33 protein-coding genes are annotated in these 42,877 nt (G+C 71.2%); 21 read left to right on the forward strand and 12 right to left on the reverse strand.

All coding sequences use genetic code 11. The annotated features are described in order from the left end of the window. On the forward strand, positions 1-768 hold a 768-nt coding region (locus ACFXGX_RS01615; protein ID WP_384783522.1), incomplete at its 5' end, for a FadR/GntR family transcriptional regulator. After that, positions 725-1,504, forward strand: a complete 780-nt coding sequence (locus ACFXGX_RS01620) for a cache domain-containing protein (RefSeq protein ID WP_384783524.1) — start codon at positions 725-727, stop codon at positions 1,502-1,504. The genes ACFXGX_RS01615 and ACFXGX_RS01620, both read left to right, overlap by 44 nt. 73 nt (positions 1,505-1,577) lie before the next feature. Here ACFXGX_RS01620 and ACFXGX_RS01625 read toward each other — a convergent pair whose 3' ends face one another. Beyond that, positions 1,578-2,237: a hypothetical protein gene (locus ACFXGX_RS01625; RefSeq protein ID WP_384783526.1), complete on the reverse strand. Its 660-nt coding sequence runs from the start codon at positions 2,235-2,237 to the stop codon at positions 1,578-1,580. 271 nt (positions 2,238-2,508) lie between these two features. On the opposite strand from ACFXGX_RS01625, the gene ACFXGX_RS01630 reads away from it, so the two are divergent. Genes ACFXGX_RS01630 through ACFXGX_RS01640 form a run of 3 tightly spaced genes read left to right on the forward strand, consistent with a single transcriptional unit; the run spans position 2,509 to position 4,980 of the window. Then, complete coding sequence (locus tag ACFXGX_RS01630) at positions 2,509-3,165, forward strand: helix-turn-helix domain-containing protein (protein WP_384783528.1); 657 nt, start codon at positions 2,509-2,511, stop codon at positions 3,163-3,165. Positions 3,166-3,197: 32 nt separating this feature from the next. Further along, on the forward strand, positions 3,198-3,728 hold the full coding sequence (locus tag ACFXGX_RS01635; protein ID WP_384783808.1) for a toxin-antitoxin system, toxin component: 531 nt from the start codon (positions 3,198-3,200) through the stop codon (positions 3,726-3,728). A gap of 13 nt (positions 3,729-3,741) precedes the next feature. Next, the gene (locus ACFXGX_RS01640; RefSeq protein ID WP_384783529.1) at positions 3,742-4,980 is read left to right on the forward strand and encodes an MAB_1171c family putative transporter; all 1,239 of its coding nucleotides are present in this window, start codon (positions 3,742-3,744) and stop codon (positions 4,978-4,980) included. 29 nt (positions 4,981-5,009) lie between these two features. On the opposite strand, the gene ACFXGX_RS01645 is transcribed toward ACFXGX_RS01640, so the two are convergent. Continuing rightward, positions 5,010-6,053, reverse strand: coding sequence for an alpha/beta fold hydrolase (locus ACFXGX_RS01645; protein WP_384783531.1), 1,044 nt, complete (start codon positions 6,051-6,053; stop codon positions 5,010-5,012). A gap of 255 nt (positions 6,054-6,308) precedes the next feature. On the opposite strand from ACFXGX_RS01645, the gene ACFXGX_RS01650 reads away from it, so the two are divergent. After that, entirely contained in the window at positions 6,309-6,539 is a 231-nt protein-coding gene (locus tag ACFXGX_RS01650; protein WP_384783532.1) for a hypothetical protein, read from the forward strand. A 102-nt stretch (positions 6,540-6,641) separates the two neighbouring features. Here the strand turns inward: ACFXGX_RS01650 and ACFXGX_RS01655 are convergent, their stop codons facing one another. After that, entirely contained in the window at positions 6,642-7,364 is a 723-nt protein-coding gene (locus ACFXGX_RS01655) for a 4'-phosphopantetheinyl transferase (RefSeq protein WP_384783534.1), read from the reverse strand. Then, on the reverse strand, positions 7,312-8,220 hold the full coding sequence (locus tag ACFXGX_RS01660; protein WP_384783536.1) for a metallophosphoesterase family protein: 909 nt from the start codon (positions 8,218-8,220) through the stop codon (positions 7,312-7,314). The genes ACFXGX_RS01655 and ACFXGX_RS01660 overlap by 53 nt, the downstream gene beginning before the upstream one ends. Positions 8,221-8,471: 251 nt before the next feature. Here ACFXGX_RS01660 and ACFXGX_RS01665 point away from each other — a divergent pair, with 251 nt between their 5' ends. Together ACFXGX_RS01665 and ACFXGX_RS01670 are read left to right on the forward strand one after the other, a co-directional pair. Then, the gene (locus tag ACFXGX_RS01665) at positions 8,472-9,764 is read left to right on the forward strand and encodes an ATP-grasp domain-containing protein (protein ID WP_384783538.1); all 1,293 of its coding nucleotides are present in this window, start codon (positions 8,472-8,474) and stop codon (positions 9,762-9,764) included. A 167-nt stretch (positions 9,765-9,931) separates the two neighbouring features. Beyond that, positions 9,932-11,614, forward strand: coding sequence for a carbohydrate binding domain-containing protein (locus ACFXGX_RS01670; RefSeq protein WP_384783540.1), 1,683 nt, complete (start codon positions 9,932-9,934; stop codon positions 11,612-11,614). Positions 11,615-11,700: 86 nt separating this feature from the next. On the opposite strand, the gene ACFXGX_RS01675 is transcribed toward ACFXGX_RS01670, so the two are convergent. The 4 genes from ACFXGX_RS01675 to ACFXGX_RS01690 all read right to left on the reverse strand — a co-directional run bounded on the left by ACFXGX_RS01675 (position 11,701) and on the right by ACFXGX_RS01690 (position 18,324). Beyond that, positions 11,701-14,457, reverse strand: coding sequence for a bifunctional YncE family protein/alkaline phosphatase family protein (locus tag ACFXGX_RS01675; RefSeq protein ID WP_384783541.1), 2,757 nt, complete (start codon positions 14,455-14,457; stop codon positions 11,701-11,703). Positions 14,458-14,461: 4 nt separating this feature from the next. After that, positions 14,462-15,847 (reverse strand): ABC transporter permease, encoded by a 1,386-nt coding sequence (locus ACFXGX_RS01680; RefSeq protein ID WP_384783543.1) that lies wholly within the window; start codon positions 15,845-15,847, stop codon positions 14,462-14,464. Further along, a complete protein-coding gene (locus ACFXGX_RS01685) occupies positions 15,844-16,785 on the reverse strand; it encodes an ABC transporter ATP-binding protein (protein ID WP_384783545.1) in 942 nt (313 codons plus the stop codon). The genes ACFXGX_RS01680 and ACFXGX_RS01685 overlap by 4 nt, the downstream gene beginning before the upstream one ends. A 201-nt stretch (positions 16,786-16,986) precedes the next feature. Then, a complete protein-coding gene (locus ACFXGX_RS01690) occupies positions 16,987-18,324 on the reverse strand; it encodes a 6-phospho-beta-glucosidase (protein WP_384783547.1) in 1,338 nt (445 codons plus the stop codon). Between the two features lie 357 nt (positions 18,325-18,681). On the opposite strand from ACFXGX_RS01690, the gene ACFXGX_RS01695 reads away from it, so the two are divergent. Beyond that, on the forward strand, positions 18,682-20,349 hold the full coding sequence (locus ACFXGX_RS01695; protein ID WP_384783549.1) for a histidinol-phosphatase: 1,668 nt from the start codon (positions 18,682-18,684) through the stop codon (positions 20,347-20,349). A gap of 302 nt (positions 20,350-20,651) precedes the next feature. Continuing rightward, positions 20,652-21,419: an IclR family transcriptional regulator gene (locus ACFXGX_RS01700; protein WP_384783810.1), complete on the forward strand. Its 768-nt coding sequence runs from the start codon at positions 20,652-20,654 to the stop codon at positions 21,417-21,419. A gap of 19 nt (positions 21,420-21,438) precedes the next feature. On the opposite strand, the gene ACFXGX_RS01705 is transcribed toward ACFXGX_RS01700, so the two are convergent. Then, positions 21,439-24,147: an FAD/NAD(P)-binding protein gene (locus tag ACFXGX_RS01705; protein WP_384783551.1), complete on the reverse strand. Its 2,709-nt coding sequence runs from the start codon at positions 24,145-24,147 to the stop codon at positions 21,439-21,441. Positions 24,148-24,468: 321 nt separating this feature from the next. Between ACFXGX_RS01705 and ACFXGX_RS01710 the strand changes: the two genes are divergently transcribed. Further along, complete coding sequence (locus ACFXGX_RS01710) at positions 24,469-25,767, forward strand: Ig-like domain-containing protein (protein ID WP_384783553.1); 1,299 nt, start codon at positions 24,469-24,471, stop codon at positions 25,765-25,767. Between the two features lie 236 nt (positions 25,768-26,003). After that, on the forward strand, positions 26,004-27,407 hold the full coding sequence (locus tag ACFXGX_RS01715) for a glycoside hydrolase family 16 protein (RefSeq protein WP_384783555.1): 1,404 nt from the start codon (positions 26,004-26,006) through the stop codon (positions 27,405-27,407). Positions 27,408-27,518: 111 nt separating this feature from the next. On the opposite strand, the gene ACFXGX_RS01720 is transcribed toward ACFXGX_RS01715, so the two are convergent. Next, positions 27,519-28,427, reverse strand: coding sequence for a helix-turn-helix domain-containing protein (locus ACFXGX_RS01720; protein WP_384783557.1), 909 nt, complete (start codon positions 28,425-28,427; stop codon positions 27,519-27,521). 146 nt (positions 28,428-28,573) lie between these two features. On the opposite strand from ACFXGX_RS01720, the gene tkt reads away from it, so the two are divergent. From tkt to ACFXGX_RS01760, 8 genes are all read left to right on the forward strand, one after another. After that, the gene (gene tkt, locus ACFXGX_RS01725) at positions 28,574-30,649 is read left to right on the forward strand and encodes a transketolase (protein WP_384783559.1); all 2,076 of its coding nucleotides are present in this window, start codon (positions 28,574-28,576) and stop codon (positions 30,647-30,649) included. 19 nt (positions 30,650-30,668) lie between these two features. Next, positions 30,669-31,838, forward strand: coding sequence for a transaldolase (gene tal, locus ACFXGX_RS01730; RefSeq protein ID WP_384783561.1), 1,170 nt, complete (start codon positions 30,669-30,671; stop codon positions 31,836-31,838). Continuing rightward, the gene (zwf, locus tag ACFXGX_RS01735) at positions 31,835-33,562 is read left to right on the forward strand and encodes a glucose-6-phosphate dehydrogenase (protein WP_384783563.1); all 1,728 of its coding nucleotides are present in this window, start codon (positions 31,835-31,837) and stop codon (positions 33,560-33,562) included. The genes tal and zwf overlap by 4 nt, the downstream gene beginning before the upstream one ends. Then, positions 33,559-34,491 carry a glucose-6-phosphate dehydrogenase assembly protein OpcA gene (gene opcA / locus ACFXGX_RS01740; protein WP_384783564.1) on the forward strand — a complete coding sequence of 311 codons (933 nt, stop codon included), beginning with the start codon at positions 33,559-33,561 and terminating at the stop codon, positions 34,489-34,491. Before zwf ends, opcA begins: the two co-directional genes overlap by 4 nt. Then, entirely contained in the window at positions 34,484-36,130 is a 1,647-nt protein-coding gene (gene pgi, locus ACFXGX_RS01745) for a glucose-6-phosphate isomerase (protein WP_384783566.1), read from the forward strand. Before opcA ends, pgi begins: the two co-directional genes overlap by 8 nt. Before the next feature lie 7 nt (positions 36,131-36,137). Further along, a complete protein-coding gene (gene gnd / locus ACFXGX_RS01750) occupies positions 36,138-37,016 on the forward strand; it encodes a phosphogluconate dehydrogenase (NAD(+)-dependent, decarboxylating) (protein WP_384783568.1) in 879 nt (292 codons plus the stop codon). 9 nt (positions 37,017-37,025) lie between these two features. After that, positions 37,026-37,637 carry a histidine phosphatase family protein gene (locus ACFXGX_RS01755; RefSeq protein WP_384783570.1) on the forward strand — a complete coding sequence of 204 codons (612 nt, stop codon included), beginning with the start codon at positions 37,026-37,028 and terminating at the stop codon, positions 37,635-37,637. An 86-nt stretch (positions 37,638-37,723) separates the two neighbouring features. Further along, positions 37,724-38,179 (forward strand): tellurite resistance TerB family protein, encoded by a 456-nt coding sequence (locus ACFXGX_RS01760; protein ID WP_384783572.1) that lies wholly within the window; start codon positions 37,724-37,726, stop codon positions 38,177-38,179. A gap of 71 nt (positions 38,180-38,250) precedes the next feature. On the opposite strand, the gene ACFXGX_RS01765 is transcribed toward ACFXGX_RS01760, so the two are convergent. Together ACFXGX_RS01765 and ACFXGX_RS01770 are read right to left on the reverse strand one after the other, a co-directional pair. After that, the gene (locus ACFXGX_RS01765; RefSeq protein WP_384783574.1) at positions 38,251-39,768 is read right to left on the reverse strand and encodes a galactose oxidase-like domain-containing protein; all 1,518 of its coding nucleotides are present in this window, start codon (positions 39,766-39,768) and stop codon (positions 38,251-38,253) included. Positions 39,769-39,801: 33 nt separating this feature from the next. Beyond that, on the reverse strand, positions 39,802-40,152 hold the full coding sequence (locus ACFXGX_RS01770; RefSeq protein WP_384783576.1) for a hypothetical protein: 351 nt from the start codon (positions 40,150-40,152) through the stop codon (positions 39,802-39,804). Between the two features lie 330 nt (positions 40,153-40,482). Between ACFXGX_RS01770 and ACFXGX_RS01775 the strand changes: the two genes are divergently transcribed. Next, on the forward strand, positions 40,483-42,753 hold the full coding sequence (locus ACFXGX_RS01775) for a Dyp-type peroxidase (RefSeq protein ID WP_384783578.1): 2,271 nt from the start codon (positions 40,483-40,485) through the stop codon (positions 42,751-42,753). The last annotated feature ends 124 nt before the right edge of the window (positions 42,754-42,877 follow it).

A 42,877-nucleotide genomic window follows, 5' to 3' on the forward strand; every position in this document is an offset into this window, starting at 1 on the left:
AGCGCCCAGCGCGCCCCCCGCGTGCCGCGGCGCCGCGCTTCGGCCAGCGGCCCGCCCGCCCGCCCCCGCCGCCCCCCCCCCCTGCCGGGGGAGATGGAGCTGGCCGGTCAGCTCGGCGTGTCCACGGTCACCCTGCGCGAGGCACTCATGGCCCTGAGGCAGCAGGGGCTGGTCACCACACGGCGCGGACGCGGCGGCGGCAGCTTCGTCTCGCTTCCCGAAGTCCCGGGCGAGGAACGGCTGCTGGCCCGGCTGGCGGGCTGGAGCACCGAGGAGCTGCGCGACCTGGGCGACCACTGGGCGGCCCTGTCCGGGGCGGCGGCCCGGCTCGCGGCGCAGCGGACCGAGCCGGACGACCTCAAGGCCCTGCGGCGCACCCTGGACGACCTGTCGGCCGCCGGGGACGGCGCTGCCCGCAGCCGCGTCTACGGCCGCTTCCACGTCGAACTCGCCGCGGCGGCGCAGTCCGCCCGGCTGACGCGTGAGCAGGTCGTGCTCCAGACCGAAGTGGGCGCGCTGATGTGCCTCGTGCTCGGGGACGACGAATATCGTGAAGAAGTCGCCGACCGTCACCGCTCCGTAATCTCGGCCGTGCAAGATGGGGCCCACGAATCGGCCAGAGCACTGGCCGAGCGGTGCGTGGTGGACTCGACGGCGCGGCTCATCGCCCTGCGCCTCCAGATGCCGCGTGCCATGTCAGGTCCGCGTCCACTGGAGGGCACCGATGCGCAGGAGCCCCGGACCGGCCGGCGCGACGGCGACGCTTGACGTCTCCGCCGAGGCGGCCGTCGCCACGCAGGTCCGCCGCACGCTGGAAGCCGTCTTCGACGCGGTCGCCGACACCCGGGCCGACGCGGCCGCGCTGCTCACCCGCGTCGCCGCGGCGGGCCGCCGCCCCGCGACGGTGGACCTGGCGGCACTGCGCCCGGGACTCCATCTGCGGCTCACCCGGCAGGAGTTGGTGTCGGGCGCCGGTTTCGTGGCGGCACCGGGCCTGCTCGGTGACGTACCGGCGTGGCTGGAGTGGTGGCAGCAGGGTTCCGACGGGAGCGTACGACCGCTGCTGCTCGACCTCGATCCGGCGCACTCCGCGTACTCGGACTACACGCACTGGGACTGGTTCGCCCTCCCCCGCGACACGGGGCAGCGCGCGGTCGCCGGGCCCTACGTCGACTACCTCTGCTCCGACGAGTACAGCCTGACGCTGTCCGCGCCGGTCCAGGTGGAGGGCCGGTTCGTGGGGGTCGCCGCGGCCGACGTGTATCTGCGGCACTTCGAGCAGGCGGTGGTCCCGCTCCTGCAACGGCTGCCCGGAGCCGCCTACCTGGTGAACGCCCGGGGCCGGGTGGCCGCGTCGGCGGACCCCGCGCATCTCGCCGGTTCCCTCATCAAGGGGCCCGACTTCGCGGCCGTGCTGGCGGCGGCCCGCGGCACCCGCCACGAGGACATGCGGCTCGTCCCCTGCGAGGGCGTGCCCCTCGTCCTCGTGATGCCGGCCGGCTGAACAGGCCGATCCGTCCCCCGGGGGCCGCGTCCCCCGAGAACTCTCAGCACTCCAGCCGACGGGTCAACGCGCGTCACACGACACGAAGCTCCGCCGCGCCGTTGCGCGTCTTGCGTGCCCTGCCCGGTCCGCCCGTGACCGGCCGGGCCGCGTCGCGCAGCACCAGGGTGATCCGCGAATACCCCATGTCCTGAAGCGCCTTGGGGGTCTCGTCGACGATCCGGCAGTCCGTGGCGCCCCAGCGGGGATCGGGGTGGACCAGCGGGCGCACGGCCCCGTCGTGCTCGACCCCGCGCGGTCCGACGGCCTCGATCCAGTGCGGCAGGCCGTGCCGGTAGGCGGCGTCCATGATCGGGTCCTGGGCGATGTCCCGGCGGATCGCCTGGAGCCCGCGGTCCTGGCCGTTGCGCTCCACCGCCGAGGCGAAGTGCGCGAGCATCGGCAGGCACCAGCTCGACTCGTGCTCACCGAGCACCGACCCCGCGTCCGGGTGGAACAGGACGAAACGCAGGAAGTTGTCGCCCGGCATGGCGGTCGGATGCGCGCCCACGCCGGCGAAAAGTGTCTCGAACGCGTCGTTGGACAGCACGACGTCCCAGCGGCGGTCGAACACGAAGGAGGGGAAGGGCACGGCCTCGAGAAGCGTGGCGTAGTCCTGGAGGTACGCCTGCGCTTCGAGACTCTCGGGGACAGGTCGCGGCTGGGACCGCTGCCTTCCTGCCTGGTACGCCATCGGGAGGTCACCCCTCTTGCCTCTGCGGCCTTCACGCGGCGCCCCGATCCTGCTGCCCCGGGGACAGGCGTGTCAACTATCGTGGCATTTGGCGCTTGTTGACGGCTGAATCTCGCCACAGTTGTGGCGAGGCCTGGATGTGAGTTCGAGCGACCGGCTAGGCTCCGGTTGGTCCCCGGTCTTCTGCTGCCGGGATGGTTCCTGACCCTCGTGTCCACATGGTTCCCGAACTTCGTGAGAGCCACCTGAGAGAGACGTAGGAGATCTGTCGGTGACGGATGGCTTCGAAGTTCCGTGCGCCACGGCGACGGTTCTGCTGCAGGCCGTCGTGGCCAGGGTCACCGCACTCGCCGGCCGGCTCGGCGTGCCGCAGGCCGAAGTCTTCGACGTCCGGCGGCTGTCGGCCGAGTCCGGTGTCCCCGAACCTGTGGCGAAGGCCCTGCTGAGCGGTCGCCCGGCGGGCGAACCCGACCTGCAGGCACGCTTTCTGCAACGCCTCGACCTGCTGCGGCGCACCCGGCTCAAGCCCAACGGCCGCCGCTACACGCAGCAGGAGATCGCGGACGGTGCCGGTATGTCCCGCCAGCAGGCGGGCGCCCTCATCAACGGCGACCGGCGTCCCACCATGGAGCACTGCGACGCCATCCAGCGCTTCTTCCGGGTGCACGCGGGATTCCTCACGGCCGAGGACTCCGAAGCGCTCGTGGGCGCGCTTCAGCGGTCGGAGCAGGAACTCCTGCAGCGTCTCGCCGACCGCGCACGCGCCGCGGCCTCGGTCGCCCACGATCCACTCGAACGGCTGCTCCTCGACCACGGCGTCCGCGGAATCGCCTGGCGGGCCGCCCAGTTGCCCACCGACCAGCACCGGGACAAGGTCGCGGAATGGCTGGACATGCTCCTGGAGAGCGTCAAACGGCCAGAGTCGTGAGCCGGGGGAGATCAGTGGGCATCGGAAGGGAAATGCGCCGCCTGTGCGGCGAACTCGTCTCGGAGCTCTCGCTCCCGGCACCGGCGGCACCCGCCGACCTCTACACCGAGCTGTGCGGCTCGATGAGCCGGCGCCGGGGCCGTCCCGTCCAGTTCCGTACGGCCGCGTTCCCGCCCGGCACCGCCAGCGGACTGTGGCTCGACATGGCCGAACAGGACCTGGTCGTCATCGAGGAACGCACCGCGCCCGACCACCAGTTGGTCATCCTCGGTCACGAGCTGTGGCACATGAAGGCCGGGCACTGCAGCCATCACGTCGAGGGCGCCGCCGTCGCGGCGCGCTTACTGAACGACGGGGCCGACCTGCAGGCCACCGTCCTGAAAGTGGCGGCGCGCACCCGCTTCGATCGCGCCGACGAGCAGGAGGCCGAAAGCTTCGGACTCCTGCTCGCCAGCAAGTGCCGGACGTGGCTGGCCGGTTCCTCACTGCGCGGCCCGGTGCAGCGGCACGGTCTGGCCGGCCGGATCGAGGCCTCCCTGGGCTGTCGCGGGCCGCGAGGCTGAAGGTCCCGGGGGCATGGACGGATCCAGCTACTACATCCCGGCCGTCGCCATGGGCGCGGCGATCGCGTTCAAAGGGCCCTCGCTGCTGCGCGGCTGGCGCGATCCGCTGCTGCGTTCCGTGGGCGTACTCCTCGCCCTCGCGGGCCTGGTGTTCCTCTTCGCGGCCCCGCCGACCATCGCGGCCGTCAACGACGCCACCGGGATAGCCAACGTCTCGGCCCCCCTCGTCTACTGCCTGCTGAGCGCCTACAGCGCCTCCTGTCTGGTGCTGATCATCAACTGGCGCGGCGGGCCGCCCGAGGTGACCCGGCGGCTCTCCCGCCGCTGGATCCTCGGGTACACCGTGGTCGGCGTGGCGCTGGTCGTCCTGTTCCTCCTCGGGGACGCCTCCGTCGAACGGCTGCGCGACCTCGACACGTACTACGCCAACACGCCCTTCATCCGCGAGATGATCGTCCTCTATCTCGCGTCGCTGACCGTCGCCGGTGTCGCGATGAACTTCATGTGCTGGCGCTGGGCGATCCAGGTCCGCGGCCGGCTGCGCGCCGGGCTGGTGATCATCGCCTTCGGGTCGCTGTGCAACATCCCTTACTCCGCAGCCAAGTTCACCGCGGTCGTGGCCCGGTGGAACGACACGGACCTGGACGGCCTCAGCACCAATGTGGCCCCGCTGCTGGCCTCGGCCGGAGCGCAGATCACCGCGGTCGGCTTCTGTCTCCCCCTCGCCTGGCGGCGGGTCGAGGACGTCTGGAACACCTGGTCGGCCTATCGCCGGCTCGGGCCGCTGTGGCGGGAGCTGAAGCCGGTCGCCGTGCCGGAGGACCGCGCGGTGCGCATGTCCTGGTGGACGCCCGCCGAACTCCAGGTCACCCAGCGGGAGTCCGACATCCATGACGGCATGCTGAGCCTCTACCCCTACTTCGACTCCGCCGTGCGCTCCCGGGCGTTCGGGGCCGCGGTCGCGGCGGGCTCCTCCGCCGCCGAGGCGCACGCCGAGGCCGACGCGGCGATGGTGACGGTCGCGGTGCGGGCCCGGGCCGCCGACCCTGAGGGCCGTGTCATCCGGTCGGCGGAGACGGCGGACCCGCAGCCCGTGACCGGGTCCGGGGCCGCGTCCGCGCAGACCGACGGCCGCCGCGACCTCGTCCGCATGTCCGACGCGCTGCGTCACTCGCCGGTCGTCGCGGCCGTCCGGGGCCGGGCGGACGCGCCGACCGGACCGGAGAACGGCGCCCGCGAACGAACCGGCTGACCCCGCTCCGGCGTTCCCCGGGCCGGCCCTCAGGTCGCGCTGCGTTCGCTCGCCTCGCGCAGGTCCCGTTCCAGCGAACGGTTCCGGGCGGTGTCCGGCTGCCCCGCCGCCGTACCCGGGCGTCCGGCGCGCAGCAGCTCGCGCCAGCGCTCGCGGCTCCAGTCGGCCGGACTGGTGGTGGTCGTGAACTCCTCGACCAGGGCGAGAAAACGCGCCGGATCGCTGTGGAACGGGAAGTGGCCGGCTCCCTCGAAGATCTCCAGACGACTGCCCGGCATGGCCGCGTGCGCCCCATGGGCGTGCCGCACCGGCACCACGCTGTCCCGGTCTCCCCAGAGCAGCATGGTGGGCATGCCCTCGGTGAGATAGCAGCGGTCGAGCATGGTGACCGCCTGGCCGCGCCAGTCGACCACGGCCCGCAGGGTCCGGACGAACGCGCTGCGGGAGGTCGCGTCGGGAAGCGCGTCCACGAGGTGCACCAACTCCGGTGCGTCCTGGGCCAGATCGGCGTCGAGCAGCCGCATCAGCCGCAGGAAGAGACCCACGTTCAACCGCATGCCGGGCAGGCGCAGCAGGGACAGCATCAGATGCGCGCCCGGCAGCGACACGGCACGCAGGACGGGGTTGACCTCGCCGCCGACTCCGCCCGCGCTGACCAGGATCAGCCGCTCGGTGCGCTCGGGGAACTGGTAGGCGAACTGCATCGCCACTCCCCCGCCCAGCGAGTGCCCGACCAGTGTGGCGGACTCGATGTCGAGCGTGGCCAGCAGATCGCGCACGCCGTTGGCGTAGGCGGCCACCGAGTAGTCGGCGCGCGGCTTGTCGGAGGCGCCGTGACCGAGCAGGTCGGGCGCGATGACGGTGTGGGTGCGGGCGAGGTCGGGGATCAGCTCCGCCCAGGTCGCCGAGGAGTCGCCTATGCCGTGGATCAGGACGAGCGCCGGGCCCTGTCCCGCCATCCGGTAGGCACGCCGGTAGCCGTGCACGAGGCGGTGATGCAGACGCAGTTCTCCGTCACCGACGGAACGCAGTCGCGCGGTGCGCCGCGGCTGCCGGGGCTGTACGTCGACCACGGGCCGGACCTCCCGTTCCCAGGCCGCCGTGAGGGCGGCACCCGAGCCGCCTTCGCGGCGGCCTGCGAGGCCGTCCCGCGGGCGGCCCCAGACTCTTCCCTCCAGCGTAGGGGCCCTGTTCCACCTAGGGTTTCCGTGAGGTTTCGCCTCCGCTAAGCGGGCGAACCTCCCCGGCCGGAAACCGGATTGTCAGTGGCGGGCGGCAAGCTGGAGTCAGGACCAGTGTCACGACAAGCCGACCAGGGGAGCCGTCCGATGCCGACAGCCGTACTGACCGACCACGAACGCGCCGCCGTACAGGCCTATCTCCGCCTCCTCCAGACGGTACGAGCGGCTTTCGACGGCCCGACGGACGGCGGCAGGCCACCCATGGTCCCGCCCGCCGTGCTCGCCGAGACGGAACGGGCCCTGAAGGCGGCCGGCCTCGCGGGCAACGAGGACGCGTTCTTCGAACTGCTGCACTCCTGGTGCCCGGATCCGGGCTGACCGCCCGCAGGCGGCTCCGGGGCAGCGGCCGGGTGGTGGCCGGGTGGTGGCCGGGTGGTGGCGGCGTACGGTTCGGAGGCCCCGGGCGGTGGCGTCGTACGGTCAGAAGGCGGACGGCCCCGGCGACGGGACCGGTCCGGTGTGCGGGACCGTGACCGCGCTCGCGACCAGGCCGCGCCGTACGGTCCAGCGGCCCGTGAGGACCTGGACGGGAATCCCGTCCACCACGGGCCCCGGAACCAGGAGTTGAGCGCTCAGGTCTCCCGAGAGGCCGTCCGTGACGGGCGTCGGGTCGAGGGAGATGGTGATGTCCGCGCCGGAGAAGTCGAGCCACTTGCCGGTGAGCGGGAACCACGCCTTGTAGACCGACTCCTTGGCGCTGAACAGCAGCCGGTCCCAGTGGACGGCGGGGACCCGGGCGGCGAGCCGGTCCAGACGGTCCGACTCCCCGGGCAGGGCGACGGCGTCCAGGACGTCTTCGGGGAGCGCCAGATGGGGTTCGGCGTCGATGCCGAGGGAGGCGAGATCGCCGGCACGGGCGAGCGCGGCGGCGGCGTAGCCCTCGCAGTGCGTCATGCTGCCGATGACGCCCGCCGGCCACTGCGGGGCACCGCGCTCGCCCGGCAGCACGGGCCCGGGGGCCACACCCAGCTTCTCCATGGCACGCCGGGCGCAGACGCGCACGGTGGCGAACTCGCGGCGACGCTTGCCCACGGCACGGGTCAGGACCGCCAGTTCCTCGGGGTACAGACTCGCGTCCCCGGCCGGTTCGTCACCGTGGTTCTCCACGGCCACCACCGACTCCGGAAGCAGTTCCTCCATCACCGGCTTTGACCTCCATGGGCAGAATGCGGCGCAGCGTGCCCGGCGGTTCCGGTCGCGTACGCCATTCTCGCGGATAGCCCACCGACACCTCTTCGAACCGGACACCCTCGTGCCAGGTGGTCCGGGGGATGTGCAGGTGTCCGTAGACCATGGTCTCCACGCGGAACCTGCGGTGCCAGTCGGCGGTCGCCCGCGTACCGCACCACATGGCGAACTCGGGGTGCCACAGGACGTCCATCGGGTGGCGGTCCAGGGGGTAGTGGTTCACCGGGACGACCGGCATGCCCTCGGGAATCTCGGCGAGTCTGCGCTCGGTCTCGGCCACCCGGGCCCGGCACCAGTCCTCGCGGCTCGGATACGGGTCGGGGTGGAGCAGGTACTCGTCCGTGCACACGATGCCGGTCCCCTCGGCGTACGCGAGCCCCTCGGCCTTGGTGGCGCATCCCTCCGGCAGGAAGGAGTAGTCGTACAGCAGGAAGAGCGGGGCGACGACGGCGGGGCCGCCCGGACCGTTCCAGACGGGGTAGGGGTCCTCGGGGGTGACGACGCCCAACTCCCGGCACAGGGCCACCAGATGCTCGTAGCGGGCCACGCCGCGGAGCTGGACCGGATCCTTGGGATGGGTCCACAGCTCGTGGTTGCCGGGCACCCAGACGACCTTCTCGAAGCGGTCGCCGAGCGTCCTGAGGGTCCACCGGATGTCTTCGACGATCTCTCCGATGTCGCCGGCCACCAGGAGCCAGTCCCGGTCCGTCTCGGGGCGCATGTTCTCGACCAGGGCGCGGTTCTCGGCGTAGCCGATGTGCAGGTCGCTGATGGCCAGCAGATTTCCGGCACCGCCGTCTGTCGGCCGCACGCGCCACCCCCGTAGAAAGCGAATACCGACACAACAGCACACGCTCCCGCCGCCGGACAAGGAGGCCCGGTCGGGCAGGCGGGCGAATCCGTAACATCCCCGTAGCAGCATCGGGGTCCCGCGACCCTTATGATCGCCCCAACACCTCCGATCCAATCTGCTTTCGCATGCGACGGTTCGGTGTACCTCCCCTCCCCCTGGCCGGGCCCGGCCCGCTCCGCCGTGCCCGCGAACCCCGAATGGTGGCTTGCATGGGCTCTCGCGTACGCGTCTGGCTCAACCGCACGTACGCGGAGAACGTGTTCTTCATGGACCAGCTGCGAAATAACCCGCAGCACCGCGCGGTCGAGATCCACGCCACCCACGGTGACGCCGACTCCCCCGTCCTGGCCGCCGCCGACACCGCCGAGCCGGAGCCCGAGGGCCTGTCGCCGCGCGCCTACGTCGAGTACGCGCTCGACATGTGCGCACGCCGTTCCGTCGACGTGTTCGTGCCGGTCCTGCACCAGGACGCGATCGTGGCGCAGCGCGCCGAGTTCGCGGCGCTCGGGACGGCGCTGCTGGCGCCGCCGGCGGAGGCGGTCGCGGTCTTCCACGACAAGGCCGTCGCCTACCAGGCCGTGGAGGCCGTGGGCATTCCGGTTCCTCCGTGGTACCGCGTGCGCACGGTGGAGGAACTCATGACGGCGGTCGAGGAGTTGGAGGCCGCGGGCCAGCGGGCCTGCTTCAAGCCTGCGGCCGGGGCGGGCGGGGTGGGCTTCCGGGTGATCACCCGTACCCCCTTCTCGATGATGCACCTCAATGGCTTCCCGAGCGCGTACGTCCCCCTGGATCTGGTGGTGGAGGCGCTGCGCACGTCCGACGAGCCCGTCGACTGGCTGGTGATGCCGCACCTCGGACAGCCGGAGGTGTCCGTGGACTGCCTCACCGGCCCTGACGGCCGGGTCCGCATGGCCATCGGCCGCACCAAGAACGGCCGTCGTCGCGGATTCACCCTCGACGACGCGTGGATCGGGCCGGCCCGGCTGCTCGCCGAGGCGTTCGGGCTGCACTATCTGTCCAACATCCAGTTCCGCATGTACGGCGACGAGCCGGTACTGATGGACGTGAACACGCGTCCGGCTGGCGGGCTGCACCAGATCGCCCAGTGCGGGGTCAACGCCCCTTGGGCGGCGGTGCAGTTGGCGCTGGGCGAGGAGACGGGCGAAGTGGTCCCGCCGTTCCTCGGACCGGACTACACCGTGGTCGCGGGACTGCGTCCGGTGCGTCCGGTGTCGCTGCCGGCGCAGCGAACCGAGCCGGGCGTGCCCACCCTGTCCGCGATGCCGGCGCAGGCCACGGAACCGGCGTCCCCGCAGCCCGTACAGTCCCCGCTGCCCGTACACCCCGTGCAGTCGATGCAGTCCATGCAGTCGGCACCGTCCGTACAGCCCACGCAGTCCGCGCAGTCCGTGGCTTCGGTGCACCCCGCGCCGGTCGAGGCGGCCGCCTCCGCCGTTCCGGCCCAGTCCGCGGCCGCCACCGCGGCGATCGCCCCCGCCTAGGCCCCGCCCGCGACCCGGCCGGGGCGGCCGGGTCACGCACTCTCCCTTTACCGGTCTGGACCAATTCCCGCGCAGTGTCTTGACAGCGCGATTGGTCCATACCAACTTGGTTGCGCACCTCTCTGCACTCCCGAACACCCCCATATCTCCAGGGAGATCGCGTGCGCATGACCATCCTCAGACGTTCCAGACATCGTTTCCTCGCCCTGCTGGGCACGGCCGCGCTGGCCCTCGCCGGCGCGGTCGCCCTGCCGGGTACCGCGGAGGCCGCCAACATCCTGTCCAACCCGGGATTCGAGACCGGCGGCCTCTCCCCCTGGTCCTGCTCCGGCAACCTGGGATCGATCGTCTCCAGCCCCGTGCACGGGGGCTCCAAAGCCCTTGCGGGGGCGGCGAGTTCGAGTGACAACGCCCAGTGCACCCAGACCGTCTCGGTCCAGCCGAACACGACGTACAGCCTCTCCGGCTGGGTGCGCGGCAGCTATGTCTACCTCGGTGTGGACGGCGGTGCCTCGACCTGGACGACGTCCCCGTCGGCGTACAGCCAGCTCACCGTCTCCTTCACCACCGGGGCCTCGCAGACCAGCGCCAAGATCTACGTCCACGGCTGGTACGCGCAGGGCACCTACTACGCCGACGACATCAGCCTCGACGGTCCCGGCGGCGGTGGCGGGTCCGACACCCAGGCACCGACCACGCCCACCAGCCTGACCTCCACCGGCAAGACGTCCTCCAGCGTGTCCCTGTCGTGGGGCGCGTCGAGCGACAACGTCGGCGTCACGGCGTACGACATCTACAGCGGCTCCAACAAGGTGCTCAGCGTGTCGGGCACGAGCGGCACGGTCAGCGGGCTGTCGGCGAGCACCGCCTACTCGTTCACCGTCAAGGCACGTGACGCGGCCGGGAACACCTCCGGGGCATCCAACTCCGTGAGTGTCACGACGAGCGCGGGCGGCGGAGGCGGCACGGGCTTCAAGCAGGCCGCTCCCTATCTGTACGAGGGCTGGGGCGATCCCCCGAACCCGACCACGGTGATGAGCGCGACCGGGATCAAGTGGTTCACGATGGCGTTCGTGCTCGACTCCGGCGGCTGCAACCCCGCCTGGGACGGAAGCCGGGCGCTGACCGGCGGTGTCGACCAGACGGCGATCAACCAGATCCGTTCCGCGGGCGGTGACATCGTTCCGTCGTTCGGTGGCTGGCAGGGCAGCAAGCTCGGCGCCAACTGCTCCTCGGCGAGCGCTCTCGCCGGTGCGCTGCAGAAGGTGATCGACGCCTACAGCCTCAAGGCGATCGACATGGACATCGAGAACACCGACGAGTTCGAGAACGAGGCCGTGCAGGCCAGGATCCTGACCGCGCTGAAGACCGTCAAGGCCAACAACCCCGGCCTGAAGACGATCGTCACCTTCGGCACCTCGACGACCGGCCCGACCTACTACGGCAACCGGCTCATCGAGCAGGCGCAGTCGCTGAACGCGAACATCGACGTCTTCACCATCATGCCGTTCGACTTCGGCGGCGGCTCCGACATGTACGGCAACACGGTCAACGCGACCGAGGGGCTGAAGACCAAGCTGAAGTCGACGTTCGGCTGGGACGACGCCACGGCCTACTCGCACATCGGCATCTCCGGCATGAACGGACTGTCCGACCAGCAGGAGAACACGACTCCGGCGATCTGGACCTCGATCCGTGACTGGGCGAACAGCCACCACATCGCCCGGCTCGCCTACTGGTCGGTCAACCGCGACCGGTCCTGCCCCGGAGGCGGCGTGGTGAGCAACTGCTCCGGCATCAGCCAGAGCACCTGGCAGTTCACGTCGATCACGGCCGGCTTCACGGGCTGACGTCGACGGAGTGAACACGGCGGGCCGCCCGGGGAATCGGGGCGGCCCGTCGCGTCGTGCTCACGCCCCTCACACACCTCCGTGCGTCAGCCGTCGGACTCCGACGACGGGAGGTAGGCGCCCGGCACGTCCTGCGGCGCGAAGATCCGGTGCTCGCCGGGGTACGGCCGGGTCCACCCGTGCGTCTGGTACCAGGTGAAGTGGTTCATCTGCGCGGGGTTGGCGAAGTCCGGAACGGCGTTCGGCCCGCTCAGCCGCTGACGCGACTTCCAGGTGTCCCACTTCGCCGCGAGCGCCCGCTTGTCCGCCGGAACCTTCGCCGACGGCACGGGCGCCGCGGCGGGATTCTGGGGCGCCGGGGTGTCGAGACCGCAGGAGGGCGCGGTCTTGAGGCCGTCGGTCAGCGAGGTCCGGTTGGGCAGCGCCGTGAACGGCGTGTAGTCGGGGTGCCGGGTGAAGGCGGCGCGCATCGGAGTGGCCGCGCTGTCCTTCTGGTTCATGGGGTGGACGCCGAGGATCTGCTCGATGGTCCGGATCAGCGTGATCTGCGAGTAGTAGTGACTGTCGACGACGCCTCGCCGGGCCCAGGGGCTGATGATCTGGATCGGCGCGCGGTGGCCGTCGACGTGGTCGAGGCCGGCCTGGGAGTCGTCCTCGACGACGAAGACCGCCGAGTCCTTCCAGTACGCGCTGTGCGAGATCTCGTCGACGATCCTGCCGGTGGCGAGGTCGTTGTCCGCGACCTGGGCGACCGCGTTCGCGGGACCGCCGGTGTGGTCGCTGGAGAGCCAGAACATGTTCAGGTTCGCCGGACCGTTCTTCTCGAAGTCACGCTTCCAGATCTCCTCCCGGTAGATGTCCGGGACGCTGGTGTCGAACTTCGCGAAGCCGTGTACGGACACGTCGTTCAGCGACGGGATCGGCGAGGACGAGTTCAGTGTGTACGCGGTGTCCTGTCCCGTCGACGTCATGTTCCGGGAGTCGCAGTACAGGTTCTGCCAGGTGGCGCCGGCCGGCTTGGTGAGGAACTGCTGGAACTCGCCGAAGTCCCGGGCCGAGTTGCCCGCGGCCTGCGCGCCGGTCCACAGGAAGCCGGTCCGCTGGTGGCCCAGGGCGTCGTCCTCGGTGTCGTAACTGCGCGCGTACTCACCGGCCGATGACTCGGTGTACTCCGGATCGTCCGCCTGCATCAGCCAGTTGTGGCCCTCGGCCGAGTTCGTGCCGATGTCGTACGTGTTGTCGTACAGACCGAACTGCCGTGCCATCGCATGCTGGTTGGGCGTCACGTTCTCGCCGAACTGGGCCAGCGACGGGTCACCGTTCCCCTCCGGGATGTCCCCGAAGACCTGGTCGTAGGTGCGGTTCTCCTTGACGATCAGGAAGACGTGCTTGATCGTCGAGGGCTCGCCGAGCCGTTGCGGGACGGGCACCGGCTTCGCGTGGCTCCTGCCCCCGGACCGGGCGACCGAGCCGCTGGTCCAGCCGTTCTGCCGGAAGACCTCGGCCGTCCGGGCCCGGACCACGCTGTCGTCGGGCAGGGTGAACCGCTGCACGCTCGACGTGGTGTCGTGGGTGCCGTGCCCGGCGGCGGTGGTGGTCCGGCGGGCGTCGACCCCACGGGTGTTGGAGACCACGACGTCCTTGCCGACGGCGGCGATCTCGGCGGGGAAGTAGTCCGTCGGGAGCAGGCCGATGTACCGGACCGGGTCCTGCGGCGACCGGTACCGGTAGACGGCCACGGCGTTGGCGCGGCCGAGCGTCACCAGCAGGTGCCCGTCGTCGGTGAGCGTCACCGCGTCGGGCTCGTAACCCACCGAGGCCTCGGGCCACGGCTGGGTCGCGATGGTCTGGACGACCTTGTTCCTGGCGGTGTCGATGACCGACACGTCGTTGGTGGCGGTGTTGGTGACGAACAGCGCCCGGCCCTTGGCGTACAGCGCGGTCGGGTGCAGGCCCACCGGGATGCTCGTGACGGCGGCGGCCGGATCCGCCGGATCGATGACGCTGACCGTGCCGGTCGTGGTCGCGGCGGTGACCGGGTCCGCGGGCACCTGGGTGTCGTACGAGTTGATGGTGGTGTCGCCCTCCCGCGCCGGGCGCCCGCCCTCGTTGCTCACGTAGAGCTTGCCGCCCACCTCGGCCAGACCGCGCGGGGCGTTGCCCACGTTCCAGCTCTGCCGGACGGTCCCGGTGGCCGCGTCGATGGCGACCACCCGGTTCTGTCCGTTGACCGCGGAGTACACGGTGGTGCCGTCGGAGGAGAACACCGCCGCGCCCACGAGCGCGTGCCTGGGCCCGTCCGCGGCGATCGGGACGAACACCGGGCTCGTGACGCCGCCGTCCGCGTTCACGGTGAACCGGGTGTAGCCGTCGGTCTGGCCGAGCCAGAGCTGTGAGCCGTCGGGCGAGTACGTCGGGCCTTCCTGGCCCACGCTGTTGCCGCCGATGCGCGGGACGGAGGACGCGGAGCTGCTGACGAGCTGCTGCACCTTCCAGCTCTTCAGGTCGACGATCGACAGGGCGCTCCCGCCGTCGGTGACCGAGGCCGCGAGATGGGTGCCGTCCGGACTGACCGAGGACGACATGATCTTCCCGTTCTGGACGACCAGCCGGTCGCCGTACGGAGCGATGTACTGGTCGCTGGAGACGACCTGGCCGCGATCGGTGACCTGGCCGACCTGGTCGGTGCCGAACTGACGTGTCTGGGCGAACGCGGCCCCCGCCGCGACGAGGGCGAGCGCGCTGATGCCCGCCGTCACCAGAGGTATGCGTCGTCCCGTGTACCCGCGAAGCGGGCTCCAACGCCCGTTCTCCGCACTCCGTCGGCGACGTGTCACGTGCATGGAGTCATCCCTTCGAGGTGGCGAGCAGGTCGACGTCACCGTCGAACTGCCACAGCGGGTTCGGTGCGTCCCCGGCCGGTGTGCGGACCAGGAAGTAGCCGTTCACCTCCTTCGGTCCGTCGCCGTCGGCCATGAAGCGGCCGTCCGGGGTGATGTCGAGCTGGTAGACGGCCGTGCCCACGCCGTCGACGCCGGGAAGGTGCCAGGTGATGACACAGCGCCAGTCGTTGCCCGGCCCCTCGGCGGCGACCTTGACGCTCCCCTTGTCACAGGTCGCCGTGGCCCTGAGCTGCGCCTCGGTGACGGCCGGGCGGTTGAGCTCGCTGGTCTGCAGCCGGTAGAGGTGGGCGAACGCCGTCGCGGCCGAGCGCTGCACCTTGTCCTGTTCGATGCCGGAACCCGTGGCCCCGGTGGTGAGCCCGATGGCCGCGGCGGTCACGGCGGCCAGTCCGACGAGCGGCAGAACGCCTCCCGTGACCGCGCCGCGGCCCGAGCCGTCGTGCGCCGCGTCGGTGAAGTCCCGCCGCATGAAGAGCAGATAGGCAGACACGGTCGCGGTCGCCGCCCACGACAGGCTGACGAGGACACCGATCAGGAGCGGGCCGAGCTGTGCGGGGCTGGTGAACAGACCGCTCCAGGCGATGAAGGCGTAGCTGGGCAGGGCGAGTCGCACGGCGACGGGGAGCGGCATCATCTGGGCGAGCTGCATCGCGAGCGCGACCAGCGCCGGCAGCAGCAGTCCCATCGGAGAGCGTCCCAGCGTGACGGACCCGAGCAGTCCCACCGCGGCGAGGGCCAGGGTCGGGGCGAGGACGCAGAGCCAGGCGAGCAGGACCTTGCCGGCGGCGTCCGCCGGGGTCAGCAGGTGGCCGTCGAGGCCGACGAGCGGATGGACGCCGATCGCCACGGCCCCGCCGGCCGAGCTGGAGGCGACCAGTCCGGCCACGAGCAGCAGGACGACCGTGAGGCCGGCCAGGGTCTTCGCGACGAAGATCCGGCGCGGCGACCGGATCGCGACGAGCAGATGGCGCCAGGTGCCGAGCCGGTCCTCGGAGGCGAACACGTCACCGGCGACGACCGAGGTCAGCAGCGGGAGCGCCCAGGTGCCCGCGAAGCCGAGCATGACCAGCGGTCCGGCCCATCCGGTGGCGTGCATCCAGCGGCCGAAGAGGGTGTCGACGGGGAGCGTGCTCTGTTGGCCGACCGCGGCGACGAAGAGCGCGGGCACGATCCAGCAGGCGAGGACCAGCAGCCGTATCCGCCACTGGGAGACGAGTTTGACCAGTTCGAAGCGGTAGACGCGGCCGACCGGCACACGGGGGGCGGCGGCGCCGTCCTCGTCCGGGCCCGGCGCTTCGGGGCCGGCGTCCTCGGCGACGGTCGTGGTCATCCGCCGGTCTCCTTCTGCTCGGTGAGGGCGAGGAACGCGGCTTCGAGGGGCGACACCACGGGGGCGAGCTCGCGCAGCGCGACGCCCGCGCCCACGAGCCGAACCACCAGTTCGTCCACGGCGGGCACCAGCGCGCGTACGACGAGCACGTCGGCGGCGTGCCGTGGTGCCGCGTCGTCGACGACCCGGATCCCGGCCGTCTCCAGGGCCAGCGAGCGGGCGGCCGCCGGGTCGGAGGTGAGCAGCCGGTAGTCGAGTTCACGGCTCTCGGCGGCCAGCTTGCCCAGCGGGCCGCTGAAGACGACCCGTCCGGTCGCGAGAATGGTGACCTCGGAGCACAGGGCCTGGAGATCGTCCATGCGGTGGCTGGAGAGGACAACCGCGGTCCCGCTCGCGGCGAGCCGGTCGAGCACACCGTGCACATGGCGCTTGCCCGCCGGGTCGAGGCCGTTGGAGGGTTCGTCGAGCACCAGCAGCCGGGGCTCGGTGAGCAGCGCGGCGGCGAGGCCGAGCCGCTGACGCATCCCCAGGGAGTAGCCGCGGGCCGGGTCGTCGGCGACATCGGTGAGCCCGACCTGGCCGAGCACGTCGTCGACGCCCGCCGACCGCGCGCTCCGGCCGCGGAGTGCGGCCAGGGCGGCGAGGTTCTGCCGGGCGGTGAGCGAGGGGTAGAGGCCGGGTCCGTCGACGAAGCCGGCGACACCACCGGGGGCGGCGAGCGCCCGTCCGACCGGGGTGCCGAGGATCTCCAGGCGGCCTTCGTCGGCGACGGCCAGGCCCAGCAGCAGACCGAGCAGGGTCGTCTTGCCGGCGCCGTTCGGTCCGACCAGGCCGTGGATCTGACCGCGTGCCACATCCAGATCGACGCCGTCGAGTGCCACGACGTCGCCGAAACACTTGGTCATCCCGCGAGCCCGGACGGCGAGGGGTCTGTCCATGGGTCCCTTCCTTCGAAGCACTCGACGCACTCGAAGCACTCAGGGACCTTAGGGACGCTACACAACGCGGGCACGGACAGCCGGCTGAACACGCGGGGAACGGATCGTCAAGGCGTCGGCAAGTCCGGTGCGCGAAGCGGGCGTCATCGGGAGGGGCCCGGCACCGCCCGCCCGCGCCCGGTCCGGCTCGCTCGCTCGCGCCTAGGCCAGATAGGCGAGGCCCGGGTGTACGGACGTGTAGCCGTCGACGAGCGCGTGCGCCACGTTGACGGAGTCGACGAGGGGGTGCAGGGCGAAGGCCTTCACCGCGGTCGTACGGGAACCGGACTCGGCGGCGGAGAGCACCTCGCGTTCCACCGCCTTGACCGCGCACACCAGTCCGGTGGCGTGCCCCGGCAGCGGGTCGACGGCCACGGGATGCGCCCCGTTGGCGTCCACCAGGCACGGCACCTCGATGACGGCCTCGGCGTCGAGGACGCTCAGGGTGCCGCGGTTGCGGACGTTGAGGATCAGGGTGGTCCGTTCGTCGCGGGCGATCGCCCGCATCAGGGCGAGCGCCACCTTCTCGTAGCCGCCGGAGAGGTCGTCCTCCTCGCGTTCCCCGGCACCGGCGGCGTCCCGGTTCTCCGCCATGTACGTGGCCTCGCGCTCGGCCCGGGTGCTGTCCCAGGAGGCCAGGGCCGCCGCCTCCGGATGCTTCATCTCCTCGTAGAAACCGGCCTGTTGGTCGCGCAGGAACGCGCCGCGTGTCTTCTCGGCCCGCTGGTAGGCGCGGACGGTCTCGCGGTTGAAGTAGTAGTAGTGCAGGTATTCGTTGGGGACGGCGCCCAGGGACCGGAGCCACTGCGGGCCGAAGAGCCGGCCCTCCTCGAAGGAGCCGAGCAGTTCGGGATCGGCGAGCAGGCGCGGGAGTTCGTCGCGGCCGGCGACGCGCAGGCCGCGTACCCAGCCGAGGTGGTTGAGCCCGACGTAGTCGATCCACGCCTCGCGCGGGTTCGCGCCGAGGACCTTGGCGATCCGGCGCCCGAGGCCGACCGGCGAGTCGCAGATGCCGATCACGCGGTCACCGAGGTGACGGGACATGGCCTCGGTCACCAGTCCGGCCGGGTTGGTGAAGTTGATGACCCAGGCGTCGGGCGCGAGCCGGGCCACCCGCCGCGCGATGTCCACGGCGACGGGCACGGTGCGCAGACCGTACGCGATGCCGCCGGCGCCGACCGTCTCCTGGCCGAGGACCCCCTGGGCGAGGGCGACGCGCTCGTCCGCCGCCCGGCCCTCCAGACCCCCGACGCGGATCGCGGAGAAGACGAAGTCGGCGCCGCGCAGGGCCTCGTCGAGGTCGGTGGTGACGGTCACCTCCGGTGCGTCCGGTTCCCCGGCGGCCTGCTCGGCGAGCACGCGGGCCACGGCGGAGAGCCGTCCCGCGTCCAGGTCGTGGAGCACGACCCGCGTGACGCGGCCCTCGGCCCGGTCCCCGAGGAGTGCCCCGTACACGAGCGGGACACGGAATCCGCCGCCGCCCAGAATGGTCAGCCTCACGCAAGTACCACCTTCGCAGTTCGTACGGTGCCTCAGGCCGCGCGGCGAGGTAGCACGCCACGACCGACTGTCTCACCCCTGTCTTCCGGGAGCAGCGTGCCATCGCGCGCACGCCCCGGTCCGTCACCGCCACGTCGAGTCCCCCGGCGAGGGAACTCACGTCCCGACCGACTCGGCGGCGCGCGGCGGACCTGCCCGCCACGGGGCCGCCATCGACCCGACCCCGGGGCTTCAGAACGGCTTCATCCGGCGGCCCGGGGACCACGCCATTCTCCGACGCGTGAACGACGGAAGATCCGCCGGGCGCGCGTTCCCGCCCGGTCGTCCTCGCCCCACCGACCCAGGGACCCCACGACCATGACCGAGCAGCAACTGCCCGTCTGGGCCGATCCGTCCGTCTCCCCCACCGCGCTGGATCCGCAAGGCCTGTCACGGCGCGGACTGCTGCGCGGCGCGGGCCTGTTCGGGGCGGCCTTCGCGGTCGGCTCGCTCAGCACGCCCGCGGCGGCGTCCGGAAGACGCCACGGCGGCAGCGACCCGCGCCTCGCCTATCTCGTGGGCGACCACCACATCCACTCCGTGTACAGCCACGACGCGAAGTACACGTTCTCCCAACTCGCCCGCGCCGGAGCCGAGTACGGCCTCGACTGGATGGTCTTCAACGAACACTCCAACTTCGGTCACGCCTCCTACGGCGCGGAGCTGGAACACCAGGAGATCCTCAGGGCCCGTGCCGCGAACCCGCGTCAGCTCATCTTCCAGGGGCTGGAGTGGTACATCCCGGGCGCCGAGCACGCCACCGTCTTCGCGGCGCCGGGCCCGCACGAGGTGGACCTTCTCACCCGCTTCGAACTCGCCTACGACGGCAAGCTGCTGGGCTACACGGCGGGTTCACCGGCCCACCCCGACACAGCCCGCAACGAGGGGCACGCGGTCAAGGCCATCCAGTGGCTGGCCGAGCAGCGCCGTACCGGATATGTCGACGACGTGCTGGTCCTCGCCAACCACCCGTCACGCCTCGGGATCGACTCCCCGCACGAGATGCGCGCGTGGTGCGACGCGGCCCCCGAGATCATGATCGGCATGGAGGGCGCGCCCGGCGCCCAGGGCGGCGGCATCCCCGGCTGGGTGGGGTCGGGCCAGCAGCGCGGCGAGTACGTCAACAAGCCCTCGGAGAACTCCTTCACCGGCTACCCGGAGGGCGCGTACGTCCTGCACGGCGGCTTCGACTGGATGACGGCGACGGTCGGCGGCCTGTGGGACGCGATGCTCGCCGAGGGCCGGCTGTTCACGATCACCACCAACTCCGACGTGCACCGCGTCGTCTTCGACACATGGCGGAACGGCGACTGGGCGCCCGGAGCCGACTTCGACAACACCGGGCACGTGCCCGACCCCGTGAACACCGGGACCCAGCAGCCGGGCGGAGACTTCTGGCCCGGCCAGTTCAGCCGCACCCATGTCGGCGTGACCCGCTACGGGCACCGCTCCGTGATGGCGGGCCTGCGCGCCGGCCGGGTCTGGCTGGATCACGGCCATCTGCTGGACGGACTCGAGGTCCGCCTGAAGCGGGACCGCGACCTCGGGCCGGGCGTCACCCTGGGCGGCCGGCTCCGCGCCCGCGAGGGTGACAGGCTCACTCTCTCGGTCACCGTGACGACGGCTTCGCGCCCCAACCCCCACGGCATCCTGCCGGAGTTGGCGCATGTCGACGTGATCCGCGGTGCGGTGCGCGGCCCGGCGGTTGACCGCGACGCCTGGCGGGCTCCCGACACCCGGGTCGTCCGGACCGAAGACGTGAGCGGCCGCCGGGGGACGTACACCCTGCGCATACCGCTGACCGCCGGGGACGAGGACTTCTACATCCGGCTGCGCGGCAGCGACGGCAACAGGAACGGCGCCGGGTACCTCGGTGCGGCGGTCGACCCGCACGGCCCGATTCCGCACGTACCCGGGAACGGTGACCCGTGGGTCGACACATGGTTCTACTCCAACCCCGTGTTCGTCGCGGTGGAAGGATGCTGATGAAGCGTCGATCGTGAACTGTCACAAGCCTGTCGGGCGCGCTCTCGATCGGCTTGAGCACATCGCCGACGACGGCGGGGGAACCGGTGCGGACCGACGATTGTCACCGTCCGGCCCCTACGGCATGGTGGGTGACCACGCCCGAAACCACCCCGTCGGGGGACAGACCGCGGGGAGCCGTTCATGTCGGACAGCCGGCGCGCCGCGGAACACCGCCGAGGAACGCCCGTGTCGCCGTCGAGGAGCCATGGACACGCGGCCCGCACGCGGACCGCTCGCGGACCGGCCGGCGGGCCGGGCCCGTGACGGCCCCGTCCGCCTCCGGCCGCCTCCTCGCCGTGCTCGGCGCCTTCGACCACGAGCACACGGCGCTGTCCCTGACGGACATCAGCCGCCGGGCCGGTCTCAGCCTCACCACGGCGCACCGGCTGGTGGCCGCGCTCTCCGGGTGGGGCGCGCTGGAGCGGGACATGAACGGCGTCTACCACGTGGGCCTGCGCCTGTGGGAACTCGCGGCGCTCGCCCCGCGCGGCCTCGCGCTGCGCCAGACCGCCCTGCCGTATCTGGAGGACCTGTACGAAACGACGCACGAGAACGTGCAGTTGGCGGTCCGGGACGGCGCCGAGGTCGTCTACACCGAGTGGATCTCGGGCCGTTCCTCGGTCGGGGTCCGCATCCAGGTCGGCGCCCGCTGGCCGCTGCACGCGACGGGTGTCGGGCTCGCGCTGCTCGCGTGCGCGGAGGCCGCCTTCCAGGACGCCTACTGCGCCGGGCCGTTGGCCGCGTACACCCCGTACACGATCACCGATCCGGTCCGCCTGCGCCGCGTTCTGGCCGAAGTACGCCGGACGGGCGTCGCCGTGAGCAGGCGTCAGGTGACGGAGGACGCCCTGTCGGTGGCCGCGCCGGTGCGTGGCGCGGACGGCTCGGTCGTCGCGGCCGTGTCGCTCGTCGTGCCCGAGGCCGAGGCCCGGGTACCGGCGTTGATCCCGGCGGTGCGTCTGGCGGCGCGCGGAATCTCCCGGGCCCTCGGCTGGCGTCCGGCACCCCGCGCGGAGCCCGGCGCCTGACGTGCGCGCGGGCAGGCCCTCAGTCGGGCAGTGCCGCCAGCAGGCGCCGGTCGCGTGGCGCGTGGCCGCGGTCGAGGCGGGTGTCCAGGAGGCGCCGGGCGGCCTCGCAGCGGCCCGCCGCCACGAGGGCGTACAGCAGTGTCTCCTCGACGACCTCGCGCTGGGCCGCGCTGCCGCCGACCCGGGCGAGGACCGGCAGCAGGGCGTCGAGCCCCCGGGCCGCTTCGTGGAAGCGCTCCTCGACGAGCGCGGCGAGGGCCTCGCACAGCGGGACGACGACCTCCCGCTGCACCGGATCGGCGCCGGCCGCGGGGTCGCGCAGCCGGCGCAGTCCCGCCATGTCACCGGCGGCGGTGAGCGCGACGGCGGCGTGCAGCGCGGTGAAGGCGGTCGCGGGCCGTTCCACGATCTCGCGGGCGACGCTGTCGAGCACGTCCGCCGCCGGCACCCGGCCCCGCCAGCTGTCGCTGATCCGGGCGCGCCACAGCAGCGACCCCGAGTCGACCAGGGCGCGTACACCGGTCACCCGTCCGGGCGCGAGCTGGGCGAACCAGCGTCGGCGGACGGCGGCGGGATCGTCCAGGGCCAGTTCGTGCAGGGCGATGTGCCAGGAGAAGTGGGCACGGTGGACGGCGCCCCGTCCGTGCCCGGACACCCAGGCGTCCAGCCAGTCACGGCCGGACTCGTGGGCTCCCGACTCGTAGTGGACGTGGGCGAGGGCGTGCACGGCGTGGCCGGAGGCGGGCTCGGCGTCCAGCGCGCGACCGGCCAGCTCGGCCGCCTCGTCGTGGCGACCCTGGTCCTGGCGCAGGAAGGCGAGGAGCGAGGCCGGGAACCAGTGACCGTCGTAGGCGGGCAGGGAGCGCTCGACCAGGTCCGACGCGTGGGTGGTGTCGAAGTCGTTGACGCCGGAGAAGGCGATGGTGGGCACCGCCACGGCGAGCGCCAGCGCGTCGGCTGGGTGGGCGGCCAGATGCCCGAGCAGGGTACGGGTACCGGTGTCCGGGCTGTCGCCGTGCACGCGCCTGCTCACCACGTCGACGAAGGAGCGTTCGCGCGCGTCGGCCCGTTCCCGCGCGCACCGCTGTGCGTCGGCCAGTGCTCGCGGTACGTCGACGTCGGCGCCGCACTCGTGGCCGAGCAGGGCGAGAGCCGCGTGCCCGAGCGCGAAGCCGGGGTCGAGGGCGACGGCGCGCGCGAAGGCGTCCTCGGCGCCGCCCCTGACCTTGAGGACGCGTTCGAGGCCGGTGCGGTGGGCGGCCGCCGCCTCGGCATGGGTGGACAGCGGGAGCCCGTACGCGTCGAGGGGCCGGCGGCGCGTGGGACGTCGCCGGGGAGTCAGGGGCGCGAGCAGCTGCTCGGCCAGTTCGGCGGCCTGGACCCGGATCTCGGGGATCGCGGTGGTCTCCCACAGCTCACCGCGGCGTGGAGCGCCCAGGGTGAACACCGCGAGCCCGGCGCTGCCCTCGGCGTCGAGGAGCCGGCCCTCACGGGTCGTGACACCGAGGCCGAGCGGGCCGGGCACGGCGGCGCCCGTGTCGAACAGCGAGGCCCACAGGGGGTCTTCGGGGCGCGGACCCGGTCCGGTGCAGTCGATCACCCAGCCTGCGGCGACGCGCCGCCCGTCGGAGAGCGTGATCAGCTCGGAGCCGTCCGGGCGGGCGACGGCGTCGGTGATCCTGCCGGTGTGGACACGCAGGCGGCGGGCCGTGCGGGCGCGGTCCAGCGACTCGGCCGTCGTCGGGGCCATCCGGTGCCGGTGGGTGTTCCAGAGCGCGCCCTCGCCGCGCAGGAAGGCGGCGCGTTCCTCGGGTGTGAGGCTGCGCCACAGGTGCGCGGTGTGCGGGCGCAGGCTGTCGAGCGCGGGACGCCAGTCGCCGTGGGCGCGCAGGGCGCGGCCGATGTGGCGGTAGACGGCCCGGCGCAGCGTGGACAGGGTCGGCGCGTCGAGCCCTTCGGGCGGGACCATCGCGGGTGCGGGATCGAGGGCGTGCGGCTGTGGCAGCAGTCCGGTGCGCGAGACGGCGTGGACGGTGCGTCCGGGGCGGTCGAGGCTGAGCGCGAGGTCGACGGCCGTGAGCCCGGTGCCCACGAGCAGGACGTCGTCGCTCGCGCCCGTTCGCGCGCGGTCGGCGGGTTCGGCGAGCGGTCCGTCGAGCGCGCCGGGCACCCAGGGTGAACCGATGAACCGTCCGGAGGTACGGAGTCGGGGCGGGGCCCAGGCACTGGTCGTGGCGGCCGGTCCGGTGGCGAGGACGACGCCGTCGGCGACGAGGCCGCGCCCGTCGGCCAGCCGCAGCTCCAGCCCTCCGTCCGGGACGGGGACGCAGGCCTCCGCCCCGGTGCGCAGCCGGCGCACGGTGACCGTGCCGTGGGCGTGGACGATCGCCCGGGCCAACGTGTCGGCGAGGTAGGCGCCGTACCGGTAGCGGGTGGCGAAGTCGGCCGCCCTGACGGTGGGTTCGCCGTGCCGGCACAGCCAGCGGGTGAAGTGGCCGGGGTCGTCGGGATAGCAGCTCATGCCGCCCGCGGGCACGTTCAGCCGGTGCCGGGGATCGGTGGTGGCGTACGCGGTGCCGCGCCCGGCTTCGGGGGCGGGGTCGACCAGGAAGAGGTCGAGCGGGGTGCGGCGGCGGGTCGCCGTCTCGCAGAGCTGCACGGCGGTGAGCGTGCCGGCGGCACCCACTCCGACGATGGCCAGGGTGTGCCTCTCACGGGCTGGACTCACTGATGCCTCCGGCGTGGGTCGTCGCGGATCCGGCACGCGGAACTCCTCCTTCACGCTTGTGGCCGAAGAAGCCGGAGAGCCGGAGAGCCGGAAAGGGCCCCGGGAACGCGGATCTCACGGAAATCTCAGGGAGCGGGCTGGGCACTTCATACTCTGTTCACAATTCAGAGCGGCCCGGCAACCGTGGATTCAGGCCGTCTCTCCGGGTGTCTTCACCGGAATCTCAGGCTGGGGCAGCCGGATTCAAAGAATCAACCCAGGGAAGTCCCGCAGGATGCACCGGCAGTGATGGTGAGCGAAAGACATGAGGAAAGGCGTTCCGTGGGCGTCCCTGAGATATCGAATCGGCCCGAGTCGGCACCGCGGGACCCGGGGTGGATACGACGGCGTCCGGGACGTCCGGCCTGGTCACGGCGCGGAGTCCTCGCGGCCGTCGGGTCGGCCGTCCCGGCCCTCGCGCTGAGTGGGTGCGGCGGCCCGGCGGGCGCCGCCGAAGGGAAGGACACGAAGGCGGCGGGGGCCGGGGCGAAGGCGAAGTCGCAGGTGAAGACGCAGGTGAAGACGCCGACGGTCACCGTCTCCCCGGCGGACGGTACGAAGAGGGCCGGCTTCACCGCTCCGGTTGTGGTCTCCGTGACGGACGGCACGCTGTCGGCGGTCGAGGTGTCCGGCAACGACGGTTCCACCCTGGCCGGATCCTTCAACGACGACCGTACGCGCTGGACCTCGGCCGGCAATCCGTACTCGGGCACCAAATACACGGTGACGGCGAAAGCGACGGGCGCCGCGGAGCACACCGCGACGTTCGTCACGAAGTCCCCTGGCGAGACGTTCGCCGGCTATTTCACGCCGGAGGCGAATTCGACCTCCGGCGTCGGTATGCCCGTGTCGATCAACTTCACCCACGCCGTGACGGACCGGGCCGCGGTGGAAAAGGCCGTCACGGTGACCGCGGAGCCCGCGGTCGAGGTGGTCGGTCACTGGTTCGGGAACACCCGGCTCGACTTCCGTCCCGCCGAGTACTGGGCGGCCGGCACGAAGATCACGCTGAGTCTGCGCCTCAAGGACGTCGAGGGCGGGGACGGCGTCTACGGCGTCCAGTCCAAGGACGTCACCTTCCACATCGGCCGCCGCCAGGTGAGCACCGTCGACCTCGCGAAGAAGACCATGACCGTCGAGCGGGACGGGACGACGCTCGCGAGCTACCCGGTGAGCGGCGGCGCCCCGGCGCACACCACGTGGTCCGGGATCATGGTGATCAGCGAGCGGTTCAAGGAGACCCGGATGGAGTCCTCCACGGTCGGGCTCGGCGACGAGTACGACATCGCCGACGTGCCGCACGCCCAGCGCCTGACCACCTCGGGCACCTTCATCCACGGCAACTACTGGGCCGCGCCCGCGGTCTTCGGCGCCAGCAACACCAGCCACGGCTGCGTCGGCCTGCACGACACGAAGGGCGCGAACGACGGCTCCGTGCCGGGCTACCGGTTCTACGAGAGTTCGATGCTCGGCGACGTGGTGGTCGTCCGGAACTCGGGCGAGCGGACCGTCGAAGCGTCGAACGGTCTGAACGGCTGGAACCTGTCGTGGGCCGACTGGAAGTCCGGCAGCGCCCTTTGAAGGTCAGGCCCACTGAGCGGACTTCAACTACCCGCCGTGGGGCGCTCATCGGGCCTTCTTCCTTCCTTCACGGCGTGAACTCCCTTTTGGCGTAAGGACTTTCTCGGCTTCACCTCTTGACGACCGGAGTGACAGAGAGCACATTGGCCGCGCACCTTTTTTGAGAGCGCTCTCAAGGTCTCGTGGGAGCGCTCCCCCACCCGCGCACCCCACACTCCGTACGCGAAGAGGCACCCATGAGTGAAACTTCCGGCACACCAAGACGCGGCTCGGTCCGACGCGTCCTCATCGCCGTGCTCAGCACCTTGAGCCTGGCGGCGGCCGCCGCGACCGCGGCCACCCTCCCGGCCAACGCGTCCGCTCCCCCACCCCCCTCCGGCTGGTCCCAGGTCTTCGTCGACGACTTCACCGGGACGGCCGGAAGCGGCGTCAACACCGCCAACTGGCAGTACACGACGGGTACGAGCTACCCGGGCGGGCCGGCCAACTTCGGTACCGGCGAGGTCGAGACGATGACCTCCAGCACCAGCAACGTCGCCCTGGACGGCAGCGGCAACCTGCTGATCACTCCGCGCCGTGACGCCTCGGGCAACTGGACCTCGGGCCGCATCGAGACCAAGCGCACCGACTTCGAGCCCCCCGCCGGGGGCAAGCTGCGCATCGAGTCGCGGCTGCAGATGCCGAACGTGACCGGCGCCGCCGCCAAGGGCTACTGGCCCGCCTTCTGGGCACTCGGCGCGCCGTATCGCGGCAACTACCAGAACTGGCCGGGCGTCGGCGAGCTGGACATCATGGAGAACGTCCAGGGCCTCAACACCGAGTGGGCCACGATGCACTGCGGCACCAGCCCGGGCGGCCCGTGCAACGAGACCAGCGGCATCGGCAACAACACGCCCTGTACCGGCACGACCTGCCAGGCGGGCTTCCACACCTACGCGATGGAGTGGGACAGGTCGACGAGCCCCGAGGAGGTCCGCTTCTACCTCGACGGCGTCAACTTCCACACGGTGAAGGCGAACCAGGTCGACGCGACCACCTGGGCGAACGCCACCAACCACGGCTACTTCGTCATCCTGAACGTGGCGATGGGCGGCGGCTTCCCGGGCGCCTTCGGCGGCGGCCCCGACAGCGGCACGGAACCCGGTCACCCGCTCGTCGTCGACTACGTCCAGGTGCTCCAGGCGGCCGGCAGCGGTGGCGGTGGCACCACTCCGCCGCCCACCGGCAACCGTGACGCCTACAGCGCCATCCAGGCCGAGTCCTACGACAGCCAGTCCGGTGTCGTCAGCGAGACCACGACGGACACCGGCGGCGGCCAGGACATCGGCACCATCGCGAACGGCGACTACGCGCTCTACAAGGGCGTCAACTTCGGCTCCTCGGCGGCCACCCAGTTCTACGGCCGGGTCGCGAGCGGCGCGGCGGGCGGGGTCAGCGGTCTGGTCGAGGTGCGCCTCGACAGCCGTACGAGCACACCGGTCGCGAGCTTCGCGCTGGCCAACACCGGCGGCTGGCAGTCCTGGAGGACCGTACCGGCGAACCTGAGTTCCGTGACCGGAACCCATGACGTCTATCTCACCTTCACCAGCGGCCAGCCGGCGGACTTCGTGAACGTCAACTGGTTCGACTTCGGGCACTGACAAGGGAGGTGACGGGCGGTCACTCGCCCTCCGGTCGTCACCGACAGGAGAGACGACGGGCGGCCACCCGTCGCGGAGCCGAGCGGGACGGACCTACACGGTCCGTCCCGCTCAGCGCAGTTCGGTCCGGAAGGCCACCGGGGTCGCCCCCGTGTGCTGGTGGAAGAACTTCGAGAAGTTGGCCGAGTCGGGGAAGCCGACGGCGGCCCCGACACGCCCGATCGGCATGTCCGTGTGGGCGAGGAGCCGCTTGGCCTCCAGGACGACCCGCTTGTCGATGAACCCCTTGGGTGTCTGGCCGGTGGCGGCCCGCACGGCGCGCACCAGGGTGCGGCGCGAGTATCCGAGGGCGTCGGCGTAGGCGCTGACGCTGTGATTGACGGCGAAGTCCTTCTCGACCGCGTCCCGGAAACGCGTGAACGTGGTGTCCGTGTGCTCGTGGGTCGCCTCGGCGGAGCTCGCCGCCAGGTGGGCGAGGCGCAGCAGGAACGCGGTGAGCGAGTGCCGCAGCACCGCGGTGTGCAGACTGAGCGGCAGCGTGGTCGTGTCGACGTACTCGCGCTCCAGTTGGGTCAGCGCGTGTTCCAGCGCGGCCAGCCGGTCGGCGTCGGGGCGCAGCAGCGGGGGCAGGTCGTAGCGGTAGAGGCCGGTCGCCTCGACGGTCGCACGGGGCAGGAAGCCGGGCTGCATGGTCAGGACGGTGCCGCGGTAGGGGTCGGTGCTGGAGAAGCGGTGCACCTGGCCGGGCCGGATCCACAGGAGGTCGCCCGCGCGGGCCTCGTACTCGGCGAAGTCGACCATGTGCCGTACGGGCCCCTCGCGGAAGAGCATCACGACGTGGAAGTCGATGCGGTGCACGCGTTCCAGCGGGGCGTCGGCGTGCCAGGTGCGTCCGGTTCCCATCGCGCCGACCTGCATGCCCACGCCGGACAGGCTCAGATCGGCCGGAAACGGAAAGGTCCTGATCCCGTCCCGGCCGCTCTCACCGCCGGTGCCGCCTTGGGTGGTTCTGTCGTTCATGTCCTTCTCGCGTCGGCTCGCCACGGCTCCATGTGTCCCACTTTCACCGAAGGCTGACACACGGGCACCTTCCCCAGCAAAAGTCTGACTTTTAGGTTTGAAGGCACAGACCTTGTTTCAGCGCATCCCGTGAGGACTTCTTGAAGATGAGTACGCAGAGCTCCGACGGCTTCACCTGGACCGAGCTCGACCGCCGCGCCGTCGACACCGCCCGCCTTCTGGCCGCCGACGCCGTGCAGAAGGTCGGCAACGGTCACCCCGGGACCGCGATGAGCCTGGCCCCGGCGGCGTACACGCTCTTCCAGAAGGTGATGCGGCACGATCCGGCCGACCCGGAGTGGACGGGCCGCGACCGCTTCGTCCTCTCCCCCGGCCACACCTCGCTGACCCTCTACACCCAGCTCTTCCTGTCAGGTTATGAACTCGGCCTCGACGATCTGAAGGCGTTCCGCACCCACGGGTCCAAGACGCCCGGCCACCCCGAGTACGGGCACACCGCGGGCGTGGAGACCACGACCGGCCCGCTCGGCCAGGGTGCCGCCAACGCGGTGGGCATGGCGATGGCGGCCCGCTACGAGCGCGGCCTGTTCGACCCCGAGGCCCCCGAGGGCGAGTCCCCGTTCGACCACACCATCTGGGCGATCGTCTCCGACGGCGACCTGGAGGAGGGCATCTCGGCGGAGGCGTCCTCGCTCGCCGGCCACCAGAGGCTCGGCAACCTCGTCTTCGTCTACGACGACAACCACATCTCCATCGAGGGCGACACGGCGACCGCCTTCTCCGAGGACGTACTGGGGCGCTACGAGTCGTACGGCTGGCACGTGCAGCGCGTCGAGCCCTCGCCCGACGGCGACATCGACGTCCACGCCCTGTACACCGCGCTCACGGCCGCGCGGGCCGAGACCGGGCGTCCGTCCCTCATCGCGATGCGCACCGTCATCGCCTGGCCGGCGCCGAACGCGCGGAACACCGAGGCCTCGCACGGCTCGGCGCTGGGCGCCGAGGAGATCGCCGCCACCAAGCGGCTCCTGGGCTTCGACCCGGAGCAGGCCTTCCAGGTCGACGCCGACGTGCTGGCCCACGCCCGTCAGGCCCTGGACCGGGGCGCCGAGGCGCACGCCGGCTGGGACAAGCGGATCGGCGCGTGGCGCACCGAACGGCCCGAGAACGCGAAGCTCTTCGACCGGATCGTCGCAGGCCAGCTTCCCGAGGGATGGGAGAGCGTGCTGCCGGTGTTCGAGGAGGGCGGGTCCGTCGCCACCCGCGCCGCGTCCGGCACGGTCCTGAAGGCGCTCGGTGGCGTGCTCCCCGAGCTGTGGGGCGGCTCCGCCGACCTCGCCGGCTCGAACAACACCACGATCGACAAGACCTCCTCCTTCCTCCCGGCGGACAACCCGCTGCCGGAGGCGAACCCGTACGGCCGCACGATCCACTTCGGTATCCGCGAGCACTCCATGGCCGCGGAGATGAACGGCATCGCGCTGCACGGCAACACCCGTATCTACGGCGGCACCTTCCTGGTGTTCTCCGACTACATGCGCAACGCCGTCCGCCTCTCCGCCCTGATGCAGCTCCCGGTGACGTACGTGTGGACGCACGACTCCATCGGTCTCGGCGAGGACGGCCCCACCCACCAGCCGGTCGAGCACCTGGCCTCGCTCCGGGCCATCCCCGGCCTCAACATCGTCCGTCCCGCGGACGCCAACGAGACGGCCGTCGCCTGGGCCGAGATCCTCAAGCGGCACGCCACGAACCCGGCTCCGCACGGTCTGGCCCTCACCCGTCAGGGCGTACCGACCTACCCGGCCAACCCCGACGCGGCGCGCGGCGGTTACGTCCTGCGGGACGCCTCCACCGGGACCCCGGACGTCCTCCTCGTCGCGACCGGATCCGAGGTGCAGCTCGCCGTCGCGGCGCGTGAGCTGCTGGAGGCCGAGGGCGTGGGCACCCGCGTGGTGTCGATGCCGTCCGTCGAGTGGTTCGAGGAGCAGTCCCCCGAGTACCGCGCGAGCGTCCTTCCGCCGTCCGTGAAGGCCCGCGTGGCGGTCGAAGCCGGGATCGGGCTGACCTGGTACCGGTACGTCGGTGACGCCGGACGCATCGTCTCGCTGGAGCACTTCGGCGCCTCGGCCGACGCCGGGACCCTGTTCACCGAGTTCGGCTTCACCCCCGAGAACGTCGCCGCCGCCGCGCGGGAATCTCTTGCCGCAGTCCGCGGTTGATCCGTTCGCACAAAGGAAGATGATCACTGTGACCGAAGCAACCGCGCCCGCGGTAATCCTGAAGCGCCTCTCCGACGAAGGCGTCTCGATCTGGCTCGACGACCTCTCCCGCAAGCGGATCGAGTCCGGCAACCTGGCCGAACTCGTCGCGACCCGCCATGTGGTGGGCGTGACCACCAACCCGTCCATCTTCCAGGCCGCCATCGGCTCCGGTGAGGGCTACGAGCAGCAGCTCGCCGACCTCGCCGTGCGCGGGGTGACGGTCGACGAGGCCGTCCGGATGATGACGACCGCGGACGTGCGCGCCGCCGCGGACATCCTGCGCCCGGTGTACGAGGCGACCGGCGGACGGGACGGCCGGGTCTCCATCGAGGTCGACCCCCGGCTGGCCCACGACACCACCGCGACCATCGCCGAGGCCAAGCAGCTCGCCTGGCTGGTCGACCGCCCGAACGTGATGATCAAGATCCCGGCGACGAAGGCCGGCCTCCCGGCGATCACCGAGGTCATCGGCCTCGGCATCAGCGTCAACGTCACGCTGATCTTCTCCCTGGAGCGCTACCGCGAGGTCATGGACGCCTATCTGGCGGGCCTGGAGCGGGCGCTGGCCGCGGGCATCGACCTCACCGGCATCCACTCCGTCGCCTCCTTCTTCGTCTCCCGCGTCGACAGCGAGATCGACAAGCGGCTCGCGAAGACCGGCACGGACGAGGCCCTCGCGCTCAAGGGCAGGGCCGCGCTCGCCAACGCGCGACTGGCCTTCGAGGCCTACGAGGACGTCTTCGGCTCGGTCGACGGCTCGGCGCGAGGCGGCGACCGCTGGACCGCGCTCGCCCCGGCCGGGGCCCAGAAGCAGCGTCCGCTGTGGGCCTCCACGGGCGTCAAGGACCCCGCGTACAAGGACACCCTGTACGTCGACGAGCTGGTCGCGCCCGGCACGGTCAACACCATGCCGGAGGGGACGCTGAACGCCACCGCGGACCACGGTGACATCCACGGCGACGCGGTGACCGGCGGTTACCCTCAGGCGCGTGCCGATCTGGCCGCGGTCGAGGCGCTCGGGATCTCGTACGACGAGGTCGTCGGGCAACTGGAGGACGAGGCCGTCGCGAAGTTCGAGGCGGCCTGGGAGGACCTCCTCGACGCGGTGGCGACCTCGCTGCGCGGCAAGGGAGCTGAAGGGGAATGACCAAGGGTGAGGCGCTTTCCGACGGCGACCCGAAGGATGCGGCCGCCGCGCCGCAGGGATCCGGTGACCAGGCCGTGGAACAGGACGGCCTGACGCACGGAGCCCCGGCCGAGGCGCTCGGCGTCCCGGGGGCCGGGGTCCTCGCCGACGCGCCCGGCGACTCGGCGGCCGAGGTCCTCGCCCAGGCGCTCGGTGTGGCGGCCGACCGGGACAATCCGCTGCGCGACCCGCGCGACCGCCGGCTCCCCCGGATCGCGGGCCCCTCCGGCCTGGTCATCTTCGGTGTCACCGGTGACCTGTCCCGCAAGAAGCTGATGCCGGCCGTGTACGACCTGGCCAACCGGGGTCTGCTGCCGCCGGGCTTCTCGCTCCTCGGGTTCGCCCGCCGCGAGTGGGAGGACCAGGACTTCGCGCAGGTGGTGCACGACTCGGTGCGCGAGCACGCGCGGACCGAGTTCCGCGAGGAGGTCTGGCAGCAGCTCGCCGAGGGCATGCGGTTCATCCCCGGCGACTTCGACGACGACACGGCGTTCAAGCAACTGAGCGCGGCCGTTGACGAGTTGGACGCATCCCGGGGCACCAGCGGCAACTACGCCTTCTACCTCTCCGTACCGCCGAAGTTCTTCCCGAAGGTGGTACGGCAGCTCAAGAGGCACGGTCTGGCGAGCGCTCCCGAGGGATCCTGGCGGCGCGCGGTGATCGAGAAGCCGTTCGGTCACGACCTGGCGAGCGCCCGCGAGCTGAACCGGATCGTGCACGACGTGTTCGACCCGGACCAGGTGTTCCGGATCGACCACTACCTCGGCAAGGAGACCGTCCAGAACATCCTGGCGCTCCGCTTCGCCAACCAGATGTACGAGCCCGTCTGGAACCGGTCGTACGTCGACCACGTCCAGATCACCATGGCCGAGGACATCGGCATCGGCGGCCGGGCCGGCTACTACGACGGCATCGGCTCCGCCCGGGACGTGATCCAGAACCACCTGCTCCAGCTCATGGCGCTGACCGCCATGGAGGAACCGGCCGCCTTCGACGCCGAGTCGCTGCTGGCCGAGAAGCTCAAGGTCCTCAGGGCCGTGAAGCTGCCGGAGAACCTGGGCGAGCACACCGTACGCGGCCAGTACGCGGCGAGCTGGCAGGGCGGCGCGAGGGTGCGCGGCTACCTCCAGGAGGACGGCATCGACCCGGCGTCGACGACCGACACCTACGCCGCCGTCAAGCTCCAGGTCGACAACCGCCGTTGGGCGGGTGTCCCCTTCTACCTGCGGACCGGCAAGCGGCTGGGCCGCCGGGTCACCGAGATCGCGGTCGTCTTCCAGCGCGCCCCGCACTCCCCGTTCGACTCCACGGCCACCGAGGAGCTCGGCGCGAACGCGATCGTCATCCGCGTCCAGCCCGACGAGGGCATGACCGTGCGCTTCGGATCCAAGGTGCCGGGTACCTCCATGGAGATCCGGGACGTCACCATGGACTTCGCGTACGGCGAGTCGTTCACCGAGTCCAGCCCGGAGGCGTACGAACGGCTGATCCTGGATGTCCTGCTCGGCGACGCCAATCTCTTCCCCCGCCACCAGGAGGTGGAAGAGTCCTGGAAGATCCTCGACCCGATCGAGGGGTACTGGGAGAGCCACGGCACGCCCGCGCAGTACCCCTCGGGCAGTTGGGGCCCGGAGGAAGCCGACGAGATGCTCGCACGAGACGGACGGAGCTGGCGCAGGCCATGAAGATCGACCTGACCGACACCACGGCAAGCAAGATCAACAAGGCGCTCGTACGGGGGCGCCGTGCCATCGGCACCCCCGCCGTGGGCATGGTCCTGACGATGGTCATCGTCACCGACGAGGAGAACGCGTACGACTCCATCAAGGCGGCCGAGGAGGCATCGCGGGAGCACCCCTCGCGCACCCTCGTCGTCATCAAGCGCGTCGCCCGCACCCCGCGCGACCGCACCAACTCCCGCCTCGACGCCGAGGTGCGCGTCGGCTCGGACGCGGGCACCGGCGAGACGGTCGTCCTGCGGACGTACGGCGAGGTCTCGGACCACGCCGACTCGGTGGTCCTGCCGCTGCTGCTGCCGGACGCCCCCGTCGTCGTCTGGTGGCCGGTGGACGCGCCCGCCAATCCGGTCAAGGACCCGCTGGGCGCCCTCGCCCAGCGCCGGATCACCGACATGTACGCCGTCGAGACACCGCTCCAGGCGCTGGACGCCCGCGCCGCCTCGTACGCGCCGGGCGACACCGACCTGGCCTGGACCCGGCTCACCCCCTGGCGTTCCATGCTGGCGGCGGCCCTCGACCAGGCCCGTACGAAGGTGATCTCGGCGACCGTCGAGAGCGAGGCGCAGAACCCGAGCGCCGAACTGCTGGCCCGCTGGCTGGAGGCCCGCCTCCGGGTCAAGACCGACCGTGTCGTCACCGCGGGCCCCGTGGTGACCGCCGTCCGGCTCGGCACCGAGAACGGCGAGATCGTCATCGACCGCCCCGAGGGCCCGCTGGCGACCCTGTCCCTGCCGGGTCAGCCCTCCCGCACCCTCGCGCTGAAGGTGCGGTCCACCTCCGAGCTGATCGCCGAGGAACTGCGCCGCCTGGACGCGGACGAGATGTACGCCATCGCCCTGCGCGGCGAGGCCCCCAAGGAGACCCCCCGTGTCTGACTACCCCAAGCCCACCCGCCGTCCGGAGTGGGTGGCCCTGGAGGACCACCGCGCGACCGCGCTGCTCCACCCGCGGCTGCGTGACCTGTTCGCCGCCGACCCCGCGCGCGCCGAGCGCCATGTCGTGCGGGTCGGCGATCTGCGGATCGACTACTCCAAGCACCTGATCACCGACGAGACCCTGGCCCTGCTCCAGGAACTCGCCGTCGCCACGGACGTGTTCGGGCTGCGGGACGCGATGTTCCGGGGCGAGAGGATCAACACGACCGAGGACCGGGCGGTGCTGCACACGGCGCTGCGGGCGCCGCGGGACGCGGTGGTCGAGGTCGACGGGGAGAACGTCGTGCCAGCCGTGCACGCGGTCCTGGACAAGATGGCGGACTTCGCCGGGCGGGTCCGCTCGGGCGAGTGGACCGGGCACACCGGCAAGCGCATCAAGAACGTCGTGAACGTCGGCATCGGCGGCTCCGACCTCGGCCCCGCCATGGCCTACGAGGTGCTGCGGCCGTTCACCGACCGTTCGCTGACCGTGCGGTTCGTGTCGAACGTGGACGGCGCCGACCTGCACGAGGCCGTGCGGGACCTGGACCCGGCGGAGACGCTGTTCGTCATCGCCTCCAAGACCTTCACCACGATCGAGACGATCACGAACGCCACCTCCGCGCGCTCCTGGCTGCTCGCCGGGCTCGGTGAGGAGAAGGCGGTCGCGAAGCACTTCGTGGCGCTGTCGACGAACGCGGAGAAGGTGTCGGACTTCGGCATCGACACGGCGAACATGTTCGAGTTCTGGGACTGGGTCGGCGGGCGCTACTCGTTCGACTCGGCGATCGGCCTGTCGCTGATGATCGCGATCGGCCCGGACCGCTTCCGCGAGATGCTCGACGGTTTCCACCTCGTCGACGAGCACTTCCGCACGGCTCCGGCGGAGGCCAACGCGCCTTTGCTGATGGGCCTGCTGGGCATCTGGTACGGCAACTTCCACGACGCGCAGTCGCACGCCGTGCTGCCGTACTCGCACTATCTGTCGAAGTTCACGGCCTACCTCCAGCAGCTCGACATGGAGTCCAACGGCAAGTCCGTGGACCGTGACGGCAGCCCGGTGGAGTGGCAGACGGGACCGGTGGTGTGGGGCACGCCCGGCACCAACGGCCAGCACGCCTACTACCAGTTGATCCACCAGGGCACGAAGCTGATCCCCGCCGACTTCATCGGCTTCGTCAACCCGGTCGGCGAACTGAGCGACGAACTCGCGGCGCAGCACGACCTGTTGATGGCGAACTTCTTCGCCCAGACTCAGGCGCTGGCGTTCGGCAAGACCCCGGAGGAGGTCCGCGCCGAGGGCGTGCCCGAGGAACTGGTGCCGCACAAGACGTTCCAGGGCAACCACCCCACGACCACGATCCTCGCCGCCGAACTGACCCCCTCGGTCCTCGGCCAGCTCATCGCCCTCTACGAGCACAAGGTGTTCGTCCAGGGCGCCGTCTGGAACATCGACTCCTTCGACCAGTGGGGCGTCGAACTCGGCAAGGTGCTCGCCAAGCGCGTCGAACCCGCCCTGACCGAGGGCGCCGACGTCCCCGGACTCGATCCCTCCACGGCCGCTCTCGTGGCCGCTTACCGCACTCTCCGGAAGAAGTGAACTGACAATGCAGCTCGGACTCATCGGTCTCGGCAAGATGGGCGGCAACATGCGCGAGCGCATACGCCGCGCCGGCCACACCGTCGTCGGCTACGACCGTAATCCGGACCTCGCCGACGTGCACAGCCTCGCCGAACTCGTGAGCAGCCTCGAAGGCCCGCGCGTGGTCTGGGTGATGGTGCCGGCCGGCGCCCCCACCCAGACCGTCATCGACGAACTCGGTGACCTGCTGGAGGCCGGCGACACGGTCGTGGACGGCGGCAACTCCCGCTGGACGGACGACGAGAAGCACGCCGGGGAGCTGGCGGCCAAGGGCATCGGCTTCGTCGACGCCGGTGTCTCGGGCGGAGTGTGGGGCCTGGAGAACGGCTACGCGCTGATGGTCGGCGGCGACGCCGAGAACATCGAGAAGGTGCGCCCGGTCTTCGACGCGCTCAAGCCGGAGGGCGACTTCGGCTTCGTGCACGCCGGCAAGGTGGGCGCGGGCCACTTCTCCAAGATGGTCCACAACGGCATCGAGTACGCCATGATGCAGGCGTACGCCGAGGGCTGGGAGCTCCTGGAGAAGGTCGACTCGGTCACCGACGTACGTGAGGTGTTCCGCTCCTGGCAGGAGGGCACGGTCATCCGTTCCTGGCTGCTCGACCTCGCGGTCAACGCCCTGGACGACGACGAGCACCTGGACAAGCTGCGCGGTCACGCGGAGGACTCCGGCGAGGGCCGCTGGACCGTCGAGGCGGCCATCGACAACGCCGTTCCGCTGCCCGCCATCACGGCCTCGCTCTTCGCCCGCTTCGCCTCGCGGCAGGACGACTCGCCGCAGATGAAGATGATCGCGGCGCTGCGCAACCAGTTCGGCGGCCACGCCGTCGAGTCGGCGAAGTAGGGAAGGACCATGGGCGATCTCATCCTGGTCCGCCACGGAGAGACCGAGTGGACACTGACGGGACAGCACACGAGCTGGACCGATCTTCCGCTCACCACGCACGGCGAGGAGCAGGCCAAGTCCCTCGCGCCGTTCTTCGCCGGGCGCTCCTTCGCCCAGGTCCTCACCAGTCCCCTCGGCCGCGCGGTCCGGACGGCCGAACTCGCGGGGCTGTCCGGCCCGCGGATCGACCCCGATCTGCACGAGTGGGACTACGGCGGCTACGAGGGGATCACCACCCGCGCCATCCACCGGGCCCGGCCCGGCTGGGTGCTGTGGGACGACGGGGTGCCGCCCGGCCCGGACGGCCACCCCGGTGAATCACCCCGTGAGGTGGGCGTGCGCGCCGACCGGGTGCTCTCCCGGGTGGACGCCGCGCTCTGTGACCGGCCCGGTGATGTGGTGCTGGTGGCGCACGCGCACTTCCTGCGGGTGCTCACCGCCCGCCGGCTGGGGCTGCCGCCCGAGTCGGGGCGGCTGTTCCAGCTCGCGACCGGGACCGTCAGCCGGCTGTCCACCGAACACGGGGATCCCGTGATCGCCGCGTGGAATCAACCGGGAACTTCCGTCACGGTCCACTAGTTTCCACCGTGCTGCTGTACAAACCGAGGAGCTTTCCGGTCCGCCCGCCCGGGCGGACCGGGCTCTTGACTACTTATGGAGTTCTCATGGCCCTGTGGGACCGCATCAAGGAATCCGCGTCGACGATGCAGACCCAGCTCGTGGCGAAGAAGAACGACCTCAAGAGCGGCGCCTTCCGTGACGCGAGCATGGCCATGTGCGCCCTGGTCGCGGCGGCGGACGGCGCGATCGACCCGTCCGAGCGGCAGCGTGTGGCCCAGCTCATCGCGACGAACGAGGTCCTGCAGAACTTCGACGCCGTGGACCTGCAGCGCCGTTTCGACGACAACCTGAACAAGCTGACCGCCGACTTCGCCTTCGGCAAGGTCAGCGTTCTCCAGGAGATCGCCAAGGCGAAGAAGAAGCCCGCCGAGGCGCGCGCCGTCATCCAGATCGGCATCGTCATCGGCGGCGCCGACGGCGACTTCGACAAGACCGAGCAGGCCGTCGTGCGCGAGGCGTGCTTCACGCTCGACCTGCCGCCGCACGAGTTCGACCTTTAGGGCGCCCTGGCGGTGATGGAGCCGAATGCTCTGAGGACCTCCGAAGAGCGGAGGTCCTCAGAGCCGGACGGTTACCGCGGGCTGAGGCCGGACCCCCGGGTCTGGCCGCCGGAGGCCGGCTTGATCTGGACCCAGCCGGCGGTACTGGGTACGCCCTCCTCGTTGAGGAGGAAGAGCATGTAGTAGCCGGGCGGGGCGGCGTTGGCCGACGGAGGTGCCTGCAGTTCGAGGAAGCTGCCGCTGCGGCTCTTGATCCGCAGGTCGAGGTGGCGCTGGCTGGTGTTGACCGAGTGGGTCGCGGTGGTCGGTGCCAGCAGGACGGCACGGGTGACGTCGGCGGCGGTGCTGCTGCTCACCGTGATCTTCTCGTTGTATCCGACGGACGGGTTGAACACGGTTCCGAGCTGGGGACGGCTGCCCTGCTGGAGGTAGGCCGGCTCGTAGATCTCGATACTGCCGTTCATGTCGTCGGTGATGTCGGGGTCGTTGGCGAGCTGCTGGAGCTCGTCACCGGTGACCATCACCCGGCCGTCCGGGAGCACCACGGCGTTGGAGTGGTAGCCGCGCGGCAGCCGCTGCGCCGGGCCCAGCTTCCAGTTGCCCTTCTCGTCGCGCAGTTCGATCTGGCGGTACTTCAGATCCGCGTTGGGGTTGTACGGGCCGTTGCCGTAGTCACGGATGTCGAAGGCGCCGTTGACGGTCATCAGGGTCCCGTCCGGCATGAGCAGGGTGTCGTCCTGGGTGCGGCCGAAGGCTCTCGCCTTCTCCTTGCTCCACTGGCCGCCGACCAGCTGATACGTGTTCGGGTCGTTCCGGTCCCCGCCGAGCACCAGCACCGAGTCCGGGCCCTTGAAGCCCGCCGGGAGCGGCACGGCCGAACCGTAGTTGCGCGGCATGTTGTCCGGCCGGGGTGCCAGGTCCGTCCGGGTCTCGGCGGCGGGGTCGAACTTCCACTGCTGCTCGGGGTCGCGGCCCAGGCCGTAGATCTTGCCGTCCCGCAGTGAGAAGAGGTGCGGGTAGTCCCGCTTGAACGGGGCGTCGGCCTTGAAGAGTTCCGGCGCCCAGCCCTCCGGCTTGTCCGTCTTGGCCGTGGGCACCGGCTTGTTCAGGGCGGGGAAGCGCTCGACGATCGAGGTGGGGGTGCCCCAGCCGAGCTCCGACTGGCCGGACATGATCAGCTGCCGCCCGTCCGCGCCGGTCACCACCGACGGGTACCACCGGCCGACCACCATGTCCTGGTTCTGGTACCACTTCTCCTCCCACGGGTCGAAGACGAGGGAGAGCTTGGCGCCGCTACCGCCGTTGCCGCCGAGGTTGCCGCCGAAGACGCCGAGCATCCCATTGGGCAGGAAGGAATGACCGGCGCAGAAGAACGGCGCGGGACGGGGCTGGTTGAGCCCGTCCGGCATGTTGATCACGGGCGGTGTGACCTTGGTGAACGAGCCCGGTCCTGTGCCCTTGGCCGGATCCCACAGGTAGGCGCGGCCCGCGTTCTCCTTGCCGATGGTGTCGGTCGGGGCCGGCTCCTTCTGGGGGTTGCTCTCGATACGTTCGAAGGAGAACAGCAGCACCTTGCCGGTGGGCAGCATGGCGATGTGCGCGGCGAAGTCCGGGGACTGGAATTACTCCCGGAACCTGCCGGCGTCCAGCGCGTCGAAGTCCGCGTTGACCTTGGACTGGGAGGCCGCGAGCGCCTTGAGCCGCTCGGTGCGGGTGGTCTGCGGGTACTCGCCGACGGCCTTGATGGCCTTCCTGGTCATGGCGTGTTCCTCGGCGTGCTCCTCGCCGATGACTTTCGCCTCGTCCGGGTCGGCCTTCGCCCGGTCGGCCGAGGGGGCGTCACCGCCGTGCCCGTGGGCGGCGGCCGGGCCGGACGACAGCACGGTGAGGGTCAGCGCGGAGACGGCACACGCGGAGAGCGTCGCGGACAGCATCCTTCTGGACAACGGCCCGGTCAGGTTCCTACGGGACATGGGACTCCTTGCGAGAGAGAGGGCAGGGTGCGCGGCGGTGTCGTCGCGGCCGCGCCGTGTCACCGACCCGATGGCGGGCACATGACGCGAGCACATGACTACTCACAGTGTTCAGGGCCCGGTCGCCCGCTGTCGCGTGGTGCCGGGCGGGCGAGTGACCTCCCGGCAGCCGAACGAGTCAGAACCCTTGCAGGACAGGGGTTTTGCGTCACGGCACACGCCTGCCGACAGGCCCGTCCGGCGACGCCCCCACCCCTTCATCGATCACACGGCGTAGCGTCGCGATTACTATGATCATTACATGGCATATGCGACTGTCAAGGAGGAGATGTGTCAGAACAGACCAGGCTGCGCGAGAGCGACGACATCCAGGGCGATGTGATCGCTGGCTTCAAGAAGGACCGCATGACGCTGCTCTTCCTCAAGTTCGAGGACCCCGCGCGGGCCCGTACCTGGGTGAAGCGGCTGGCATCCCAGATCTCCACCACCAGACAGGTGGCCGCCTTCAACGCGGCGTTCAGCAAGGCCAGGCAGTCCACCGGCGGCGACGACCCGCAGGCGCTGAAGGCCACCTGGACGAACGTCAGCTTCACCCACGAGGGCCTGAAGGTCCTCGTGGGCGGCAAGGACCCCCTGCCCTCGGTGCGGAAGGGCGGCACTCTGGAGGCGTTCAAGGAGGGGTCCCACAAACGCTCACTGGGCGACACCGGCGACAGCTCACCCGAGAACTGGCTGTTCGGGGACGGCAAGGGCCAGACCGTGCACGCCGTGATCACCGTCGCCTCCGACACCGCCGACGGGCTCCAGGACGCGTTGACCGCCCAGCGCGAGGCAGCCGCGCAGGCCAAGATCGTGATCGTGTTCCAGCAGAACGGCGCCACGCTGCCGGGCACCCGCCGCGGAAAGGAACACTTCGGTTTCAAGGACGGGGTCAGCGAGCCGGGGGTGACCGGCTTCGACGAGCCCGACCCGAAGCAACCGGAGTACGTCAAGGACCACCCGGGCACCCGGCTGGTCCCGCCCGGCGAGTTCGTCATCGGGCACGACCGGGTCGGCGGGATTCCGTACGACGAGATGCCGGAGTGGGCGGTCAACGGCAGCTTCCAGGTGGTGCGCCGGCTCGCTCAGGACGTGCCGGGCTGGTGGGCCCAGGTCGCCGCGCAGCTGAAGGTCCTGAGGAAGGCGAAAGCGGTACCGGACGAGGCGACCGCCGAATGGCTGGCCGCCCGGATGGTGGGCCGTTGGCGCTCGGGCACTCCCGTCGCCAAGTGCCCGCACGCCGACATGCCCGACAACGCCCTCGCGGGCCAGGACAACGACTTCGGCTACCGCAACGACCCGGAGGGGTTCACCACCCCGCTCTTCTCCCACCTGCGCAAGACCAACCCCCGGGACGGCCTGCAGGAGAAGCCCGGCACGGACCCGTTCCCCGAGAAACCGGTCATGGACCGACGCCGGATCATCCGCCGCGGCGCCCCCTACGGTGCGCCCTTCGACCCGGCCTCGGACGGCCCTGGCGGCCCCGACCACCCGCGCGGTCTGCTCTTCGTCTGCTACCAGTCCGACCTCGTCGAGCAGTTCGAGTTCATCCAGAAGATGTGGATCGACAACGTCGACTTCCCGCCGAACCGCCCGGCGAAGCCCGGCCCCGACCCGATGGTCGGCCTCACCGGCAAGGTCAGCTTCGAGACCCCCGCCGCGACGACCGAGCTGAGCTTCCATCAGTTCGTCACCACCGAGGGCTCGGTCTACGCCTTCGTCCCCTCGCTCACCACACTGCGACTGCTGGGCGACGGCCGCCTCACCGACAAGCTCCCTGACGCCGTCCGGCCGACCGACGCCTTCCTCCCGATTCCCGATCGCCAGCGGGACAACGGCAAGAGCTGGTACTGGGCCTACGGCACCGGCGGCGACGGACCGGTCTGCCGCACCGTCTCCATCGCCGACGGCGACGAGCACAAGGACGTCGTCGAGCGCTCCGACCGGCCCCTGGCCACCTGGCCGTGCTACATCGGCGTGTCGAAGGTGGACGCGATCCTGCCGGTGCCGGACGAGCAGCGTGTGGGCGGCCGGAGCCGGTACTGGCTGTTCCACACCGTCGAAGGCCGCCAGGTCTACCGGCTGATCTCGATCGCGGACCGAGCGGAGTCCGGACTCGATCCCGAGGCGGCGGGCGCCGTCGACCGGCCCGACCGGCCGATCTCGGCCTGGGCCTCGTTCAACGGAATCGAGCAGGTGGACGCTTTCCTGCCGGTGCCCGACATGCAGCGCCAGAACGGGAAGAGCTACTACTGGCTCTTCCACTCCTCCCTGGGGCAGCAGGTCTACCGGCTGATCTCGATCGCCGACGGCTCCGCGCACAACGACGTGATCGAGCGCGGCGACCGTTCGCTCGGTCTGTGGCAGTCGCTGGCCGGCGTCTCCCGCGTGGACGAGTTCCTCGCCGTGCCGGACATGCAGCGCATCAACGGGCTGAGCCTGTTCTGGGTGTTCCACCAGGAGAAATACCGGATCATCTGCATCGCCGACGGCCACGGGCACAACGACCAGGTGACGGTCGAGGACCGCCCGATCACCCTGTGGAAGTCCCTGACCGGCTGAGGCCCGCCGGTGGTGGGGGGGGGCCCCGGGGGCCCCGGGCCCCCCCCCCCCCCCCCCCCCCCCCCCCCCCCCCGCCCCGGCGCCCCCCCGGGCGGGGGGGGATACAGAAACCCCCGCCCCCACA

Origin of the sequence: Streptomyces sp. NPDC059371 (assembly GCF_042751995.1) — a bacterium.
Taxonomy (GTDB): Bacteria; Actinomycetota; Actinomycetes; order Streptomycetales; family Streptomycetaceae; genus Streptomyces.

What these genes read in the sequence shown, in the direction of transcription:
- ACFXGX_RS01620 (WP_384783524.1), top strand. Translation starts at nt 725, where the DNA reads ATGCGCAGGAGCCCCGGACCGGCCGGCGCGACGGCGACGCTTGACGTC.
- ACFXGX_RS01625 (WP_384783526.1), bottom strand. Translation starts at nt 2,237, where the DNA reads ATGGCGTACCAGGCAGGAAGGCAGCGGTCCCAGCCGCGACCTGTCCCC.
- ACFXGX_RS01635 (WP_384783808.1), top strand. Translation starts at nt 3,198, where the DNA reads ATGCGCCGCCTGTGCGGCGAACTCGTCTCGGAGCTCTCGCTCCCGGCA.
- ACFXGX_RS01640 (WP_384783529.1), top strand. Translation starts at nt 3,742, where the DNA reads ATGGACGGATCCAGCTACTACATCCCGGCCGTCGCCATGGGCGCGGCG.
- ACFXGX_RS01650 (WP_384783532.1), top strand. Translation starts at nt 6,309, where the DNA reads ATGCCGACAGCCGTACTGACCGACCACGAACGCGCCGCCGTACAGGCC.
- ACFXGX_RS01665 (WP_384783538.1), top strand. Translation starts at nt 8,472, where the DNA reads ATGGGCTCTCGCGTACGCGTCTGGCTCAACCGCACGTACGCGGAGAAC.
- ACFXGX_RS01670 (WP_384783540.1), top strand. Translation starts at nt 9,932, where the DNA reads ATGACCATCCTCAGACGTTCCAGACATCGTTTCCTCGCCCTGCTGGGC.
- ACFXGX_RS01675 (WP_384783541.1), bottom strand. Translation starts at nt 14,457, where the DNA reads ATGCACGTGACACGTCGCCGACGGAGTGCGGAGAACGGGCGTTGGAGC.
- ACFXGX_RS01680 (WP_384783543.1), bottom strand. Translation starts at nt 15,847, where the DNA reads ATGACCACGACCGTCGCCGAGGACGCCGGCCCCGAAGCGCCGGGCCCG.
- ACFXGX_RS01685 (WP_384783545.1), bottom strand. Translation starts at nt 16,785, where the DNA reads ATGGACAGACCCCTCGCCGTCCGGGCTCGCGGGATGACCAAGTGTTTC.
- ACFXGX_RS01695 (WP_384783549.1), top strand. Translation starts at nt 18,682, where the DNA reads ATGACCGAGCAGCAACTGCCCGTCTGGGCCGATCCGTCCGTCTCCCCC.
- ACFXGX_RS01715 (WP_384783555.1), top strand. Translation starts at nt 26,004, where the DNA reads ATGAGTGAAACTTCCGGCACACCAAGACGCGGCTCGGTCCGACGCGTC.
- ACFXGX_RS01720 (WP_384783557.1), bottom strand. Translation starts at nt 28,427, where the DNA reads ATGAACGACAGAACCACCCAAGGCGGCACCGGCGGTGAGAGCGGCCGG.
- tkt (WP_384783559.1), top strand. Translation starts at nt 28,574, where the DNA reads ATGAGTACGCAGAGCTCCGACGGCTTCACCTGGACCGAGCTCGACCGC.
- tal (WP_384783561.1), top strand. Translation starts at nt 30,669, where the DNA reads ATGATCACTGTGACCGAAGCAACCGCGCCCGCGGTAATCCTGAAGCGC.
- zwf (WP_384783563.1), top strand. Translation starts at nt 31,835, where the DNA reads ATGACCAAGGGTGAGGCGCTTTCCGACGGCGACCCGAAGGATGCGGCC.
- opcA (WP_384783564.1), top strand. Translation starts at nt 33,559, where the DNA reads ATGAAGATCGACCTGACCGACACCACGGCAAGCAAGATCAACAAGGCG.
- gnd (WP_384783568.1), top strand. Translation starts at nt 36,138, where the DNA reads ATGCAGCTCGGACTCATCGGTCTCGGCAAGATGGGCGGCAACATGCGC.
- ACFXGX_RS01755 (WP_384783570.1), top strand. Translation starts at nt 37,026, where the DNA reads ATGGGCGATCTCATCCTGGTCCGCCACGGAGAGACCGAGTGGACACTG.
- ACFXGX_RS01760 (WP_384783572.1), top strand. Translation starts at nt 37,724, where the DNA reads ATGGCCCTGTGGGACCGCATCAAGGAATCCGCGTCGACGATGCAGACC.
- ACFXGX_RS01765 (WP_384783574.1), bottom strand. Translation starts at nt 39,768, where the DNA reads ATGCTGCCCACCGGCAAGGTGCTGCTGTTCTCCTTCGAACGTATCGAG.
- ACFXGX_RS01770 (WP_384783576.1), bottom strand. Translation starts at nt 40,152, where the DNA reads ATGTCCCGTAGGAACCTGACCGGGCCGTTGTCCAGAAGGATGCTGTCC.